At 42.7% G+C, this 57,671-nt stretch carries 44 protein-coding genes and 2 tRNA genes (1 of these 46 running past the window's edge); 30 read left to right on the top strand and 16 right to left on the bottom strand.

Annotated elements, in window-relative coordinates; all coding sequences use genetic code 11:
* The 19 genes from HY960_07960 to HY960_07870 form a co-directional block, all read left to right on the top strand.
* On the top strand, positions 1 to 348 hold the 3' portion of the coding sequence (locus HY960_07960; protein ID MBI5215674.1) for a hypothetical protein. It extends 738 nt beyond the left edge of the window; the window shows 348 of its 1,086 coding nt (coding positions 739–1,086); its start codon lies beyond the left edge, outside the window; it ends in the stop codon at positions 346 to 348.
* 33 nt (positions 349 to 381) lie between these two features.
* Positions 382 to 1,899 (top strand): oligosaccharide flippase family protein, encoded by a 1,518-nt coding sequence (locus tag HY960_07955; protein MBI5215673.1) that lies wholly within the window; start codon positions 382 to 384, stop codon positions 1,897 to 1,899.
* 29 nt (positions 1,900 to 1,928) lie between these two features.
* Positions 1,929 to 2,636, top strand: a complete 708-nt coding sequence (locus tag HY960_07950) for a class I SAM-dependent methyltransferase (GenBank protein MBI5215672.1) — start codon at positions 1,929 to 1,931, stop codon at positions 2,634 to 2,636.
* A gap of 28 nt (positions 2,637 to 2,664) precedes the next feature.
* Positions 2,665 to 3,558, top strand: coding sequence for a glycosyltransferase family 2 protein (locus tag HY960_07945; protein ID MBI5215671.1), 894 nt, complete (start codon positions 2,665 to 2,667; stop codon positions 3,556 to 3,558).
* A complete protein-coding gene (locus HY960_07940; GenBank protein ID MBI5215670.1) occupies positions 3,555 to 4,592 on the top strand; it encodes a glycosyltransferase in 1,038 nt (345 codons plus the stop codon). The genes HY960_07945 and HY960_07940 overlap by 4 nt, the downstream gene beginning before the upstream one ends.
* Positions 4,585 to 5,751 carry a glycosyltransferase gene (locus HY960_07935; GenBank protein MBI5215669.1) on the top strand — a complete coding sequence of 389 codons (1,167 nt, stop codon included), beginning with the start codon at positions 4,585 to 4,587 and terminating at the stop codon, positions 5,749 to 5,751. The genes HY960_07940 and HY960_07935 overlap by 8 nt, the downstream gene beginning before the upstream one ends.
* 78 nt (positions 5,752 to 5,829) lie before the next feature.
* Complete coding sequence (locus tag HY960_07930; protein ID MBI5215668.1) at positions 5,830 to 6,966, top strand: glycosyltransferase; 1,137 nt, start codon at positions 5,830 to 5,832, stop codon at positions 6,964 to 6,966.
* The gene (locus tag HY960_07925) at positions 6,966 to 9,452 is read left to right on the top strand and encodes an exopolysaccharide biosynthesis polyprenyl glycosylphosphotransferase (protein MBI5215667.1); all 2,487 of its coding nucleotides are present in this window, start codon (positions 6,966 to 6,968) and stop codon (positions 9,450 to 9,452) included. The genes HY960_07930 and HY960_07925 overlap by 1 nt, the downstream gene beginning before the upstream one ends.
* A 158-nt stretch (positions 9,453 to 9,610) precedes the next feature.
* Entirely contained in the window at positions 9,611 to 10,330 is a 720-nt protein-coding gene (locus HY960_07920) for a polyprenol monophosphomannose synthase (protein ID MBI5215666.1), read from the top strand.
* Positions 10,331 to 10,333: 3 nt separating this feature from the next.
* Positions 10,334 to 12,286 carry a glycosyltransferase gene (locus HY960_07915; GenBank protein MBI5215665.1) on the top strand — a complete coding sequence of 651 codons (1,953 nt, stop codon included), beginning with the start codon at positions 10,334 to 10,336 and terminating at the stop codon, positions 12,284 to 12,286.
* A gap of 34 nt (positions 12,287 to 12,320) precedes the next feature.
* Entirely contained in the window at positions 12,321 to 13,271 is a 951-nt protein-coding gene (locus tag HY960_07910; GenBank protein MBI5215664.1) for an acetyl-CoA carboxylase carboxyltransferase subunit alpha, read from the top strand.
* Positions 13,272 to 13,331: 60 nt separating this feature from the next.
* On the top strand, positions 13,332 to 13,685 hold the full coding sequence (locus tag HY960_07905; protein ID MBI5215663.1) for a four helix bundle protein: 354 nt from the start codon (positions 13,332 to 13,334) through the stop codon (positions 13,683 to 13,685).
* 55 nt (positions 13,686 to 13,740) lie between these two features.
* Positions 13,741 to 14,154, top strand: a complete 414-nt coding sequence (locus tag HY960_07900; GenBank protein ID MBI5215662.1) for an acyl-CoA thioesterase — start codon at positions 13,741 to 13,743, stop codon at positions 14,152 to 14,154.
* Positions 14,154 to 14,324 (top strand): Trm112 family protein, encoded by a 171-nt coding sequence (locus tag HY960_07895; protein ID MBI5215661.1) that lies wholly within the window; start codon positions 14,154 to 14,156, stop codon positions 14,322 to 14,324. The genes HY960_07900 and HY960_07895 overlap by 1 nt, the downstream gene beginning before the upstream one ends.
* Positions 14,317 to 15,159, top strand: a complete 843-nt coding sequence (nadC, locus tag HY960_07890; GenBank protein MBI5215660.1) for a carboxylating nicotinate-nucleotide diphosphorylase — start codon at positions 14,317 to 14,319, stop codon at positions 15,157 to 15,159. Before HY960_07895 ends, nadC begins: the two co-directional genes overlap by 8 nt.
* A 152-nt stretch (positions 15,160 to 15,311) precedes the next feature.
* Positions 15,312 to 16,787: a polysaccharide biosynthesis C-terminal domain-containing protein gene (locus HY960_07885; protein MBI5215659.1), complete on the top strand. Its 1,476-nt coding sequence runs from the start codon at positions 15,312 to 15,314 to the stop codon at positions 16,785 to 16,787.
* Between the two features lie 284 nt (positions 16,788 to 17,071).
* On the top strand, positions 17,072 to 18,103 hold the full coding sequence (locus HY960_07880) for a T9SS type A sorting domain-containing protein (protein MBI5215658.1): 1,032 nt from the start codon (positions 17,072 to 17,074) through the stop codon (positions 18,101 to 18,103).
* A gap of 474 nt (positions 18,104 to 18,577) precedes the next feature.
* Positions 18,578 to 18,838: a hypothetical protein gene (locus HY960_07875; protein MBI5215657.1), complete on the top strand. Its 261-nt coding sequence runs from the start codon at positions 18,578 to 18,580 to the stop codon at positions 18,836 to 18,838.
* A 199-nt stretch (positions 18,839 to 19,037) separates the two neighbouring features.
* On the top strand, positions 19,038 to 19,376 hold the full coding sequence (locus tag HY960_07870) for a hypothetical protein (GenBank protein MBI5215656.1): 339 nt from the start codon (positions 19,038 to 19,040) through the stop codon (positions 19,374 to 19,376).
* Between the two features lie 363 nt (positions 19,377 to 19,739).
* On the opposite strand, the gene HY960_07865 is transcribed toward HY960_07870, so the two are convergent.
* Positions 19,740 to 21,116 (bottom strand): amidohydrolase family protein, encoded by a 1,377-nt coding sequence (locus HY960_07865; protein ID MBI5215655.1) that lies wholly within the window; start codon positions 21,114 to 21,116, stop codon positions 19,740 to 19,742.
* A gap of 1 nt (position 21,117) precedes the next feature.
* On the bottom strand, positions 21,118 to 24,213 hold the full coding sequence (locus HY960_07860; protein MBI5215654.1) for an amidohydrolase family protein: 3,096 nt from the start codon (positions 24,211 to 24,213) through the stop codon (positions 21,118 to 21,120).
* 213 nt (positions 24,214 to 24,426) lie between these two features.
* On the opposite strand from HY960_07860, the gene apaG reads away from it, so the two are divergent.
* The 6 genes from apaG (at position 24,427) to HY960_07830 (ending at position 31,824) form a co-directional block, all read left to right on the top strand.
* Positions 24,427 to 24,810 carry a Co2+/Mg2+ efflux protein ApaG gene (gene apaG, locus HY960_07855; protein ID MBI5215653.1) on the top strand — a complete coding sequence of 128 codons (384 nt, stop codon included), beginning with the start codon at positions 24,427 to 24,429 and terminating at the stop codon, positions 24,808 to 24,810.
* Positions 24,811 to 24,956: 146 nt separating this feature from the next.
* Positions 24,957 to 27,068, top strand: coding sequence for a M28 family peptidase (locus HY960_07850; protein ID MBI5215652.1), 2,112 nt, complete (start codon positions 24,957 to 24,959; stop codon positions 27,066 to 27,068).
* Between the two features lie 192 nt (positions 27,069 to 27,260).
* Positions 27,261 to 27,998 (top strand): TerC family protein, encoded by a 738-nt coding sequence (locus tag HY960_07845; GenBank protein ID MBI5215651.1) that lies wholly within the window; start codon positions 27,261 to 27,263, stop codon positions 27,996 to 27,998.
* A 123-nt stretch (positions 27,999 to 28,121) separates the two neighbouring features.
* A complete protein-coding gene (locus HY960_07840) occupies positions 28,122 to 28,445 on the top strand; it encodes a DUF971 domain-containing protein (GenBank protein ID MBI5215650.1) in 324 nt (107 codons plus the stop codon).
* Positions 28,446 to 28,448: 3 nt separating this feature from the next.
* Positions 28,449 to 29,129: a DUF1573 domain-containing protein gene (locus HY960_07835; protein MBI5215649.1), complete on the top strand. Its 681-nt coding sequence runs from the start codon at positions 28,449 to 28,451 to the stop codon at positions 29,127 to 29,129.
* A gap of 184 nt (positions 29,130 to 29,313) precedes the next feature.
* Entirely contained in the window at positions 29,314 to 31,824 is a 2,511-nt protein-coding gene (locus HY960_07830; GenBank protein MBI5215648.1) for an SBBP repeat-containing protein, read from the top strand.
* A 414-nt stretch (positions 31,825 to 32,238) separates the two neighbouring features.
* On the opposite strand, the gene HY960_07825 is transcribed toward HY960_07830, so the two are convergent.
* The 10 genes from HY960_07825 to HY960_07780 all read right to left on the bottom strand — a co-directional run bounded on the left by HY960_07825 (position 32,239) and on the right by HY960_07780 (position 47,835).
* Positions 32,239 to 33,303, bottom strand: coding sequence for a M48 family metalloprotease (locus HY960_07825; protein MBI5215647.1), 1,065 nt, complete (start codon positions 33,301 to 33,303; stop codon positions 32,239 to 32,241).
* On the bottom strand, positions 33,300 to 34,610 hold the full coding sequence (locus tag HY960_07820; GenBank protein ID MBI5215646.1) for a M48 family metalloprotease: 1,311 nt from the start codon (positions 34,608 to 34,610) through the stop codon (positions 33,300 to 33,302). Before HY960_07820 ends, HY960_07825 begins: the two co-directional genes overlap by 4 nt.
* 46 nt (positions 34,611 to 34,656) lie before the next feature.
* Entirely contained in the window at positions 34,657 to 35,421 is a 765-nt protein-coding gene (locus tag HY960_07815) for a hypothetical protein (protein MBI5215645.1), read from the bottom strand.
* Between the two features lie 168 nt (positions 35,422 to 35,589).
* A complete protein-coding gene (locus HY960_07810) occupies positions 35,590 to 36,156 on the bottom strand; it encodes a LemA family protein (protein ID MBI5215644.1) in 567 nt (188 codons plus the stop codon).
* Between the two features lie 221 nt (positions 36,157 to 36,377).
* Positions 36,378 to 38,090 carry a T9SS type A sorting domain-containing protein gene (locus HY960_07805; protein MBI5215643.1) on the bottom strand — a complete coding sequence of 571 codons (1,713 nt, stop codon included), beginning with the start codon at positions 38,088 to 38,090 and terminating at the stop codon, positions 36,378 to 36,380.
* A gap of 300 nt (positions 38,091 to 38,390) precedes the next feature.
* A complete protein-coding gene (locus tag HY960_07800) occupies positions 38,391 to 41,051 on the bottom strand; it encodes a hypothetical protein (protein ID MBI5215642.1) in 2,661 nt (886 codons plus the stop codon).
* Between the two features lie 340 nt (positions 41,052 to 41,391).
* Entirely contained in the window at positions 41,392 to 42,129 is a 738-nt protein-coding gene (locus tag HY960_07795; GenBank protein ID MBI5215641.1) for a hypothetical protein, read from the bottom strand.
* Positions 42,130 to 42,453: 324 nt separating this feature from the next.
* A complete protein-coding gene (locus tag HY960_07790) occupies positions 42,454 to 42,738 on the bottom strand; it encodes a hypothetical protein (protein ID MBI5215640.1) in 285 nt (94 codons plus the stop codon).
* A gap of 460 nt (positions 42,739 to 43,198) precedes the next feature.
* Entirely contained in the window at positions 43,199 to 43,846 is a 648-nt protein-coding gene (locus HY960_07785; GenBank protein ID MBI5215639.1) for a response regulator transcription factor, read from the bottom strand.
* Positions 43,847 to 44,160: 314 nt separating this feature from the next.
* Positions 44,161 to 47,835, bottom strand: coding sequence for a PAS domain S-box protein (locus tag HY960_07780; protein ID MBI5215638.1), 3,675 nt, complete (start codon positions 47,833 to 47,835; stop codon positions 44,161 to 44,163).
* A gap of 375 nt (positions 47,836 to 48,210) precedes the next feature.
* Between HY960_07780 and HY960_07775 the strand changes: the two genes are divergently transcribed.
* Both HY960_07775 and prfA read left to right on the top strand, forming a co-directional pair.
* A complete protein-coding gene (locus tag HY960_07775) occupies positions 48,211 to 49,257 on the top strand; it encodes a DUF1385 domain-containing protein (GenBank protein MBI5215637.1) in 1,047 nt (348 codons plus the stop codon).
* The gene (gene prfA, locus HY960_07770; GenBank protein ID MBI5215636.1) at positions 49,257 to 50,324 is read left to right on the top strand and encodes a peptide chain release factor 1; all 1,068 of its coding nucleotides are present in this window, start codon (positions 49,257 to 49,259) and stop codon (positions 50,322 to 50,324) included. The genes HY960_07775 and prfA overlap by 1 nt, the downstream gene beginning before the upstream one ends.
* Positions 50,325 to 50,364: 40 nt before the next feature.
* Here the strand turns inward: prfA and HY960_07765 are convergent, their stop codons facing one another.
* Complete coding sequence (locus tag HY960_07765) at positions 50,365 to 50,823, bottom strand: nucleoside deaminase (protein MBI5215635.1); 459 nt, start codon at positions 50,821 to 50,823, stop codon at positions 50,365 to 50,367.
* Positions 50,824 to 53,190: an endopeptidase La gene (gene lon / locus HY960_07760; protein ID MBI5215634.1), complete on the bottom strand. Its 2,367-nt coding sequence runs from the start codon at positions 53,188 to 53,190 to the stop codon at positions 50,824 to 50,826.
* Between the two features lie 91 nt (positions 53,191 to 53,281).
* Here lon and HY960_07755 point away from each other — a divergent pair, with 91 nt between their 5' ends.
* The 3 genes from HY960_07755 (at position 53,282) to HY960_07745 (ending at position 55,770) form a co-directional block, all read left to right on the top strand.
* A complete protein-coding gene (locus HY960_07755; protein MBI5215633.1) occupies positions 53,282 to 55,483 on the top strand; it encodes an O-antigen ligase family protein in 2,202 nt (733 codons plus the stop codon).
* 62 nt (positions 55,484 to 55,545) lie between these two features.
* Positions 55,546 to 55,618: transfer RNA gene (locus tag HY960_07750), tRNA-Gln, on the top strand.
* Positions 55,619 to 55,697: 79 nt separating this feature from the next.
* Positions 55,698 to 55,770, top strand: a tRNA-Glu gene (locus HY960_07745).
* A gap of 685 nt (positions 55,771 to 56,455) precedes the next feature.
* On the opposite strand, the gene HY960_07740 is transcribed toward HY960_07745, so the two are convergent.
* Together HY960_07740 and HY960_07735 are read right to left on the bottom strand one after the other, a co-directional pair.
* Positions 56,456 to 57,082 carry a hypothetical protein gene (locus HY960_07740; GenBank protein ID MBI5215632.1) on the bottom strand — a complete coding sequence of 209 codons (627 nt, stop codon included), beginning with the start codon at positions 57,080 to 57,082 and terminating at the stop codon, positions 56,456 to 56,458.
* Positions 57,083 to 57,322: 240 nt separating this feature from the next.
* A partial coding sequence (locus HY960_07735; protein ID MBI5215631.1) for a T9SS type A sorting domain-containing protein occupies positions 57,323 to 57,671 on the bottom strand: 349 nt, incomplete at its 5' end.

Here is a 57,671-nt window from a genome sequence, read left to right as displayed (position 1 = left end):
TTTCAACTATTGCCTGATGCCGCTTCGGGTTTTATGGGGAAAACACGGTTTCATACAGCCCATTTATGGATTGTACAACAGTGGTTAAAAATCGGATTAATTGGGATTGTAGTTTATTGGTGGACAATAAGTAAGATGTTCCTGAAAGCCCGGACAATAATGAAATCAATAAACGGCAACGAAATAAATCGAATGTTATTGCTGGCACTTAATGCCGGTTTCATAGGTTTGTTTTTCGCAAGTACCGATTTTGTGAAAGTGTTTTTAGTTGTTGGGGTCGTATCAGGGATGATTGCACGGCTTTGTTTTTTCATTCTTCAAAATAAACCAATGACAAAATTAGCTTGACTGTGAGCAACACTATTAACATTGTCGGAAGTAATGTTTAATTCGGGTAAACGAACATTTGCACAAAATTCATTTTTGAATTTCTTTACGCATTTATTCAGCATCATCATAAGTTTTGTTTGTGTTCCTTATTTGATTGCCAAACTTGGAACTAATACCATTGGATTACTTTCTATACTATGGTTAATTATTGGTTACTTTGGATTATTTGATATTGGATTAGGGCAGGCAACCACAAAATATCTTTCTGAACATTTCGCCAAAGGCGAGAGACAAGGTGCTCTAGAATTATTTTTTTCTTCACTGCAATTGAGTTCCCTTTTTGGGTTACTTGGTTTTGTTGTCATGTTTGTTTTTTCTTATATCGGACTTGAAGAAATAATAAATATTGATAGTTCTATGCACGGTGGAGCCAAGATATCTCTACAATTGTTAGCCATTGGAATTCCTGCAGTAATTATACAGGGTACATTACGTGCTATTCCAATAGCTAAAAATAGGTTCGATGTTGTAAATATGATCCAAATAGTAAACGTACTGTTACAATGGGGCGGCTCATCTATCATATTATATTTTGGTGGAGGATTGATTTCTGTGATATTATTAACTGTAATCACGCGTTACGGTACATTACTATATTACTTTTGGTTTGCGTTCAAAGAGTTCCCTGAAATGAAGATTCTAAGAAGGTATTCAGGCTCAAACCATTCTGCACAATTATTGAGATTCGGAGGGTGGGTAATGGTTGCACAAATTATCGGTCCGCTAATATTATTTCTTGAAAGAATGTTTATTGGTAAATTGGATTCATTATCCTCTGTAGCATACTTTATTATTCCAAGCGATGCGATATTGAAATTGGTGATATTTCCGATGAGTATTGCAAGCACTATTATTCCCACTATAAGCGGATATTGGATTTCAGATGAAGGAAGAGATCGCGGTAGTATCATTTTTCAAAGTGCAGTAAAAACTACGTTTATTTTATTTCTTCCGATTTCAGTTATTTTGGTGATATTTCATAAAGAAATTCTTTTTTTCTGGTTAGGAAGTGATTTTGTGGAGAGAAGCGGATATGTGCTACTCTTGTTTTCAATTGGGATTTTTTTCCATTCACTTGCCCAACTACCGAATGCAATGCTTCAGGCTGTTGGTAAACCCGATATAACAGCGAAACTTCTTCTTATAGAATTACCACTCTATGCGATAGTTTGCTATCTCTTTACTAAAGAATACGGTATCGTTGGTACATCATTGAGTTGGCTTCTTCGAGTTCTTGTCGAAACTATTGTACTCTTCATTTCTACGAATAGTTTATTAAAGAAGTATTTATCTCGTTTTAATTTTTCATATTTGTGGAAAAGCATTTTGTTCGTTTCAATAGGAGGTTCTGTGTTAACTCTGAGTAAGTTGTACATTTCAGGTCTGTTCTTGGAATCTACTGCTATAATGCTCTTTTTTATATTGTATTTGTTGTGTATATGGTTTTTTGTATTTGAAGAACAAGAAAAAATATTTGTTAAACAATTGAAATCAATTATTGTACTCTAAGCATATAATGTTGAATTATATTATTGACTATGCCTGAACGTGTATATAATGAACAAAAGGAAGACCAAGAACTACTTGCACAGCATATTGCGAGATATAATTTTGCAAAATCCTATGTGTTTGAAAAAAATGTTGTGGATATAGCGTGCGGAAGCGGTTACGGTTGCTCCATTTTAGCTGATGGTTCACCGAAGAAAATCACTGGGATAGATATATCTCCCGATGCAATTGAGTATGCAAGACGTTCTTGCTCGAATTCATTAGTGGAATTTATTGTTGGAAGCATCGATGTTCTCGCAGAGGTAAGGGATGTTAATTTAATAGTCTCTTTTGAAACTATTGAACACATAAAAGATTATAATGGATTTCTTAAAACATGTTGTAGTGTATTGAACGAAAAAGGAATGTTAATTATTTCAACTCCTCTGAGAAAAAATGGTTCATTAGAAGATGTTCCTTCTAATCCATTTCATGTTCGAGAATGGAATGATAGTGAATTTACACAAATGCTTTATGGTCATTTTAGACAATTAGAAATTTTCTATCAATACATGTATAAAAAAAAATGGTATCCAGGTAGTAGAACGATTTCAAAACAACAAGCAAAATATTTTTTTTCACGCGGAGCAGTGCAAATGAAAAATTATGAAGTGCTTTCTTCCCCACCTAACCTTGGTAATATTGAAATTGAATCTGCTTACATTATAGCCATTTGCCACAATCAACATAGAATCTAAAGAGATTACATTTAATACATACTATGTTATGATTGATTTAACCATCATTATCGTTCATTACCATGCAGAAGAATATTTACGCGGGTGTTTGAATTCGATTTTCAAAATGGAACAACGAGTTACATATGAAGTCATAGTAATTGATAATGGTTCGGAAGGTGAGAAAATACAATCCATTCTTCAGGAATTTCCTAGCGCTCGTTATATCAAAAATTCAATAAATATTGGGTTCGTGAAAGCCAATAATCAAGGGCTAGTGCTTGCAAACGGAAGATATGTATTATTCTTAAATCCGGATACTGAAATTCAGAATCAATCAATTTCATTGATGGTAGAATATTTAAATACAAATCATAATGTTGGTATAGTTGGTCCACAGTTACTTTATTCAGACGGAACAGTCCAAACTTCTTATTTTCATTTTCCTAATACATTTTCCATCTTCATTGAATTCTTCCTTTCAAGTCGTTTAGCAACATATTTTGAAAAACAAATTGCCATGATCACCAATCCAAAAAAAGTGGATGTTATTCGCGGTGCCTGTTTGATGGCGAGGAAAGAATTATTAACATTGCTCGGTGGAATGAATGAACACCTGTTTATGTACTCTGAAGAAACCGACCTATGCTACAAGACTAAACAAGTAGGATTTGAAAATGTATTTTTACCATCGTCTGTTGTTTATCATCATGAACAAAAAAGTATGAAAAAACAACAAAAAGAATTTGTAACATTTCATTATCTTCGAAGCAAATTAATATTTCTCTTTGATAATTATTCATATAGTAGAGCGAAATTACTTTCATTCATTCTCAAATCCGGATTACTTACAAGAATTTTCATTTACAAATTATTCAATAAGGAAAAAGCATATTTCCTAAGTTCGGTTGTAAATATTTTAAGGGATGATGGCATCTGGTGAATACTAAGAACGAAAATACTGCAAACGAATTGTTTCAAACACCTACGGCAAGAATATTAGATGACGTTTCCTTGATTTGTACTGTATTTAATGAGGAAGAATCAATTTCTCGATTTCTTAATTCCATCTTAATGTTGTCGGTGTTTCCGACTGAATTTATCATTGTTGATGGTGGCTCTTCAGATCGGACGGCTGCAATTATTCAAGAATTTATTAATAGGTATCATCCATTATTAAACGTGCGATTAATTCAAGATGCGACATGTAATCTAAAATATAGTAGCGGTCCAATCGCCAAAGGAAGGAATGTCGCCATACATCATTCAACACAAAGTATCATTGTTTGTACTGATGCAGGATGTACATTGGATATAAACTGGCTTAAAAATATTGTTACTCCATTTTATAAGGATAACACAGTAGATGTCGTTGGGGGTGGGTATCTTGCAGAAACTGAAACTTGGTTTGAAAAATGTGTTGAGCAAGTTACCATTATGCCATTGGAATCAATTGAGCCGACACGATTTACACCATCTGCCAGATCATTAGCATTCACAAAAAAAGCGTGGTTAAAAGTAGGTGGCTTCCCCGAGTCTTCGTACACCGGTGAAGATACAATGTTTTTTGTGAATCTGAAGAAGGTAAACTGTAAATATGTCTTTATGAAGGAGGCAATAGTGTTCTGGCGGATGCGAGCTACATTGAATGTTATGATAAGACAACTCTATCGTTATGGCATTGGTGATGGAGTGAATGCTATTATGGTTAGTAACGTTGTCAAGAATGTTATTAAATTAAGTGTCCCAATTCTCTTATTTTTGCTGGCAATTATTTATCATCCTTCTTTCTTGTTTCTTTTGTTACTCTATTGGTTGTTATTACCCTTTATCAGGAAAATGAGAGAATTATTTGTAGCTGCAAATCTAACAACACTACCAGTCGTCGCGTTTCTAAAAATTATTGCAGATGTATCTTATGTACTAGGGTATGTTGTAGGGACATTTAAACGAATACGCAATAAAAATAATGCTTAGTAATAGAAACATCATCGTCTTCGGAGACGACTGGGGAAAATATCCTTCAACGATGCAACACATGGGTAGAATTCTTGCAAGAGAGAATCGCCTGATGTGGATTGGTTCTCTGGGATTGCGTAAACCGAAATTTAGTCTGTACGATGCATTCAGGATTTGGGAAAAAGGAAAGAAGCTTTTTTCAAATACGAATAGCGTCAAGTCAGAAAACAATGTTATGGAAGTAAATCCTCTTGTTATTCCTTTTCATAATTCAGGATTCGCTCGCAGGATAAATGCAAAAACGATTCGTGACACCATTGTCAGAAAAATGAAAGAACATGACTTTTCAAATCCGATATTACTAACATCATCTCCGCTCATCTCAAATCTTATTGGTGCAATTGGAGAAACATCGAGTCATTACATTTGTCTCGATGATTGGTCAGAATTCGATGATGCATTTGAAAACTTATTAGATTTAGAAAAGGACTTACTGGAAAAAGTAGATGCTTGCTTTTCCGTCTCGAAGATGTTATTAGAAACGCGAAAAACAATATCCGGAGAAGACCATTACCTTCCGCAGGGAGTTGATACAGAACATTTTCAAGTGTTGAAAGGACGAACTCCGGAGTGTCTTCAGCTTCTTCCGCGTCCTATTATCGGGTACTTTGGTTTGTTTGCTTCGTATGTTGATGTGGATTTGTTTATTCAAACTGCAAGAAAATATCCGAATGGATCAGTGGTTCTTCTCGGTAAAACAAAAATAAATCTTGATGAACTTTTTAGAGAACCGAATATTCATTACTTCGGGGAGATACCATTCACAGAACTACCGCGTTATGCTTCGGCATTTGAAGTGGGTCTAATTCCATTCAAAGTAAATACATTGACTATTGCGGCTAATCCTTTAAAGTTGTTGGAGTACATGTCTATGGGGATTCCTGTTGTATCCACAAACCTTCCGGAGGTTGCAAGGTTCGATTCGTTGGTTTCTGTTGCTCAAAACAATGAAGATTTTGTGAATTTAATAGGAACTGCATTGCAGGACAATACATCGCAGAGAAATCTCATACGAAGAGATGAAGCAAAAAAATTTTCATGGCAGAAAATTGTATCTGATTTCTCAGACGTAGTTCTTCGTATCGAAAAAGAAAAACATATTTCTCGCGCGAAGTAATTATTTCTATTAATCATCACAGTCCTAAACGTGTTACCTCGCCTTCTAATCCTTTCCTCTCGTTTTCCATTCCCGCTTATGGGCGGAGACCGCATTCGCATCTATCATTGTTGTCGGGTGCTGGCTCAACAGTACGAAGCAGAGCTGCTGGTAATTAACGAGGGGAAAGTACAACAGGAATATGTTGATGAAATAAAAAAACTTGGCGTGAAAGTAACACTCTTTGAAATGCCTTCATGGAGATGCAAGGTCAATGTTGCCGGGGGAGTCTTTTCATCACTTCCGCTTCAAGTTCGATATTATTATTTCAAAAAAGTTCAGTCGTGGCTCGATGAGCATGTCAAAGAATTTGATGTTGTTCTTTGCAATCATATCCGAAGCGCGGAGTATTTGAAATCAAAAAAGATAAAAAAGATTCTTGACTTACATGACGCTATCTCGTTGAATTATTCCCGTGCAAGCGAGCACGCAAAAGGAATTTGGAAATGGATTTACTCAGTTGAGAATAACAGAGTGTTGCCGTATGAGATTGACGCGGTGAATTCGTTCGATGCTTCATTGATTGTTTCTCCAATTGATAAACTTCATTTAGGTAAACACGGAGCGGATGAAAAGAAGATTACCGTACTTCCGGTTGCAGTGGATGATAAATTATTTCACACAAGAAAAATATCTGACGAGAAAAATTGGGCAGTCTTTGTAGGAAAGATGAACACAGTTGCAAATTCTGACGCGGCTGTGTATTTTGCCACAGAAATTTTTCCCTTGATTCGTAAACAACAATCCGATGCTGAATTCTATATCGTTGGCGCAGACCCTACTACAAAAGTGACCAGACTCTCTCAAATTCCCGGCGTCCATGTTACCGGTCAGGTTGCAGACCATCTTGAATATGTTCTCAAAGCCAAAGTCGCAGTTGACCCGATGCGATTCGGCGCGGGAATGCAAAATAAAATTCTTGAAGCGTTTGCACTTCGAAAACCTGTCGTAGCGACAAGTCTGGCAGTGGAGGGAATCGAAGGGAAAAAGAATGAGCATTTTCTCGTTGCTGATTCTCCGAATGATTTTGCCGATGCGGTGTGCACCTTATTCAAAGATGAACAACGAAGAAGGCAACTTGGCGAAGCTGGAAGAGAATTAGTTTTGTCAAAATACTCATGGGATACTGTTGGCGATTCTTTGCTTCGGATAGTTGAACAGACTTTGAAATCCTGATGTTCGGACTTTTATTTTTAACATCGCTTGCAGCATTTCTCATCACGTGGTTTGTAACCCCGCGCATCCGCGCTCTTGCCATCAAAAAACAAATCGGTGATTATCCGGGTGAACGGAAAATCCACTCGAAGTTTATTCCACGACTTGGTGGAGTCGGAGTGATTGCAGGATTTGCAATTGGGATATTCGCTACGTTCTTGATTGAGCGTGAAGCATTTCAATCATTGCCATTTCAATTTACAGGATTAATCGGAGGGCTTGTACTCATCGCCGCCGTCGGTGTGTATGATGATATTAAAGGAATCGGCTCGACAGGAAAATTAATTGTTCAGATTCTTGCCTCCGTTATTGTCATGTCATCGGGACTTAGAATTGAATCGCTTTCATTGCCATTTCTTGAACCGATTCAGTTGGGATGGATTTCGTATGCACTCACATTGCTGTGGTTGGTCGGAGTAACGAACGCGTTTAATCTGCTCGATGGATTGGACGGACTTGCGTGCGGCGTCGCGGCAATCGGTGCACTTGCTTTCTTCTTCATGGGTGCATATTACCACGACCTGTTCCTGATGACAACTACGCTTGTATTATTTTTTTCCTGTCTCGGTTTTCTTCGATACAATTTTCATCCGGCTTCGATTTTCATGGGAGATACGGGAAGTTTGTTTCTCGGATTTCTTCTTGCATGTTTGGGATTACGTGTCCTGCAACATTTTACAGTTGCACAAGCACCGGTTTCATTTCTTGTCATCATTGTCGCCCTCGCAGTTCCTATTGTGGATACGTCTGTTGCATTTTTCCGACGTGTGAGAAAGCGAATGCATCCCCTCAAAGCGGATAAAGAACACATTCACCATCGTCTCATGGATTTGGGGTTGACACACAGACAAACGGTAGTTGTTCATTATGCAATTGCGATAAGTTTGGGAGTGATTGCATTTGTTCTCATGCGAGTAGATGGACTCTATGCTACATTGTTATTGGGTGCAGTTGTCGTTGCAGTCTATCTCAGCATCGGGCGGCTTGGTTATCTTGAAGAAATGAAAGCGAGACATCCTGATGAACGTCCGCCGATTCAACCACTGAGCATTGCGAGAATTATTGACCGTGCATTGCTCGCGAGTGGTGATTTATTTGCAATTCTTCTTTCTTTTCTGATTACGTATTGGCTTCGTTTTCACTCTGGTATATTCGCTGTGGAAAGCTACGCTCCGCTTGAAATGTATTTCTCAAGTCCGACCGTTTTAATTTTTACGTTAATGTGGTTCATCATGTTCGCACTGGCGGGATTGTATGATATTCCCTGGGATTGTTCGCGGATTGATTACATCATCTCCATCATCAAAACAATTGGCTGGGGAACGATCCTGATTTTTCTTGCAACACTTGATTTTGAAAACGGAACACTCGAAGGTCGTGTGACAACATTGCTCTACGGAGTAACGGTTGCACTTTGTGTCGTAGTAGTCCGGTTGGCGATTGTCACGATTGAACGAAAGCATGAGATACTCGGGTTCCGAAGGAGGAATACGCTTATTGTCGGAACATCGAACTTAGCCAAAGAACTCGTTGAAGAAATTCAGGAACGTCCGGGATTGAAATATGAAATCATCGGGTTTGTTGACAGAAATCCAAGCGTAGAACAATTTGCCGAGCATCCAGTTCTCGGTTCGTATGATTTGATTCCCGAATTGGTGAAGAAGCGGAATGTTGAAGAAATTCTTATTACCGCAACGCATGATACCCGAGAAGAAATTCTTGATGTCGTCTCCCGTTGTAACGGAATGGTGCCTACAGTGAAAGTCATGGCAGAACAGGTTGATATTCTGAGCGGCTTCAAGACGGAAGAAATTGTCGGACACCCGCTCATCCGTTTATACATGATGAATATGAAGCGCTGGCAGTGGACGGCGAAACGACTTATTGATATTCTCGTTTCATTGATTATCTTGATTCCTCTTTTGCCTGTCTGGTTGTTTATAGCCATCATCATCAGGATTGATTCGAGCGGACCTGTATTTTTTGTACAGGAACGAGTCGGGAAAAATGGGAAGAAGTTCAATCTCATTAAATTTCGTTCGATGATTCATGATGCAGAAAAAGAGACCGGACCTGTTTGGGCATCGCCGGAAGATAAACGCAGAACCCGGCTCGGAAGAGTTCTTCGCAAACTCCGTCTTGATGAAATTCCGCAGTTCATCAATGTGTTAAAAGGAGAGATGAGTCTCGTGGGTCCTCGCCCCGAACGACCGTTCTTCGTCGAGCAACTGAAAAAAGAAATCCGTTTTTACGGACGACGTCTGCTCGTTCGCCCCGGGATTACCGGCTGGGCGCAGGTAAATCACCGTTACGATATCTCTTTTGACGATGTGAAAGAAAAAATCAAATACGATTTGTATTATCTGGAAAATATGTCGTTGACGCTCGACTTCAAAATATTTCTCAGAACAATTTTAGTAGCGTTGAGCGGAAAAGGAACGCATTGAAGTTTTTAGTTTCAGTTTTTTGTTTCCTTTTACCCAAATATAAAATAACAAACTACGACTACAAACTATCGACCATAACAAAAAGCCATAAACAAAAAACACAGTGTTGATAAAAATGTACATTGTCAGAATTGCAAATGACTTATAAAGATTTGACCATGAAAAAGATTCTTGTCGTTACTCCTACATACAACGAAGCAGAAAACATAGAACAATTCATACGCGAAGTTCTCTCCAAAGATACACGCGTTGAAATGCTTATAGTTGATGACAATTCCCCTGACGGAACTGCATTAATCATTAAGAAACTTCAGAGCAGTGAACCAAGGATTCAACTGATGGAGCGTCCGGGGAAAATGGGACTTGGAACTGCGTACGTTGAAGGATTCAAGTACGCGTTGAAAAACGGTTACGATGCTGTGTTTGAAATGGATGCGGATTTCTCCCACGACCCGAAAGAAATTCCTGCAATGCTTGAACGCATCCAATCATGCGATCTTGTGATTGGTTCGCGGTACATTGGCGGCGTTCGTGTTCTCAACTGGCCCATCCGGCGATTGATGTTGAGTTACGGCGCAAGTGTTTACACTCGCATCGTCACCGGTTTAAAAGTCAAAGACACGACTGCCGGATTCAAATGTTTCCGTCGTGCCGTACTCGAAGCAATCAACCTCGACAAAGTTCACTCGAACGGCTACGCATTTCAAATTGAAATGAGTTTCAAAGCGTGGAAGAAAGGTTTCCAACTCTGCGAGCATCCGATTGTATTTATGGACAGGCAGATGGGAACATCGAAGATGTCGAAGAAGATTGTCTATGAGGCGGTCTTCATGGTGTGGAAACTCAAGTTTCAAAGTTTGTTCGGCGTTTCGTTCTAAGCGATGCAGATTTCTGTCATCATTGTGAATTACAATGTGCGGGCGTTTTTGGAAAACTGTCTCGTCTCGGTTTTCAAATCGCTTGAGTCTATTGAAAGCGAAGTAGTTGTTGTTGACAACGCTTCCGACGATGGCAGTGTTGAGATGATTCGACAGAAGTTTCCACACGTCCAATTGATTGCAAATGCTGAGAATGTCGGATTCGGAGCGGCGAATAATCAGGCGGCAAAAGAAGCGAAAGGAGAATTTCTTTTTCTCTTGAATCCGGACACAATTGTTCAGGAAAATACTTTTCGAGTCATGTTTGATTTTTTCCGGCAACATCCTGAAGAGGGACTCGCCGGTTGCAAAGTTCTCAACTCGGATGGGACGTTACAACTCGCTTGTCGGAGAAGTTTTCCGACACCGTGGATTGCCTTCACAAAAATTATTGGATTAAGTTCACTCGCGCCAAATTCTGCTTTCGTTTCAAAATATAATCTTACCTATCTCAGCCCGGACGAAACGTACGAAGTTGATGCAGTCAGCGGTTCGTGCATGATGATTCCAAAATCAATGTATGATTCTGTCGGTGGATTTGATGAGCAATTTTTTATGTACGGCGAAGACCTCGACATTTGTTACCGTGTTCAGCAAGCAGGCAAGAAAGTCTTTTACGTTCACGCCACACAAATCATTCACTACAAGGGAGAAAGTGTTCGCCGGAGCGACATCAATGAAGTCCGAATATTTTATCAGGCGATGCGGTTGTTTGTGCAAAAACATTTTCGCTATGGCTTTATTGCAAAACTGTTTCTCGGTTTCGGTATTGCCGTGAGAGAATGGTTTGCATTGTTTGAAAAACACGCGCTCATGTTTTCGGCAATGCTGTTCGATTATGTTCTTGTCATTGCATCATGGTTTGCAGGTGAGTGGCTGAGGTTTGATGAAGTGTTCCACTTTCCGCCGTACGCCTATCCCGCACTTCTCACGGTTCCGCCGTTACTGACAATCGGCACATTGTTTTTGTCTGATGTTTACACCGCCCGGAAACATTCTTTCGGACGAACGGTCAATGCAATTGTTATTTCATACATTCTCCTTTCTGCGTTGACTTTTTTCTTTAACGAATATGCGTTCAGTCGTTTTGTATTACTGATTGCCGGTGTAATCAGTTCAATCCTGTTAACGGGTTGGCGAGTAGTTCTTCGTTCACGTCAAACAGGAGAAATGTTTTCCAAACGAACGTTAGTTGTTGGAACGGGTGCCTCGAGTTTGGAATTGCTTTCAAAACTCAAAACAAAAAATCAGCACGGTTATGAAATTATCGGCTTCATTGATTCGGACAGGAAGAGAATTGGTGAAGAGGTGGACGGAATTGAAATTCTCGGAAGTATCGAAACAATTGGTCGGGTTATTCAACAACACAATATTTCTGAGGTGATTTTTTCCAACAACTCACTTTCGTATTCCGAAATGCTTTCTGTCATCAGTAATTCATCTGACCGGGCAGTTAACTATCGTTTGGTTCCGAATAGCATGGAGGTAATCATCGGCAAAACTCATATTGATGAGTTGAACGATTTACCGCTTGTGGATATTGAATACAACATCAATCGCTTACCGAATAGAGTAGTGAAGCGGACGGTTGATATAGTTTTCAGTTTTTTATTTTTGCTTTTATGGTATCCGTTCGCCCGACGTCATTCTACCGCAAAGGAGAATCTGCCAAAAGTATTTTCAGGAGAAATGAGTCTCGTCGGTATCGTAGTGACCGAAAATAATCGAAAAGAAAAGCGATTCAGGAACATCGGCAAACCGGGTTTAACGGGACTTGCACAGGTGAATAACTTTGATAAATTGTCAGCGGAAGAAATTGCACAGTACAATCTCTCGTATGCAAAAAACCAATCATTTTTTCTTGATATAGAAATCATTCTAAAATCGTGTGTTGTATGGATGAGAAACAAAAACTAATTTTCATTTTGAATTTTTAATTTTGCATTGATGTATGGCAAAAGCAGTTTTAGATTTTGAAAAACCGATTATCGAACTCGAACAAAAAATCGAGGAGATGCGGAAATACAGTGACCGGCTCGACATCGGAAACGAGATTCACAAACTCGAAGCGAAAGTCGAGGACCTCCGGAAGAATATCTACTCGCGGTTAACACGCTGGCAGAAAGTTCAACTTGCGCGGCACCCGGACAGACCATATACGCTCGATTATATCAACATGATAACAACGGATTTCATTGAGTTACATGGAGACCGTGGTTTCCGCGATGATAAAGCAATCGTTGGAGGGTTCGCCCGACTCAATGAACAACCTGTCATGGTCATCGGAATGCAGAAAGGGCGTGATACCAAATCAAATCTGTACCGGAATTTCGGAATGCCGAATCCCGAAGGATATCGAAAAGCGCTTCGCCTCATGAAACTCGCGGCAAAGTTTCATCGCCCGATTATTACGATGATTGATACACCCGGGGCATATCCGGGACTTGAAGCAGAAGAGCGAGGACAAGCGGAAGCGATTGCCCGAAACTTGTTTACGATGTCGCATCTTCCCGTTCCGATTATCATCACCATTATTGGTGAAGGTGCATCGGGCGGCGCGCTTGGTATCGGTCTCGGCGACCGTGTGTTGATGATGGAAAATTGTTGGTACTCCGTTATCGCTCCGGAATCATGTTCAAGCATTCTCTGGAGAAGTTGGGAATACAAGGAACAAGCGGCGGAGGCGCTCAAACTCACCGCGCCCGATTTACTCGCGCAGGGAATCATTGACCGGATCATTCCCGAACCGATTGGTGGCGCTCATCGTAATCCACCGATGGCGGCAGAAACCCTCAAAAAAGTTCTCACAGAAGAAATCGAAAAGTTAATGAAAATCAAACCGGACAAGTTGATTGAGAAACGGATTGAGAAGTATTCGAAGATGGGAGAGTTTGAGGAATAATTTCGAATTGCGGATTGCCAATTGCGAATTTATTATTGAATGATTTAGTATGAGGTTTGTATGACACCCGATGAAATGAAGACGAGAACAAAAAAGTTTGCATTGAACGTAATCAAACTTGTCGAAACATTACCAAATGGAAGAACGGGAGATGTTCTAGGAAGACAATTGATACGTTGTGCGACATCCGTCGGCGCATATTACAGGTCTGCCTGTAAAGCGCGGTCAAAGGCAGATTTTATTTCTAAGATTACTGTAGTTAAGGAAGAGGCAGATGAATCTCAATTTTGGCATGAACTAATCATTGGTTCAAATCTACTAAAAGAAAGTGTTGTACTTCCGTTGTTAAATGAGGCGAAGGAATTAACTGCAATCTTCACTGCGTCCGGCAAAACTGCAAAATGGGGGAAGTAATTCAATTCTTCAATAACGAATTCGCAATTGGCAATCCGCAATTCGAAATCCCGCAATGGTAGTATCTGAAACAACAATCCGCGTTCGCTACGCTGATACGGACCAGATGAAATTCGCGTATTATGGAAGATACTTCGAGTACTTCGAGCAGGGGCGTTCGGATCTACTTCGAATGATTGGATTGCCGTATCCTGAAATCGAGAAGCGCGGATTCTTTCTTCCGGTGATTGAAGCGCATGCGAATTATCTCAAGTCGGCTCGATACGATGATGAACTTGTTGTGAAAACTATTTTTAAGGAACTGCCGCAAGCGCGGCTACGCATTGAGTACGAAGTCCTTAACAACGAAACAAAAGAATTGTTTGCAACAGGACATACCGTTCATAGTTTTCTTAATGCTTCAACAAACAAACCGACACGTACGCCTGAATTCTTTCTGCAGGCAATCAATAACTATCTACAACAATAATGCTTACACCCGAATTACTTTCTGTTTTATGTTGCACTGTCTGCAAATCTGATTTGAACTATCGTTCAGAGAAGAACTTGCTCTGTTGCACTTCCTGCGGACAGGAATATCAAATCAAAGATAATATCCCGATAATGATAGTTGATAAAAAGGAAAATGAACATGAATGATAGTGTTATCAATCGAATAGTTGAAGAGGCGTTGCGTGAAGATTTGGGATTGGGAGATGTTACGACCGATTCAATCGTTCCGCCTGAACAGCAAGGACAGGGAACGATTCTTGTGAAAGAAGAGGGAGTGATTGCCGGGTTGGAAATTGCCGCCTACGTTTTTTATTGTGTTGATACGAATTGGGAAATGTCGTTTTCGAAGAACGAGGGAGATGAAGTGAAATCGGGAACGAGCATTGCCACACTCAAAGGTTCACTTGCAAGCATGTTGAAAGCGGAACGGACAGCGCTCAATATTCTGCAACGGATGAGCGGGATTGCAACGCTTACAAAGAAATTTGTAAAAGCAGTTGAAGGAACATCGGCGAAAATAACTGACACACGTAAAACCGCTCCGGGGTTACGCCTGCTCGATAAGATGGCAGTGCAACTTGGTGGCGGTGTCAATCATCGTTTTGGACTTGACGACATGGTCTTGATTAAAGATAATCATATCGAAGCCGCAGGCGGAATTGCAAATGCGATTGAACGATGCCTGTTGTTTATCAAAGAGCATAAACTCAACATCAAGGTTGAAGTCGAGACAAGAAATGTGGAGGAAGTGAAAACAGCGATGCAATTTCAAGGCATTCACAGAATCATGCTCGATAACTTTTCACTCGATGAAATGAAGAAAGCAGTTCACATTATCAACCACGTAGTTGAAGTGGAAGCGTCGGGCAAAGTCAATCTCGAAACCGTCCGCGCTGTTGCAGTGACCGGAGTAGATTTTATTTCAATCGGGATGTTGACCCATTCACCGAAAGCGCTTGACATTTCACTTGAAATTAGTTGACGGTTGTCAGTTTCCGGTTTACAGTTTTCTGTTTCCTGTTTCCTGTTTTCAGTTTATTGTTTTTTAGTTTTTGGTTGTTAGTTATTCGTTCGTTGCAATAATCAAAAATCTGAAATCCTGAATCTTAAATCATTATCTATAACATCCACGACATGTTTGATAAACTGAAACAACTCGGCACCGACACCGCAATCTACGGCATCAGCACAATCGTCGGTAGGTTTCTGAATTTTCTCCTTGTTCCATTTTACACGAACGTCCTTGCACCGGGTGAGTACGGAGTTGTCAGTTACATGTACTCGCTGATTGCGTTTGCGAATGTTGTCTATACGTACGGCATGGAAATTTCGTACATGAAATATGCAACATCGCTTGAGATTGGAAATCAAAGGCAAAACTTCTGTACACCATTATTTTCACTCGCGGGAACATCAATAACATTCACCCTTCTCCTCTTCGCACTTACACCCTCGCTTCCAAGCATACTTTCATTGCCTTCAGACCTCACAACAATTCTTTACTACACTGCCGGCATTCTCCTTTGCGATACACTCTCCGCAATTCCCTTTGCGTCGTTGCGTTTGGAAAGAAAAGCAAAACGCTTCGCGCTCATCAAACTTCTCAACATCATCATCAATGTTGCAATGAATGTTGTGTTGTTAGTGAAGTTCAATTTTGGAGTTGAAGGAATATTCATCAGTGGATTTGTTTCTTCTGCCCTGACTGTCGTGATGTTGCTTCCGACTATCAAACAACATTTTCTGTTCGAGTTCGATAAGACTTTATGGAAGTCATTACTCAAGTTCGGGTTGCCTTCAATTCCGGCAGGTTTGGCGGGAATGGTGTTGCAGGTCGTTGACCGTCCGATTCTGAAAGCCCTGACAGACGATGCGACTGTCGGAATTTATCAGGCAAATTACCGTCTCGGCATTTTTATGATGTTGCTTGTTTCCATGTTCGATTACGCGTGGAAACCATTTATGTTTTCCGTTGCGAAAGAAGAAAACGCCAAAGAACTCTTTGCACGTGTATTAACGTACTTCACGCTTGCAATGGCAACTGTGTTTATCGTTCTTACATTTTTTATTGATGATATTGCGCGGCTCAATTTCTTCGGGCATCATCTCATCAATGAACGGTATTGGAGCGGACTCGATATTGTTCCGCTTGTGTTGCTCGGTTATGTGTTTCTCGGAATGGCGACGACAATGTCAGCGGGAATCTACATCGAAAAGAACACGAAATACAATCCTCCGATTACCATGACAGCCGCCGCTGTAAACATCGCGGCAAACTTTCTCCTCATTCCTATCATCGGAATGTCTGGAGCGGCGTGGGCAACGCTCGTCGCATATTTCGTTATGGCGGTGATGACATACATTATGTGCCAACGCATCTATCCGATTCACTACGAGTGGGGGAGACTTGGGAAGATTGCTCTTGTCACTACCGTCGTCATTCTTGCAGAAGCAATCATTCTCGCTCCGAGTATCGAAATACTGTTGAAGGTACTTTTGGTAGTTGTCTTTTTTCTTTTGTTGGGGATACTAAAGTTTTTCGAGAAGGGAGAGATGGCTGTTATCAAACAGCAGTTGAGCAAAGTGAAGCGCTCAACTTCAAAAAATTGACGATTGAGTCATTGACGTTTGATTCATTTGAAAGTAATCAATGACTCATTGATAAAATCATAAATCGTCAATAAAAACTCTCTTGCATCTTTCCGTAATTCTGTTAAATTGCAACTAAGAACGCGTTGCCGAATTGTCTTTGCGAGCGTAGCGAAGCAATCTCACAATCGAATATCGAAAGGAAATGGGATTGCTTCTCCCGCTAAAGCGGGATCGCAATGACTCAATTGTGGATTCGGAAACCGCTCACAAAATAATTTGCACACAAGTCAGTAAGTATTACCATGAAACATCTTGCTACAATCTCAGCCATTCTTTTCTTGGTTTTGATTTCATCAACACTCCTGTTCTCCCAGGCATCAAATTATTTTCCAAATTCCATCGGCACAACATGGACATTCGACGGAGTAATGCTCGGCGCTGGCGATACGGTTATGACCGGCTCAGAATATCGGGAAATTGATAGCGTTGCCGCTTACTCGACCATTAATGGAAAGAACGCGTACACAATACAATCTCGACTCGAAAGCGGAGTTCCGAGCGGTACATCCTCCTTTGCATTCGAGGGGGCGAACGCGTTTGTCTATCTCCCGACACTTCCACCACCGCTCGATACGATGATTGACGTGCCGCCTCCGCAATGGCTGTTGTCATTTAAGTTTAACTCCGGCTTTACACCGGATTGGACTATTATTGAATGGGACACGACAATTACTTTTGATACCCTCACGATTCCTGTTGCGATAAGAATTTCAGGCGACCGTGAAACTCTGAACGATGAAGTCATCGTTCCGGCAGGTACATTTACAGCCGCTCGTTTTAATATCATCGAACAGGTCGGTACAACAATCTTCGGTCCCTTTATCCCATTCTTTACCATGGTTGATACATTCTGGATAGCACAAAACACATGGATTGTCAAACACGCGCGGTCAGCGGTTTCTGTGGAAATCCCCGCAACGACTGACACGATTTCCTTCACGATTCCCGGGGTGCGACGAGAACTGGTCGCCTTCAATCCGAACGCTGTCAATGGAGAAGAAGACGTGCCATCCGGATTTGCGTTGTATCAGAATTATCCGAATCCTTTTAATCCCGCGACGAATTTCGAATTTCGGATTGCCAATTTCGAATTTGTTTCTCTGAAAGTTTTTAATGTACTTGGTCAGGAAGTAGCAACACTCGTGAATGAAATGAAAAGCCCGGGTGAACATTTTGTTACATGGGATGCAAGCGGATTGCCGAGTGGGGTGTACTACTACAGATTGACTGTAGGAAGTTATTTGCAAACAAAAATGTTACAAATTGTCAAATAACTTTCCAAGATGATTCTATGAAAATTAGATGTTTCATTTTGGGGATTGAGTTTCGCCAAATGCGTACAAGTGCACTCACGACCATTAAAGGTAAGTAGTAAAATTCCCTTCCAGTAAGAATGATAATATGTTAAAATGGAGTCGGGTTAAATGAAAGATTCAACCTTAGGAATATTAATGATAATTGTAGGTACAGGCTTGTTGTTATCATGGAATTTCTGGATTAAGCGAAATAAAAATGAACCCTTCCCGTGGACCAAAGATTCACCAATGGGTGAATCACTATACACAATACGAATGATATCAGCGATACTATTTTCATTAATGCTCATCATTTTTGGAATAGTCTCCATTGTCAAGGATTGAAAGCCCTGTAACTTGGAGTGAGTTGCACTCACGACCACTGTTGGTCGGGATTACAACTCCTTCTCAGTCGGAGATAAGTGAAAGATTATAACTAAATTTTAACTGAATATGTTGATTTTCTCAAAGCTGTTTACCCCCAAACAATTAACTGAAAAAGAATTTAAAAGAAGGGGGATTCTTTTGTGGATATATGCAATACTATGGTTTGTTAGTATTTATGCTGTTTATATTTGGTCGATTACAATCATTCCTAAATTTTTTCTTATAATAGCTGAGATATTTCTTGTTCCAGATATGCCGGGATTAACGATGTCCTACAAAGAGTATATAGAAAAATTTAATTTAGATAATGAGAAAAAAAAATTATAACTAGGAAGTTGTAAAATACAAAAGCTCACCTCACATGAAATTGGCACATTTGGTTTAGTGGCCACGCATATGCGGCTCACTTCAATCCCGATGAAATCTCAAATTCTTCTGACCGGTTTCCATCGAAGGAAAAGTGAGTCGCACATTTGGTACTTAACAACCTGCAAAAATAGGTAAGTTTAGAAAGTCATTTTTGAAAATGCCCTTTTTACGCTGTACGGAAGGTTTGTACCAAGTTACGGAAGAGTTTGCCATCGGGCGGGAAGAGTTTGCCGTCGGGCGGGAAGGGTTTGCCATCGGGCAGAAAGGGTTTGCCATCGGGCAGGAAGGGTTTGCCATCGGGCAGAAAGGGTTTGCCATCGGGCAGGAAGGGTTTGCCATCGGGCGGAAGGGGTTTGCCATCGGGCGGGAAGAGTTTGCCATCGGGCGGGAAGAGTTTGCCGTCGGGCGGAAGGGGTTTGCCATCGGGCGGAAGGGGTTTGCCATCGGGCAGAACGGGTTTGTAGTCGGACGGGAACGGTTTGTCCTTGGGCGGTGATGATTAAAAAGGTATCAAAAGGTAGGGGCGAATTGCAATTCGCCCTTACAGGTTGATTGGGGGTGAGTTACACCCACCACTGTTGGTCGGGAGTTCATTTGTCCGCCATCGGTGGAACTCCTTCCCAGCATAGAAATGGAATGACAAAATAAGAAAGCCCACCTCACATGAGATGGGCTTTGTTGTAAACTACGGACGATATGCAATGACCATTTTTGCATCACCGTAAACGGTGACGCTACTGTAATCAAGTCGGATGAATCCGACTAACCGTCATCTACAATCGGGTGTATTGGTCAAATGTTGTTAAGTCCGATTTATCGGGCTTGGAATTTTATAGCGTGACCGTTCACGGTCATGCGGTTATTTGTAATTCCCAATCCCCAGCCGCTCATACTTCTCTTTATACTTTTCGTACAGCCGCTTCTGTTTGTCATTCAATTCAATCTTCTTGCCTTGAATGTATTCCTGTTCGACTTGCGTTGTAATTTCGAGCGGGTCGCCGGTGGTGACAATGAGCGTTGCATCTTTCCCGACTTCGAGCGAACCAACACGGTCTGCAACGCCAAGGAGTTGCGCGGGGTAGAGCGTCACCGATTTTAATGCTTCATCTTTCGACAATCCATACGATGCCGCCATCGCCGCATGGTACGGAATGTTTCGCTCGTTCGACATTCCTCCTTCGCCACCGATACAATATTTCACTCCTGCATCAAATAATTTTTTCGGGAGTGTCATCGGGTCATCGTACGCTTCGAAGCGTCGCCACGGTGTTCTCAACATCGGGTTGACGATGACGGAAATATTTTTCGCCTTCAGCAAATCAGCCACGCGCCACGAGTCATATCCGCCGAGAAGAATCATCTTCACGCCTTCTTGTTCTGCCCATGCCACTGCCGCTTGTATCTGCTGAACTTCTTCAGCATTCACCATCACCGGCACGTTTCCTTCAAGCACGGGAATCATCGCTTCCCATCGCAAGTCGGTTTCATGGAAGGGAATTCCTTTTTCCGTTTCCGCTTTCTTCGCTTTCCAGTAAGCACGTGCATCGTTGAATGCATTGCGGATTTGGTTCAGCGCTTTGTCCCGGTCTTTCTTCTGCTCTTCTTCACTGCGACGTTCCCACCATGCTTTGTTGATCGTCATCGAGGGCCAATTGATAATCAAACCGACGGGAGCTTTGTAAGTCATGTCTTCCCACGTCCAGCCATCAAGTTCAATCAATGCGGCAGTCCCGCTGATTGCGCCGCCTTCAGGCATTGTTACCGCCATTGTTACGCCATTCGAACGGGTGATAGGAATTCCTTCGCTTTCCGGGTTGACAGCAACCTCAGCACGAATATTCGGATTGACCGGACCGCTTTCTGAAACATCGTTGGTTGCGCGCACCGCACCGATTTCTGACAAGCCGAGATTCGTTCGTGCATTTATCATTCCGGGATAAACGTGCTTTCCCTTTACATCAACCCGGTCTGCGTTTTGCGGAACCGCAACGTTCGAACCGAGCGCGGTAATTTTTCCATTATCAAACACAATTGTTCCGTTTGAAATAACATTGCCGCTAACGGTGTGAATTGTTCCGCCGACAAGCGCAATCGGTTTCTCCTGTTTCTTCGCCGGAATCTCACTCGCGGGTGAGCGGTAAGCAGAGAGCAGTGAAAAAAGTACAAAGTACAAAGTACAAAGTACTGAGTACCGAGAATGGAGTAATGGAGTGATAGAGTTTTGGAGTCGTTTCATATTACTTACTTTCCTTTCCTTCAATTTCATCCTGACATGAATAGCGTTCTTTATACCAGCGTGGTGGTCCGGATGGTCCGCCGCCGCTACCGCCGCCATCTGATTTTGCAGAGAGAATTTTTTGAACGAGTGTTGCACGTTGTTTCTGATTTTCTACACGCATCATGTTGTCTTCGTCCCGGTCGAAATATTTCCGACCATCAATCCATGTCTGTTCGCACATTGAATATGTCGAAAGCGGGTCGCCGCTCCAGATGACGAAGTCGGCATCTTTTCCAACTTCAAGCGAACCAACCCGGTTATCAATCCGCAATTGCTTTGCGGGATTGAGAGTAACAAACTTGAGCGCATCCTGCGGAGGAACGCCACCGTACTTTACCGCCTTTGCGGCTTCGGTGTTCATGCGTCGTGCCTGCTCATCGCTATCCGAGTTGAACGAGACAACAACGCCTGCATCATGCATCAACGCGCCGCAATATGGAATTGCGTCAATCACTTCCATTTTGTACGCCCACCAATCGCTGAACATCGAAGCGCCCGCTCCGTGTTTCGCTAACGCTTCGGCTACTTTGTATCCTTCCAGCACATGCTGAAATGTTCCGATTTGAAAACCGAAATCTTCCGCAACACGAACCAACATCAGAATTTCATCCTGACGATACGAGTGCGAGTGAACGAGTCGTTTCCCTTCAAGAATTTCCAATAACGTTTCTGTTTGAATGTCTCGGCGTGGTGGAATCTTTCTTGCGCCGCTCTTGAATTCATCCCTGATTTTCTTGTAATCTCTTGCCGCCTGAAATTCATCTCGGATAATCTGCTCTACACCTTGACGAGTTTGTGGATACCGTGTTGTATATCGCTCGCCCCAATTACTTTGTTTGACATTTTCGCCGAGTGCAAACTTGATTCCGGGAATTGCACCTTCAAACTTCATCTCTTCAGGCAACGCGCCCCAGCGAAGTTTGATAACTTGATTTTGTCCGCCAATCGGATTTGCCGAACCATGAAGAACGTTTGCCGCAGTTAATCCTCCGGCAAGTTCGCGGTAAATTCCAATATCATCCGAATCAATAATATCGCCGATACGAACTTCGGCGGTGATTGCTTGTCCGGTTTCGTTCACGCTTCCCGCTGCGGCAGAATGTGAGTGAGCATCAATCAAACCGGCAGTAACATGTTTTCCCTGCGCGTTAATGACTGTTGCATCTGCAGGCGCGGTGAGGTTTTGTCCGACCTGTTTGATTTTTCCTTTCTCAATATACAAGTCTGCATTTTCGAGATTGCCCTGAGGACCGCTCGTCCAAATCGTTGCGCCGCGAACGAGAAGTTTATCTACTTGTTGAGGAAGCGTTGCTCTCCCGAATTCTCCATACGGATACACGGGGGAGAAGGAAGACATTTGCGGTGGCTTTGGTTTTGAAGTATCAGGTTCCTGTTTGAATTGCTCTTTCCTATTTGCAGTCCATTTGAACGGCTGACCATCTGCCAACTCACCAGTCCCCATTAGCCACTCACCCGACGCAACACCTGTCATACGAACTATTCCCTTCGCACCAAGTGAATCGCTTGCGAACGAAACGGCAAGTTTCATATCGGAAAAAGAAATGTTGGAGAACTTTGCATCTTTTCCTTTTGCCTTCGCGCTTCCGGATGGTTTATCAACTTCACCTTTCAGAACAAACGTGAGCGAATCAATCTTTAATTCTTTTGATGTTACTTCCCACGTGCCGCGAACATCGTACTCTGTTTTTGGTTTGATTTCGAATCGTTTGCCGTCAATCCAAGTCTCACGGATTTTTGTTTTCTCGTTGAATAACTCTCCGTCTGTGATGACAAAGTTTGCCATCTTGCCGACTTCGAGTGTTCCTACTTTCTTTTCAACACCGAATAATTTTGCCGGAGTTGTTGTGAGAGCGGCAAGCGCGGCATCGGCAGAAAGTCCCCGTTCGATTGCTTTTCTGAGATTTGTCGGAAAGTTTCCGATATCTTTTAATGTGGATGTAGTCAGTGCAATTTGCACTCCTGCTTCCTGAAGTCGCTTTGGATTTTCCGCCGCTTCATCCCAATGTCGAAGTTCCTGAAGAGAGACATTCAATGCTTCTTCGGGTGTTTGAACGGATGGCGTTTCCGGAAAGTTAAGCGGGAGAATAATCGGCGCGCCGGTTTGCTTCACTGCATCAAGCCGACGGTATTCATATCCGTTCCCTCGTACCATCAATTGTAAAGAAAATTCCTTCGCGATGTTTTGTGCGCGAAGTGTTGCAAGTTCATCTCCTGCTTCAAACATAACCGGTTGCTTTGCAGAAATAACATCTTCCAACGCGGCAAGGTCGTTTGTAAATTCCGGTCGTGGTTCGTTCGGATATTTTGCTGCCGCTGCCCATGCATCACGATGCCATTGAGCATCAAAAAATGTTTGTCGCATTAAAGCAATTGCTCCCATGAGTGAGTTCGGGTATTCTTCTCCCTGCGAAGATTCAAACGAAAGATGTTGAGCAATGCGTGATTTGACTATAAGTTCATTCGTCTTTCCATCACCCAAATTGACAAGAGAACTTGTCCCTCGGAAAATTCCTTTTTGAGGAACAACCAGAGCAGTTGTGAATCCCATGCCTCGAAGTTTTTCCATTGCTTTCGGGTCGGGGTTGAAAAGTTCATCGGCGTTTTGCGCAGCGAGCACATTTCCGTTCCAGTATTTCGAGCCTCGAACTTCCGGCTGTTGTTGCTGTTGTCCTTGCGGTTGGTCTTGTCCCTGACCGCGTTCGGGTTTTTTCGGAACTCCGATATCAGAATAACTTTCGATAAGTCCGGGATATAATGTCATTCTCGACGCATCCCAAACACGCGCGTCAGCAGGAATTGTAACGTTGTCACCAACGGCGATAATCATTCCATCACGAATGACGAGCGTTCCCTTATCAATGACCTTTCCGGGAGCGGTGATAATCTTTGCATTGGTAAATGCATGAACAGTCGGCGTGTTTTGCCTGATACCGATGGGCGGTTCTGTTTGTGCAAGGAGTTGTGCCTGCATCAACAGAACAAGAACAAAAATTGCAATCATCTGATGCAATGATTGCATTGGTAAACGCTTCATAAAATTTCCTTTGAAGTTAAGAGAGTATGATTGTCGTGACTATTGAGGGTAATTCATCACAGAGCCACAAAGTCTTACGTCAGGATTTAATGTAAGATTCAATGGCGAAAAAGATACAGGAATAAAGAGGGAAAAGCAAGTACCTTTGCACCTTCCACGCAGTTTCCGTACCTTTATACCCATCAAACATTCAGTAATCGAATCTATCAAATAATGACACTTTACACAGCCACTACCGAAGATATAAAAGTTAATGTCCGTGCGATTTACCTCGATGGACAATCCGATATTCTCGCCCGAAAATTTGTTTTTGCCTATTTCATTCGAATCGAAAATCATGGTAACGAACCTGTGAAACTTCTTCGTCGTCATTGGTTCATTCACGATTCATCGAGCGACGTGAAGGAAGTTGAAGGGGAAGGTGTTATCGGAAAAACGCCGCATATCAACCCGGGGGAAGCACACGAGTACAACAGTTTCTGTGTCCTTGAAACATTTGAAGGATATATGGAAGGAACGTATCTCATGCAACGAGCGAATGGAAGTCTGTTTGATGTCAGGATTCCGCGGTTTGTACTTCGAGCTTTGTCGAATTAGTACTTTGTACTCTGTCATTGGTCATTAGTCAATAGTTATTCGTCATTGAATCGTTCGACGAAACTATTCTTATATTCATCAACAGGAAACCGGAAACCAGAAACTGTAAACCGTAAACTCCATCACTCCACAACTCCATTGATTTTATGAAACTATCAATTTCATTCTTCTTACTAATCATATTTTATACACAGTCGCTGTTCTCCCAGACAACTCCCTTTCTCTCTGATGATGAAATCAGAATGTTGTCGTCTGAGATTTCGGGAGACCGGGCATACGAACACATTCGAACGCTTTCACAGTGGCATCGCATTTCCGGTTCCGATGATTATTTCAAGTCGGTTGAGTACATCATGAAGGCGGCAAAGGATGCAGGCCTGGAAGATGTGAAATTTATTGAGCAGCCATTACAGGGGAAGAAATATAATCCACGTTCGGCTGAGTTGTGGATGGTTGAACCGGTGGAGATAAAACTTGCTGATGCCGCCGACCATGCAGTTATCCTTGCGGATGGAAGCAGTGACGCAAATGTTACCGCTGAACTTGTGTATATCTTTGATGCAAGTAAAGACACCTTGAAAAATATTGACGTTGCCGGAAAAATTGTTTTGACGAACAGCTCGACCTGGGCGGCAGTGCAAAACGCTGTGTGGGAGAAAGGCGCGCTCGGAGTTGTCTGTTATCAAACTTCTGAAGGGAGAAACCCGATGGATTTTCCCGACCAGATCGGTTGGAAAGGAATTCCGAACACACCACCGGAAGGAAAGAAACCGACATTCGCCTTCGTCATTTCGCCGCGCAAAGGAGATGCCCTGAGAAAGATTTTGCAGACGACAAACATGCAGGATTATCTCGCAACCGGAAAAAAGACAAAGGGCGGTCGAATAGTTGTTAAAGCGAAAGTTGATACGGAAATCAGCGACACGGGGAAGACCGGATTTGTTGAAGGATGGATTCGCGGCTCGAAGTATCACGACCAACAAATAATCGTAACAGCGCATTTGCAGGAAGAGAAGGGTTCGGCGAACGATGACGGAAGCGGTTGTTCAAGTATCATGGAAATTGCACGCACCTTGAACAAACTTATCAAAGACGGAAAAATCGAACGACCGTTACGCGATATTCGCTTTTGGTGGACGGATGAAATTTATTCCGAGTACCGATACTTTCAGGATTTCCCTGACGAACCGAAGAAATTCTTAGCAAATGTCCATCAGGATATGGTCGGTGCGAATCAGGCGTTCGGAAGCCGCGTTCAGCATTTGATTTTCGCGCCACACTCGCGCACTTCGTATCTTGATGCTATTTTTGAAAGCATTGGCAATTATGTGATTCTTTCAAACAACGCATTTCTCGCGGCAAACCGAAGCGGCGGTTTACCCCGACCGTTCAGTCGCCCGATTTTTTCAACAAGAGGAACACGACAGGGATACAACGCTCGCTTCGTTCCGTATTTCAATTCGTCTGACCACATGTGTTTTATTGAAGGAGCGATTGGTGTTCCTGCCGTTGCAACAATCAATTGGGATGATGATTACATTCATTCATCCGATGATGACCTTTGGCAGATTGACCAGACACAATTACAACGCAACGCATTCCTGATGGGCTCGACTGTTTTCACACTTGCCTACGCGACGGAGAACAATGTTGCAACTCTCGCAGGCGAAATATTCGCTCAGGGAGTGAAACGGCTTGGCAACGATATTCAGGTAGCGATGAATATTCTTCGGGATTCTTCTATGTCATCGAATGATGGCTGGAGTGATGCTTCGCTTCTTATCGAACAGGGAATTCTCAGGGAAATTCGTGCATTGCAATCAGCCGATGTCTTCACAGCATCAGACAATAATGCAAAGGAAACAATCGCACAATTTGTGAAGCGGATGAAGCAAAAAGAATCTGACTTGAATAAAGATATATCGGTTTTATATCAACAATTACACGGCATATCACCGAAAAATAAACTAACCAACGAGGAACGTGCGGCAAGTAAGAAAATTCCTGTTAACAACGACACGCTGAAATCATATTTTGAAAACAGGAACAAAGCAAATTTCTCAGTGAGTCTTCATGGTTTGATGCAAGACGAAGTGTATAATTTTGTAGACGGCAAACGAAGTTACTTCGATATTTACAAAGCAGTCCGCTCAGAACAACTCGCCGCCGGTTCGTGGTATTACGGAACCGTGACGCTTGGTGATGTTGTGAAGATGCTCGATGCGGCGGTAGAATCACACGCATTGCGACTGAGGTAGTTATCCGTTATCCGTTATTGGTTACTCGTTTGTTTGATTTAACACAAAGTTGTTAGTTTGTAGTTTTTGGTTGTAGTTTTTGGTTGATAGTTTGTCATCACAGAAAAAACAAATAAAGAAATAGCCCAAAACCCCAAACCCGTAACCTGTAACCCTCAAAAATAATCAGAAATCAGAAATCAGCAATAAAATATGGAATGGCTCTTTGACCCTCAGGCGTGGATAGCGCTCGTCACCCTTACGATTTTAGAAATCGTGTTGGGCGTGGATAATATTGTTTTCATCTCGATACTTTCCGGTAAACTTCCGCCCGCTCAACAAGCAAAAGGAAGAAGCATCGGATTGTTTCTCGCGATGTTTACACGCATCTTACTTCTCCTCTCATTGAGTTGGATAATGAGATTAACAGAACCGTTATTCACAATATTTTCCTATGAAATTTCCGGGCGTGATATTATTCTCATCCTTGGCGGATTGTTTCTGCTTGGGAAAAGTACACATGAGATTCATAACAAACTCGAAGGGGCAGAAGGCGAACATGCAATCCCGAAGAAAATTTCTTTCTCAGGTGTTCTCTTCCAAATCATATTGCTTGACATTGTGTTTTCCCTTGATTCGGTTATTACGGCTGTCGGAATGGCAAATCAGGTCGGAATCATGATTACGGCTATTGTTATCGCTGTTGGCTTCATGATGTTGTCAGCAAAAGCGGTGAGTACGTATATTGACAAACACCCAACGGTGAAAATGCTTGCGCTCAGTTTTCTCTTACTCATCGGTGTTTCGCTCATTGCAGAAGGACTGGACCAACATATTCCAAAGGGATATATTTATTTCGCCATGGCATTCTCCATTTTTGTTGAAATGCTGAACTTGAAATTAATGAAGAAATCAAAACCGGTGAAACTTCATCAACAGTTTGAAAAATAGGAATCAGTCACCGGGAATCAGTGCGTTGTCATTCGTCAATGGTCATTTGTCATTTGTTGTTCTTCTGTTTTCTCAACTACTTAACTACTCATCTACTCAACTACTTTTAATTTTGAACTGATTTTGATACCAACAAACTTCAAACGAATTTCTCCATCCGAACTTAAAGTCGTATGGTATGATGGTCACGAAAGTGTTTTCCAGATAGAATACTTGAGGGATATGTGTCCGTGCGCAGGATGCGCGGGGGAGACTGTTCTGTTTCAACAATATATTCCGCCGCCGCCCGATAAATTAATTCCCGGACGATATGAATTGAGAAATATTGTTCCCGTCGGTTCCTATGCCGTGCAAATAGTGTGGGGCGATGGACATGAATCGGGAATTTATACGTGGGAACACTTGTTGAATCTCTGCCCGTGCGAAGTACATTCAAAGAAGAATTAATCTATGAAGGTAAAATATTTTTTAGGTTTTGGGTTTTGGGTTTTGGGTTTTGCATTTGTGTTTGCACAACCGAAACTTTCAGTTAAGGAGGGAACGAAATTCCAGCTTGGCGAAGCGAAGGAGGGCGCAATTCTCGAACAGAAACTTACATTACAGAATGTCGGGAAAGATACACTTATCATTGAAGATATTCGCGCTACATGTGGTTGTACAACCACGAAAACCCATAAGAAGCGACTCGGTACAAATGATACGACTGCATTGACTATTTCTGTCAACACAAAAGGATTCAAGGGTCCGGTCAAGAAAGAAATTTTCATTACGACAAACGACCCGAAGCAAGCCGACCTTGAAGTCGAACTTCTTGTCACCATCAGAAATGTTATTGAGTTTGAACCATCATTTGTGAATTTTCGGACAGTGAATTTCGGAAAGCCAGCAAAACAGTCTATCACCATCAGGAATACCTCGGAAAAACCGATTTCGATAACATCGGTTACAAGCCCGGATTCACAAATAATTGCAAAACCGAAAACAAAAACAATACAGCCTAAAAGTTCAACGCAACTGATTGTTTCTCTTTCTGCTAAGAAAAAAGGGAAAATTCTCGGACAATTGCTGATTACGACAAATCATCCTGAAAAAGACAGTCTCAGGCTTTCGTACGTCGGAGAAATCAAGTAAGAAGGTATTTTCTTTCTTGCTTCTGATTTTTTTTTCTGTAAATTGTGTCAGTCGTGAGCATCAATGACAAGTATCATCTCTTCTTCTTTTTCCTGTACACGACTGCGAATCATCAATCAGAAGATGATTCAAACCGGAAATCATCTATTTATTTTAATTTACATTTTTTCTGAAAGGAATTATTATGCAAGAGTTTATCACCATTTATCAAAAACACATTCACAGTTTTCTCCTGATTGCCTGTGTGTTGCTCTTGAACGGGGTTATCGTACAGGCACAAGTTCCACATTATGAGTGGGGCCGCAGCGCCGGCGAGCGGGTGTATAATGAACTTGGCTACAGTGTTGCCACCGATGCAAACGGTAATGCCTATCTCACGGGACAATTCATTACAAAAATTGCCTTCGATAAAATCAAACTTTCCAACATGAAAGGCGATTTGAACAACGAAGATATTTTCGTTGCAAAATTGAATACACATGGACAGGCGCAGTGGGCGAAACGTATCACCGGAACGCAAACTGAATATTCCCGCGGCATTGCCGTGGATGCATCCGGCAATACATTTGTCACGGGTAATTACCGGAGTTCAACATTGACACACGGTTCGTTTACCATCACGAACGGCGGATCCATAGACATGTTCATTGCAAAGTTCGATGCAAATGGAAATGCTTTGTGGTTGCGGGGCGCTGGCGGAGCGCAGGGCGATAGCGCTTATGCAGTCGCTACCGACAACAGCGGAAACGCGTATGTCATCGGTTCGTTCGGAAGCAACACGATTACCTTTGGCGCTACAACGCTTACCAATCAAAGCACGAACGATGCATTCGGTGATAAGAACACCGATATTTTTATAACAAAATATGATTCAAGCGGAAATGTACTTTGGGCTACATCGTACGGCGATTCAGCATCAGAGGAAGGACGCGATATCCGCATTGATGCTTCGGGAAATATTTTTATCTGCGGCACGTTTGGCAATAGCGCTTTTATGATTGATACTGCACATGTTACACACTCTGGCGGTTATCACCCGAATGGAAATCCGTATCCTGATATTTTTCTTGCAAAATTGAGTCCGACACTGGATGCCTTCTGGGCAAAAAGCGCAGGCTGGATGGCGGCTGATGTTCCGTGGGGAATGGGGATTGATAATGCAGGAAATTCTTACATCACCGGTTCATTTGAGAGCGATACGGTTCGGTTCAGCACAACAAAAATCCCAAATCAGGGGTACAAAGATTTTTATCTCGCTAAGTATGATATGAACGGCAATTTTGCTTGGGTAAAAACTGCCGCCGGATTGTATTCGGAAGAAGGAGTAAGTATCGGGGTTGATGGTTCGGGGAACAGTTATGTCACCGGGTATTTTGATAGCGATGCTCTGACATTCGGTGCGACAACGTTTACGAATGTAAGTACTCCGGAGAGCAAACTCTTTCTCGTGAAGTATGACACGGATGGAAATGTTGTATGGGCGAAGTCTGACAAACCGCAAACCGGGATCGAACGTTCATATGAAGTTGCCATCAACGGAACCGGGACGCTCTACCTCACCGGCAGTTTCACCAGTATGAATATGATTTTTGATAATATTGCTATTCTCAATTCAAATCAGAGTTTCGGTGTTACCGATGGATTTCTTTTGAAGATGTATGAAGCAGCGATTACACCCTCAACGATGTTTCGAACTCTGACGCAATCCGACTTGGAAGTAGCATCGGTGAAAACAAAGACGTCGACTCCGACGTTTGGGAACGCGAGGGATACAGCATTCATCCGTGGTTTTCCGAATGTCAGCAGCAAAAAAGACCCGTTCTACCCGGGAGGATTACTTCTTGGCATCGCACGCAATGATAGTCCGAAAGCATACGGCTGGATTCGTTTCACGCTGAAAGGGAAAACGGTTCAGGATTTTATGACACAAACCGGAACTGCACGCGGCTTTGATGTTCTCGGAACAAAAATCTTTGTGAAGGAATTAAAGAACCCGAAAGACTCGAAGTACAACAACAAACTTGCCGGTGGTCTGGCGGCGCTGAGAATGAACATGGCGCTCAGTTCGCACCACATAACGCAGGAAGGATTCCGTGACCTTGTGTTCAATCATCCGTCGTACCCGACGCATGTGTTCAATGGAAAATCCATGTACGAAATCGGAAAATATGTTGATACGATGTTGACCTATTTCAAACTCTTTTACACAAGCACGCCGACTGCTCTTTATGATTCTGCCGCCAACTGGTTGGATTCCATCAACACTTCGTTCAGCGGTGCGCTTGGATTTGTCACGCAAAGCCCGATTCGACTTTCAAGTGTGAAGCCGCTCAGCGATGTAGCGTTTTTACAGCAACCGACAGCCAAAACGAATATGTCGTTTGAAGAGAATTATTCATTCTTTGCACCGAGACAGTTTGAACTGATGCAGAACTATCCGAATCCGTTCAACCCGACAACGAATTTCGGATTTCGGATTGCCGATTTCGGATTGGTGACGTTGAAAATTTATGATATGCTGGGACGTGAAGTAGCAACTCTTCTTGACAACGCTGAAATGGAAGAAGGTGAATACCAACTGAGTTTTGATGGTTCCTCACTTGCTTCAGGATTGTATTTCTACAAGTTAACCTCAACAAGCATTGAAGACGGAACGACGCTGACCGAGATGAAACGGATGATGCTGATAAAATAATTTCCGACTCCGTCACACTGAGCGCCCGCCTGCCAAAGAACTTGTTCGTCGGGCAGGAAGTCGAAGTGTCGCCCTACAATAAAAAATCCCTCACCCGCCAGCACGAGTGAGGGATTTTTCTTTGAAATAAGCGCACTCACATTCTTCGTAACCACAATTCACAAAGAGGTGGGTCTAATTTTCCTGTATGAGATTTCCGACGAAGATAAACGGTTGCAATTTTCCGGCAAAAGAAAATAAACTCAGAAAGCGCCTGTTGTGAGGGGCGTTCTGCCAGTAGGGAAGATATGGTTTTCCGTAACTCCATCGTTTGGTAATTCGCGCCCAATATATGGAATTTCAATCGGATACTCAATCTACCGGCGGTCGCGGACCGCACACAGGCACCTTCGCGCTCACTCCGAAAGTACGACTCTAAGAAACATCATCAAGCGAAAACTTCCCCGTTGATTGATACACAAACGCCATCTCTTTCAACGCTGCAAGTCGTTTTTCTGTTGGCGGGTGAGTGTTAAACAACGCTCCTTGGAGGATAGGTTCATCCTCAATTTGCATGTACCTACCCATTGGGTTGATGACACACATGTGACAGATAGATGGCTTGATGGAGCGAGTGGCTCCGGCAAACGATTCGAGTTTTTCCAGAGCGCTTAACATTGCTTTAGGATTTCGGGTAAGTTCAGCCGCAGTAGCATCTGCCTGATATTCGCGAGTTTGGGAAACAATCATGGTTACGAACCATGAAACTAACGGTGCGAGAACAATCATTCCCACCCACAGAGGAAAGAAGACCGGAATCCGACCGATGAACAATAATCGTTGAATCATTCCCGTCGAGCGCGCCATACCGCCGCCCGCATAGAGTGACAAAAGTGAACTGCCGCCAATTAATGTTGCCATCAGCATCATCAATCGTGTGTCATAATTTTTGATGTGCGCCATTTCGTGTGCAATAACCGCTTGCTGTTCCGCCCGGTTTAATTTCTTCAAGAGTCCAGTAGTGATTGCAATCGAGGCGTGCCATGGGTCTCGACCGGTCGAGAACGCGTTCGGGTCAGTATCATACACAATATGAATAGCGGGCATCGGCAAACCGGATGCAAGCGACATCTCCCGTACAAGATTGACAATCGGTTTGTTGACCGGGTCATCGAGAGAAATTCTGCCAATGAGTTCTCCGTTTGTCATCTCATCCAAATTCCAGACACGGTCCATGCTTACCGAGTTGAGAATAATATCATCGCCACGATAAAAAACGTACGCCACATACGCCCATGAAAGGAGAAACGCGATAATTGTTGCATACGGTGGTTTCTCGCTTGCGGAATAGACCAGACCGAACAAATCATTCTTGAACAAAAATACATCTGTTCCATATCCAATGAACAAATAATAAACGATGAAACCTGTAACAAGAAAAACAGTCAGCCACTCATTCTTCTGTTGTTGTTCATAGATATTTCCTGTCCGTTTGATCATACAGTTATTGCTTTGTTCTTTAGTTGGTACGCCATAGCATCTACATTCATTAATCGTTTTGCTATTGGTGGATGAGTCGAGAAAACGTCTGACCAGAATCCTTTTTTCTCATTTATCTTAATGCCGAGCGGGTCAACAATGCAGAGATGTTCGATCGCCTGCTTAACACTTTTGGTTGGAGTTTGGCGACCTTCAATTGTTTCTAAGGCGCGACGAAATGCATCTGCGTCACCAGTGAGTTCAATTGCTCCTGAATCTGCCAGATACTCTCGTCTCCGACAGATTGCTGTCGCCAACAATCGTGAGATGTAGGGCGTACAAAGCAATACCAGTGACCACACAATCGTCAGCAGGAATCCACCAATCGAACCAGCCCATGATATTTTTTGTCGTTTGATAGACATGCCAAGGGAGTTGAGTTTGTTGCCCCAGAGCGAAAGGAACATAACCGAACCGAAGAGGACTGAAAGAAGCGTCATAACCTCTGTATCCCGATTTTTGATATGACTCACTTCATGGGCAACAACCGCTTGCAATTCGTTCGGTTCAAGAGATTTGAGTAGTCCTGACGTTACGACGATATATTTATTTTTTCCTGAAGTACCGATGCTGAAGGCATTCGGATCCGGGTCTGAAAGAATTAATGGGCGAGGTGTGACTATTCCTGCACTCGCACTCAATGCGTGTATTGCCTCCACGAATCTGATATGTCGGTCAATGTTCATATTCGGCTCGGCGTATTTCGGAATCCCTAACAATACTCCCGTTCCTTTCCGGTATCCAAGGAGAGAGCCGATGGCGCCGAAGAGAAGTCCTGCCATGGTTGCGTACGGATAGGAATAATAAAAGTACATATGGTCATCAATGTATCGCTCCCGCTCCTCTACTGATTGGATATTCTTAGGCACGTTTAATTCTGCCCACTCCTCGCGTATTGCTTGATTTCTTATCGAGAACACCCAGATTACCCAAACGGAGAGAAGAACAAAAATCACAGCAGCGAATGAATCCCTACGAAACATTTTTCTCCAACCGCCCGATACCGATACAGCTAACCCGATCATCCCGCGCAGTAGTAACAATCCAATTATGAGGATGATTGTATAACCTGAAAGTGGAAATCCGCTACCGTAACTTCTGCTCATCGTGAGATCAACAGCGATACCCATTGAGGCGAACAATAAGATGTAGAGGAGAAACAAAAAGTACATTGCCCGAATATTCCTCGCAAGCTCTTTGTTTCCTTTCATGCTACACTCGTTACCTGAGTAACGAATTTCTGTTACACCGTTATCCGTACTTGTCATTATTCTTTCTTCTGTTGCTGTTCGTAGATGTTGCCTGTACGACGTATCATCTTCTTGGTAATGCTCGCCAACGTTGGAGAATATTCTTTACTATTTCCTTTTCCCGTTCTCTTTGCGGTTTCACGAGATGTTTGAAAAGGATATACAGACCTATCAGGAATGAAACAATTGAAAGCAACAAGCAAAGCACAAAAGCTCCATTGTACGGAAACAACCAAATTCCCCCCGGCTCACGTGCATGCCATCCACTTTTAAAAAAAGGAAGACTCCTTTTTGTTCTGCGAGTATGTATCCACATTCTTTGCTTCATCTTATCAAGGATAAGATATTGCTCTTCGTAGAGTAACTTTCTTTTCATAGCATTCAATGAATCCGAATATCCCTTAACTTCCCGATACCAAAATCCAACATCAGCAGACCGGTCGAATGAAGGAAGTCCAAACAAAGTCAGAAACCATGAAATCACTGAGGTTGAACCTTCTGTTATTTGATTTTTTTCAAGATAGTTCACAACAATCTCTAATTCTTTTCTTGCAGTCTCAACAGAGTTTGTTTTGAGTGCTCGTTCCAAATGATTGCCACAATACAAGTCGTACGTCGAGCGCTTCGAAACATTTAGCAAGATGAGAAGAAATACCGGGACTAAAAGCAACGCACCTATCAGACGCCGCACTATGAACCGATTATTCGGTGACGAGGCATGTAACTCCCCGGTAAATTTTTCATAATCGTATGGCTCGTTTACGCGAATTTCATCACGGTTTTCTAATTGCTCTTGTTCCATTCTACCATCTTCACCAGGATATTTCAATCACTATTATGAGCGTGTTGCCGAATACCGAAAAGTGTCTTTGCGAGGAGCGAAGCGACGAAGCAATCCCGCATTTCGTTCTACTTTCAATAGTGAGATTGCTTCGCTGTGCTCGCAATGACCATTCGGCAACACGCTCATTATGGAAATACTTTGAATAGATGTAGGTTATTTCCGCATCGAAAGATTCACCATCGGCGCTTCCCGTTCCTGTGCGACTTTCAGTTCAAACAACTCAGCAAGTCTGAAATTAAACATTCCAGCGATGATATTTCCGGGAAATGTTTGCTGAGACGTATTGAATTTTGTCGTGATGTCATTATAGAATTGTCGCGAGAATGAGACGGTATTTTCTGTTGATGTCAGTTCCTCCATAAGCGTTCTTACATTTTCATTTGCTTTTAAGTCGGGATAGTTTTCAACAAGAGCAAATAAACGAGAGAGTAACTGCGTCAGTTCTCCCTCTTTCGCGGCAGAGTCAGCAACACCTTTCGCACTTGCGGCGGCATTGCGCGCTTGGATTACTTGACGCAATGTATCTTGTTCGAACTCCATATATCCCTTCACGGTGTTAACAAGATTCGGAATTAAATCGTGCCGGCGTTTCAACTGAATATCAATCTGACTCCATGCATTCGCCACCTGATTTTTCATGGTGACGAGGATATTGTATTTCATGATCGCCCAGAAAAGAAGAGCAAACGGGATGATGAGAAAAAGTATAAATATGTACATAGGTTATTGCCTTATATTTATGGGTTATATCTGTTTCAATAAAAAAGGAAGTCCATCCGGCTGTAATCCTTAACGAGAGAATTAAAATCTTGTTAATGTCCGTGCGAACTTCCATCTTCCTAGAAATACATGTGCGACTCACTTCCTCTTGAATCTTTGATGAACACTCAAATTTCATTCATTGAACAAGTTGAAAAGTGAGTCGCACATATAGAATGATATTATTTGAGAAGAACAAACTTCTTCACATCGCTCCATGTTGTTCCATCTTCTCCTTGAGCGGAAATTCTGTAGAAATACATTCCACTTGGAACATCACTCGCATTCCATTCGGTTCTGAATACTCCCGCATCCTCTATTCCTTCCACGAGTGCAGCAACTTCTCTTCCCAGCAAGTCAATTACTTTGAGCGTAACATAACTTTTCACTTTTAACTGATAACCGATAACGGTTACAGGATTGAACGGATTCGGATATGCCTGTTCAAGTGCGAAGGATTCGGGTTTTGCATTCCGGGTTTCGGAGAGGTTGCCATCGCCTTCAGGCGGTGGAGGCGGTAACTCCGATGTATGTTGAATCCTTATTTTATTTTTTGATGCCAAACCACTGCTATCGGAATTCAAAATTATTATTCCCGCAGTATCCGCTTTCACCCAGTATCCTTTCCCCGGCTCAATGTATTCAGTTACATAGTAACCACGGTCGTAGCCAAAAAATGAAGATGTCGTCATCGAGAGCGGCTCGGTTGTTAGACTTTCCACCCTCGACCGTTCACTCATAGAACCAACCATGTTCCATCCGGTTGCTACTGCAAGGGATTCATCTCGACCCCTCCAACCCTCTATCGAAATAGTTTGTGCAGAGGGGAACTTCATCCAATAGCCGACACCGTTGCGTAAAGTATTTTCAACCATATAACCACTACTATTTGAAAAAGTAAATGCAGGAGATGACGCTGTTGGAAATAAAGCGTTCTTGCTGTAATTTGAGTCAGCTGGAATACCGGGAACAGAGATGATGTTCCAACCACTACTTACCTGAAAACTGAGTTGATTCTTACACGAAGGAAAACCAGTATCTAATAAAAATCCCTCTAATTGGCCGGAGGAAGCATTATATCCGGTACCGACAATATAACGACCATTTGATGTAATTGCATTGCATGATAGTAATTCTGATGATCCGGTTAAGTAACAGTTATAAACGTCATTAAGGTCTTCCATCCCGCCTGCTTGGGTCCAACGGAATGCATGTGTCTTTCCATCTATTTTTAGATAGTCCCCGATAATAACTGTACCATCCATACTGATGCTTACTGCGCGGCTATTATCATTAACTGAACTATCGAGCCGAACAGTCCCGCCAGTTGAAGTCCATCGGAATGCATGGGTCTTTCCATCTATTTTTAGATAGTCCCCGATAATAACTGTACCATCCATACTGATGCCTACTGCGCGGCTATTAACATTAACTGAACTATCGAGCAGAACAGCCCCGCCGGTTGAAGTCCATCGGAATGCATTGGTTTTTCCATCTATTTTTATATAGTCCCCGATAATAACTGTACCATCCATACTGATGCTTACTGCCATACTCTGTTCACCTCCTGATGATCCAAGCTCAGAGTATGATCCGTTTGAGTAGCGATATGCAAGTGTCTTGCCGTTATCATCCAACATCCAACCAATAATGATTGAACCATCCGATGAAATACCTGTAGCTTTCGATAAACCTTCCCGAGTTGAGTCTATTTCAACCATTGTCCCATTTGACCAGATGCATCCTCGTTCTAATCCGTCATTATTTCTTGAATAGCCAATGACGATCTGACCGTCTTCAGAAATGCCCATTACTTCACTTTCTAAACCTCCAAGCGAACCAAGTGATGTAACCACACCATTATTCCAGACATTTGCACGTGTTATTGTACCCATAGTTTCAAATATCTGAATAGGTGGTGGTAGTGATGAGTCTTGAATTATCTCAGGCATAAGACAGATGCCCGAACCGACAACGATACTTCCATCCTCAGTTATACCTACAGGGTTTTCAATTCTATTCCCTAACCAGGTTATTTGAGCTTCCGCAGGTAAAAAAATTGCAAGTTGAATTAAAATTAAAAAAATTGAAATCTCCGCCAAGGATAGACAATCAGGTTTAAAATTCTGTTTCATTGTAATTACCTTTTATAAAATTAATGTTAATTATTGTTCTATAGATTTGGATTGTAATTATTACCATCTTCTCATTATGAAAGCTTCATACTTGCCGTTATGATAACCCTGTCCAACTATATACTTCCCATTATGTGAGATTGCATTAGCTGAAATTAAATATCCATTATTCAAATCGTTTGCGGAAACAAGCGTATTCAAATTTGTAGAAGTTTGACTATTGTCGGGATAATCATTAATAGGCCAACTCCATAGATATGCTTTTTTCCCAAAGCCGTTATTGTCATAACCAACAACTATTGGGTCGCCGTTCGCTGGCACTGTTCCATCAAAAGCACTACTACCCTTTGAAGTTTGCAAATCATAAGTTATACCGTTGATGCCCACAAAAGCATGAGGAAATGTGAAAGGAGTACTATATAACCCACGTGTCCATCCCACAAATGGACCCGATTCAGCATCTATAGTGTTTGGAAATATTCCGAATGCTACACTTGAATGGTTTTGAGTCCAATCAATTATCGAGAGATTATTCTTTTTCCCAAACGAAAAAGCACTGTGTTGTGGTTTCTTCTGAACACCAGCATAAACTACAGGATATAATTGATTCCCCGTAGTAGGATACCAATATCCTCCTGGATGCTGCGTAACATCATAAGTTATGCTTTTATTCTGGAGCGATGAATGTGCTTCATTTTTTCCGTAAACAGACATGGAGTTAAAGGAGAAATCCCAAGTTGTAGCCTTGTAAAAGTCTCCGTTCGACGAACTTCCCACAACTCTGCAATGGTTTCCCCCTCCAACAACACTAAACGCATCACTATTACTGTATTCATCTAAGGGTTCAAGGTCAACCATGGTTCCATTAGGTGGGGTAATTGTACCACAACCAGTCTTAAACAAGAATGCATGACGCGTGTTTCCCGAATTTTTTGAACCAACAATAATCACGTGTTGTCCATAATTGCTTTCATTAATTGCTACTTGTTCAACATAAACTTTCCGTGCAACACTATACTCACTTGGACTGGAACTCATGTCAATGAGACCGTGTTCTGCGTTCCAATAAAAGGCGTGACAAACGGGATCTGTGCCCTTCCGAATCGTACCAACTACAAGCCCATCGTCGCTCACATCAAAAGCATTACTAAATATATTACCAGTGCCTCCAAGCCATTGAAACATTGGTGTGGGATCTAGTTCAAAATCTACCGTAATATGTATATTACTCTGGACATCAGTAACTGTATATGACATCGGTGTTATACTATTACATAATGAAACAATCTCATAATCTATAAATGAGCAGGGATCCTGTTCAGTTCCTCTCCCTACTTTAAAGTTTGTTATACGATAACCTTCGTAAGGGGTAATTGTAAATGTTAGATTATTTCCTTGTTGTACTAAACCACCCATCGGTGTGATAGTTCCACCCCATCCATTCGCTGATGAACAAATTTGAAAGTAATCCCAACTTGGGTCATTTGTAGACCAGACGCCATTACTATGTGTAGAGACAAAACCTATCCCGGTTGCTGTAAATGTAAATGATCGTACGACCGAAGGAAGAACCGGAGTAAGCTGTGTCCATGCATCGCCATCGTTTGTTGAAAGATATGTTTTGCCGCTAAAGGAGCCGGCATATATATATCCACCTTCAGCATGTACCGTTCTGAATTGTGTGTCTGTTATCCCGGAATCTACGGGTGCCCATGTATTTCCATTATCCTTCGATCTGTAAATTCCTCCACCGTATGTTGCTGCAAATATATAGCCGTTGGCATTCTTGGTTAATCCTAAGATGTTGAGATTAGTCAAACCTGTATTATGCTGATATAGGGTATCATTAAATGGATTGTTAAATGAATAGATACCACCGCCATATGTCCCGAATAATGGTCGTCCATATACATCCGCTGTAATACCATATATCTGGTAGTATCCTAACCCATTGTTCAATTGTGACCAAGTACTTCCAGAATCAGAAGATATATAGATACCATTTCCTTCAGTACCGGCGAAAATATTCCCACCGGAGGGACTAAATAAAATGTTGACACCTAAACCAGTTAATCCTGTGAATGTCCACGTCACACCTTTGTCTGTGCTTTTATAGATTCCGGTATTTCCTGTCCCCGCATAAATTGTACCATTACTATCTTTTTCCAAAGAAGCAATTCTAATTGATGTTAACCCTGAAGGAACCCACGAATCTCCCAAATTTGTAGAACGATAGATGCCGACCTCGGTACCTGCAAGTATTATGGTTGTTGAATCTGATTCTACATTTATTAGAGCATAAACGCGGCTATCAATGGATTGGCTTGTCTGTTGCCAATAGGTCGGGGGAGGAAGAACACTATCCCTCTCAAAATAATCTTCATACACGCCGCCACCCGAAGGATAAACATAAATTCTATTGTTTATGTTTTCCCATATCACAGAGTCTGCGCTTGCATCATGATACACGAACTTGAAGTAGGTGCTATCTCCGGGTGTTAATGAAAATGTTTTTGTATAGATGAGGTCGCTGTTCCCGTCCAAAAGGGTATCAGAAGAACCCCATCCATTAAACAGCCCGCGAACGGTGACAATATCCGTCGCCGGGTTAAATTTTCCCTTCGTCGCCTGCACACTCATGTTCACACGGAATTCATAATTATCCGCATACACGACGTTCATCGCGAGTAGAATCAAAAGTATAAGAGTACATAGTTTCATTGTTTTCTCCTTTAGTTTATTAGAGATGTTGATTATTGTTATTTGTTAATAGTGTAATTTGTACTTGTGTGTCATTTCCATAACAGCCGTGATTAACTCTCTCTCCTCCATTCCACTCACAACACATAGTTTGAAGAAACCAGTATTCTTCCCTAACCATACTAATCCTTGTGTCATAAATTTCATGAAAGGAGAGAGGTAATTTTATTGTAGTGGTTGTCCAAAAAGTAATTCGGAGTTTAGAATTCGTCATTCGATATTCATTATTTACTCACATCTCAAATGTCGAACAATGAATGTCGAATGATGAAGGACTATTCGGACAGCCTCTACATTATTTTTATGGATTCGGCGGCGGTTCCGGCGTTGGAGGTTGTTCTCCATCTTCCGGCTCTTCTTCCGGTCGTGTTATGTACACGACGCCATACTCTCTCGCTTTGCGCCGGAGCGAGGAGGGTTCGTCTTTCCGGAATTTGTATTCGACTTCATCCCAAATATCTTTGATAATCGCATCAACCTGTTCCCGCATGGCGGCAACTGTTTCCTGCGCCTTATCATAATTGTCCTTCAATTGCGACTGGGTATTTGTCTTTGCAATAAATTCGTTGTATGCGGTTTCGACTTCAGCCGGACTCGGATTGGTCATCTCCACTCCGCTGGCATCCTTTCGTCGCTCGTCGCCGGTAACAATATTATTTCCCCACATCAGCAAGTCTGAATCGGAGTTGAGTGCCGGGAGAGATGCTTGTGAAACATCAAGCGTGTAAAAGGCACGCGCCCCCGGGCTAAACTTACCGCGCTCTACCCCAAGGTTGAAGACCTGAAAAAAGTGCGAGATATACATTTTCAATATTGCTCCGGCTTTCTCTGCTTCGACGGTGGCATCTGCCTGCGCCTGAAGCGCCGTGCCACGGCTTTCCATCGCTTCTTCAAACTGCGGTAAGGTAGAATTTAAATTATTGACCGATTCTGCTCCAAGAGCCAACGAATTCGATGGAGTATTCTCTACCTTTTGTTTCGCATTCTGAAATGCCGATAATCGTCCGGCATCAGTATTCGGTAGTTGTCTATATGGCATAAATGACCTCGTTATAATTGAATTTGTAATTATTTGAATTATACATGCTTAATTTCGTTTGTTTCTGGCTGTATTTGTATGCGAAGACCCATAGATTGTAAGCAAACTCGCCCTCTTCGCATGCTAAGACCCATGGATTGTAAGTAAACCCGCCCTCTTCGCATGCTAAGACCCATGGATTGTAAGCAAACCCGCCCTCTTCGCACGCTAAGACCCATAGATTGTAAGCAAACCCGCCCTCTTCGCACGCTAAGACCCATGGATTATTGCCTTTCGTACCATAGTTGCACTTAACGAAGAAGAATATTTTCAGGTGCGATGCATTCATGATTCTTTTATATAAATCTTCTTCGTCATCCTGTTTTCATTTCCATTGATGGTGGCAATAACACGAAGTAGGTATTCGCCATCCTTCAAACCGAACTTGTTGAATTGGAGCAATTGTTTTCCCGCTTTCATCGGTGCTTGGTTAAACACTGTCTGTACCGATGCTCCTGATTCATTGAATAGTTCGATTGTTACAGTTGCATCTTCCGGTAGTTCAAACTCAAGTCCCGCCGGTTTCATCGGGTCTGGATAAATGAGTTTGCCTTTTAATTCTGATTGCATAATCGGTGGTATTATCATCGGCAATAAGATAACCGATAGCACATCAGGTATCAATCATGAATTCCATGATTTTGGGGTTGGAAATTCATGATTTTTTCCTCTCGTCAGGTTGTAGGTGAAAGGTTTTAGGTTTTAGGTGTTAAGTCTTAGGTGTTAAGGTGTAGAGCGCTAGGGCGTGGCCAACGGCTCGTAGAGAGCGCTGGGGTGAAGTGAATGGAGAAATGGAGTGATGGAGTGGTGGAGAAGTGAAGGGGAGGAGGGGAGGAGTAATGCAATACTTGGGTATCCACTACTAGAAGGCTTTGCATTACCTCCTATTCGTCATGCCGAACTTGTTTCGGCATCTAATCAAGCGCCGATAGACCCTGAAACAAGTTCAGGGTGACGGAGTAGTAGGGTTTTGTAAAGCCCTCTACTAACAACTCACCAATCACCATTCACCAATTAACTAATTAACGAATCACAAATCAGTAATTCCTTCGCGAATTGCAAACTTCGTAAGTTCAGCGATGCTGTATAGATTAAGTTTCTCCATGATATGTTGTTTGTGTGTTTCAATCGTCGTCGTACTGACGAACAACGTGCCTGCAATTTCTTTTATGGATTTTCCTTCGGCAAGAAGTTGAAGTACTTCCCGCTCCTTATGAGTTAAGTCAACCGCAAGTTTCGATTTGCTTTTATCCCGGTGTTGAACAAAATCGTCAACGACCAAACCGGCAATATCCGGGCTGATATATTTTTTATTTTTCAGAACGATGGTAATTGCTTGTCCGAGTTCATCCGGAGCGGAGTCTTTGAGAAGGTAGGCGGATGCGCCTGCGCTCAACATATCGGCAACGATGTTTCGTTCGGTGTGCATAGAGAGAGCAATCACCTTCACTTCAGGGAATTCGTGTTTGATGGTTCTCGTCGCTTCGATTCCATTCAGCCCGGGCATACCAATATCTATGATGACAATATCAGGATGATGGAGTCGTACAAGTTCAATGGTTGTTCTTCCTTCGGATGCCTGAGCAACAACATCCAACTTCAACTCATGTTCAATAATTTTTTTCAATCCTTCTCTGAGGATGTTGTGGTCATCGGCGAGGATGATTCGTGTGGACATAGATGTTTCTTTTTCAGGTGATAGGTGTAAGGTGTTAGGGTTTCGGTTTTAAGTTTCTAAATTTATGTTTCTTATCCGCCTTGGGCGGGTACAGTGTCAGTTCACAGATTTCAGCACAACACAAACATTAGTAACCCCACGATTTATCGTGGGGTGGTTGTCCTATTTGTGATTGGCTTTAGCCATGATTTTCAATCCAATTATTTATGCATATTCATGGCTGAAGCCATACTTCTTTTTCGTTGTTTCTCCCCATGCTGAAGCATGGGGTTAGTACTGTCTTGGAAATACCACACTCATAATCACGCATTGGTTTATGTTTCACTTCTTTTTCTTTTCATCGGAACGGCGATGATAACCCTGGTTCCTTTCAACGGAGCGGAGATGATATCAAATTTCGCTCCGATGTGTTCCATCCGTTCATACACGTTTTTCAGTCCAAAGCCGGAATCTCCTTTTGTACGTGTCAGCGCTTCCTGTACATCGAACCCGGTTCCGTTATCTTCAATAGTAATCCGAAACTCTGTTTCGTTTCGCGACATACACAATTTTACTTCAGTAGCATGTGCATGTTTGATTACATTGAAGAATAACTCTCTGATTGCATAGTACAAGAGCACTTTCATTTGGGGTTCAAGAGAAATGCTCTGTTCGTCGTGTTCGATTCGAAGATTGATGTTGTGCTTCGACATCAATTGTTCTGCAAGAAATTTTACTGCAAGGTCGAAACTGACATCCTGCAACGCAGGAGGACTTAACTCGAATGTCAGTGCGCGGGAATCTTTGATAGCGTTATCAAGATTGTGCCTGAGTTCCTCTAACTGTTTTGTAAATCCATCGGAAATCTCTGATTTCATTATTTCCCGAAGCCGTAATTTCCCTTCGGCGAGATGATGACCGATGATATCATGCAGATACACAGCCATGCGCCGGCGTTCACGTTCCTCCGTTTGAATAAGTTCGGAGGTGAGCGCTCTCTTTTGTTCTTCGTCTAATTTCCGCTGTGTGATATCGTGTGCCGCTCCATAAATAAATGCAACGCGGGTGTGGGTGTCGTTCCAAATCGGTCGGGATTCGTTATGTACCCAAATCACGGTTCCGTCTTTCTTCCGGACTCGGACATCATGACTGACCGATTCACCAGTCAACAATTTTTGCATATACATGAGAGCCTCTTCAATATCATCCGGGTGAACATAGTGTTGAAAGAAACCTGGCGCTTTCATCTCTTCCACGGTATAACCGGTCAAACGGTATAATGATTCAGTAATCCACAGAACTGTGAGTGTTCCGTCTTCTTCAATGCGGTCTAAGTAGGCATAATCTGCGACGAGTTCGGTGATAATGCGATACCGTTCTTCGCTTTCTCTTAATGACTCTTCTGCTTTTTTCTTTTCTGTAATATCAAATGCGGAAACAATAACCGCGACCGTATTCATAAATCGTATTCTCGCCGCAGTGACATCAAGCCATTTCGTCTTGTAGTTCTTCGTAAGAATCTTGCACTCGAACCGTCTCGGCACGGAAGTTTCTGTAAGCCATTTCTTCATAAACTCTTCGATTTCATCCAACATTTCCGGATGGATAATCTCCCAAAATGATTTATTCATCAACTCGCCGTGGGTAAATTCTGTCATTGTTTCGGCTGAATGATTGGCAAAGAGAAATCGTTTTTCTTCAAATACGAGAATTGCAGAGGCAGTGTTTGTTGCAACAGCGCGAAACTTTTCTTCACTCACTGCAAGTTCTTTTCGCCTGCGAATTTTACTAAACTGAAGCATGAAGAGTAAAACGCTTACAAGGATAAATGTCGCTCCGGCAGGATAATAAAATATCGGACGAAGATACACCGGCGGTGCAATGGTAAATGTTGCAAGGTTTCCCTCGGTATTTACCGCCCCCAACAATCCTTTTGATTGTACCTGAATGATATATTCTCCATGTTCCAATCCTTTCAATGTTACTTCATGAGTCTTCGACCACGCCGACCATGTTCCATGATTCAGTCTGTATCTTGTCGGGATGTCTTCGGGAGATAACTCACCAAAAAATGCCAGCGCTTTCCATCGTACCAACGCGCTATGCTCTTCAATGATTGGAGAATCGAAAATGATTCTTGGCGGAGGAGTCATCTCCACATTCCTTTTCAAGATAGCAACTCCTTCGCCTGTTGTTCCTACATAAACATTATCCTCTAACGGAAGGATGGGCCAATTTCCGCCGGAAGATTTCAGACCGGAGTGTTCATCATAATTAATAAACGACTCATTACTAAAACAACTAATTCCGCTTTGGGTTGAAATCCAAATATTTTCGTGTCTATCTATTTCAATATCCCAGATGTTGTTGTTTAACAATCCATCGTCAATTGTATATTGCTTCATTGTTCCATCGGGCGTGATACAACCAAGACCGTTTGCAATAAAATCATTATCGCCGTACCACAGGCAACCACTTCTACTAAGCGCAATGGTGAAGACTCTGCTAACATTCAACTCCTTTGTTGTCCAATGTTTCCAATTTCCATTTTTCAGATGAGTAATTCCCTTATATGTTCCGAACCAAACAGAACTGTCGGGGGCATACGCAAATGAATACACTCTCCCGCTGAGCAAACCGTCTTGTTCTCCATAATGGGTGAACCGTCCATGTTCATACATGTACGCACCGGGCTGTTTTGTTCCATGTCTTGGAGAATATTTTCCAAGTCCAAGAAACCAAATACGTTTCCGGGCATCCACCACAATTTTATGAATCCAGACTTGCTCTGATGAATCCCAAGGATTAAAATATTCCCATTTTCTACCATCCCAACGGTACGTTCCCATAAATGAGGAGCCGCTTGAAATCCAGACATTACCGCTACTATCTTGTGCAAGTCCCGTAACAACAAATAACGGTTCACCATTAATTTTTTCTATCGTCTGAATATTTTCATGTTCATCGTGGATGTCAATTCCGTTTGCAGTTGCAACCCAGATTTTTCCGTCTCTTGTTCTGAGAATTTCATTGGTCGTATTTTTAAAATCAGGAGGAGGGCGTTTCCAATATTTCCATCTTGAAAAATATTGGCGATAGACATAGATTCCGTCGCTCGTCGCGAACCACACATCACCATCCGACCCTATGAACATGGAATTTGTTTTACGAAGCTTTGGGTCTTCATACACAGTCTCCCAGTTTCCGGAAACGGAGCGCCGAACAAGACCGGATTTATAAACTACAAATCGTTCATTATTCTCTCCAATCCCAACTGCAACAACAGCATCTTTCCCTTCAGTTTTTTCTTGTTTGAGGTTACCGCTCGAATCCCACGACCAGACACCTCTGGAAATTGACGGCTGTTTTATAGAAATGATGCCGTTCCCACTCTTGTTTTCTTGTATGAAATTCAACCCTACACGATCACGTGAATTGTTGAACATGAATGTTATGGAATGTTTCGTGAATCGGCATAATCCCGATGTTGCATCAAGAAAAGCAGTCCCTTTTCTAACAGGGATGAGAAGAAATACTCTTGACGGAAATGATTTATCCGGATGATGATAAAGACTCAAGTGATTGTTTTTGAATTGCCATAGTTGTTCTTGTTTACGAACAATAATTAGACTGTCATGGAGAAGTGCAACATCATCTACATTCTCAACAGGTAGTTTTCTGAATACTCGATTGCCGATGTAAAGGGAACCATCTGACCCGTGAACGAGTAGGCTATCTTTTATTTCACCGAGAATTCCCCCCGGAGGTAATTGATTATCCGGACTATCGCTCAGAATAGGGCGCCATTCAAACCCGTCGAACCATGATATCCCATGAGGAGTCGAACTCCACATCGTTCCATTCGAACCTTCAAAAATCTGAGCCACATCATTCGAAGGCAATCCCGATTCGGTTGTGAAGTGAATCCATCTGGTCGGGTCATCAAACTCATAACGTTGTGAAAGACACACTTCTTCAGAGCAGATAAAAAATATCAGAATGCCTATCATTCTTCTGATGAATGATACAAACACAATGTTAAGATTTGATGAAATCAGAACTAATTATCTCGGTACAGATGATTAAATGAATGATTTATTTCTGTTTGAAGAAAAGAACGTACTACATCAATTCAATTCATGATGCGCTCAGTAGCTCTGATAGTTGCTACCCTGTCTCCCGTGTTCTCAATGATACATTATTTACGTACCGCATGAAAATAGAAAAATATTAAGAAACTGTCAATTATAAGGAAGAATTATTATGGCGCGCTGAACACTTTTATGGTTCTCAATCTCCCTGAACAGCCAATACTATGCTGAAAGAAGCAATTCGGAATTTTTAAGTATATTGTTCCTCGAAATTAAGGAAATCATTCCAAACCAATGCAAAATCAAGAAGAAATCAAAACAGAAGCAGACCGTTCTTTGTACAATTATGACCCGAACAACCCGCTTGTCGTGGGCGGGCAAGCAGTTATTGAAGGAGTGATGATGCGAGCGCCGGGTCGAATCGCTACCGCAGTCCGCAGGTCAAACGGAGATATTGTGGTGAAATCTCAAGAGCATAAATCACTCGGTGAACGGTATCCGGTTTTCAAACTCCCAATCCTACGCGGCGCTGTAGGACTTATCGAAATGTTATTTGTCGGAATTGAAACACTCAACTTCTCGGCTGAAGTTGCAATGCAGGATGCTGACGCCGAAGAACAATCAAAGAAAAACGGGAAAGCAAAAAAGAAAGAACCGGCATCAAAACTGAAACTTGCATTGACGGTGCTGTTCTCACTTGCAGTCGGCATCGGGATTTTCTTCGTCGGTCCGTTGTTCATCACAACGAAATTATTTGATGTCGAGCAGGAAGCGTTTTGGTTTAACATTACTGCGGGCGCAATCCGCATTACAATTTTAATCGCATACATGTCGGCAATTGCGTTGATGAAAGATGTCAAGCGGTTGTTTCAATATCATGGAGCGGAACACAAACTTGTTTTTACGTTTGAACAAAAAGCGCCGCTCACATCAGAGAGCGCAGTTCGATACACACGGTTTCATCCACGGTGTGGAACAAGTTTCGTTCTGATTGTTATGTTAGTTGCCATTTTACTGTTCGCTGTGTTGGATACATTGCTCATTATGTGGCTTGGAAAGATGACGCTTCTTGTCCGTATCTTGACTCATCTTCCGCTCATTCCTTTAGTCGGTGGAGTTTCGTATGAATTTATTCGATGGTCTGCAAAGCGAAGTGAAACAACATTTGGAAAATTTCTTGTTGCACCGGGATTGTGGATGCAACGTATCACGACCAACGAACCGGATGCGAGTCAATTGGAAGTTGCGGCGGTGGCAATCAAGTGTGCGCTGGGAATGGATGTCGGTCAGCAAGTAACATATGTTCAACATGCAAACGAACTTGTGGCGGCGAACTCATAATGTTTGACAGATTAGAACAAGTAGCCGCACGCTACGCTGAAGTTACTCAATTACTTTCCGAACCGTCGGTCATAAATAATCAAGACCGCTATCGCGAACTGAGCAAAGAGCATAGCGAACTCACTCCCATTGTGCAATCGTATGAACGATTCAAAAAAATGAGAGGGGATGTTGCCGGTTTGCGTGAGATTGTTGATTCATCCGACGATGTGGAGATGCGGGACCTTGCTCAATCGGAAATGAAAGAAGCGGAAGCAAAACTCTTCGCAATGGAAGAGGAATTGAAAGCGCTTCTCATTCCTAAAGACCCGAACGATGACAAGGATTGCATCATGGAAATTCGGGGCGGAACCGGCGGAGAGGAAGCCGCGTTATTCGCCGCCGATTTGTACCGCATGTACACTCGCTTTGCCGAGCGTTCCGGATGGAAAGCGGAACTACTTGATTGGAACGATACAGGACTTGGCGGGTTCAAAGAAGTGGTGTTTGCGATTCGCGGGAAGCATGCGTTCGGAACATTAAAATTTGAAAGCGGCGTGCATCGTGTTCAGCGTGTACCGGAAACGGAAGCACAGGGAAGAGTTCACACTTCTGCCGCAACAGTTGCAGTTTTGCCGGAAGTTGAAGATGTGGAAGTGGATATTAATCCTGCCGATTTACAATTCGATACATATCGGGCGGGGGGAAAGGGGGGACAGAACGTAAACAAAGTTGAAACGGCTGTTCGCATCACACATAAAACAAGCGGCATTGTTGTAGCGTGTCAGCAGGAACGCTCGCAATTAAAAAACCGTGAACTTGCAATGAAGATGCTTCGCTCAAAGTTGTACGAGAAAAAGTTGAATGAACAGACAGCGGAGATTTCAGCACAACGCCGTTCAATGGTCAAAAGCGGAGACCGGAGCGATAAAATCCGGACGTACAACTTCCCGCAAAACCGGATGACCGACCATCGAATTGGTTTGACGCTCTACAATCTCTCTGAAATAATTGACGGGAAATTAGACGAAGTCATAGAACAGTTGACGATTGCAGACAGAGCGGAAAGACTTCAGGCGGCGGAATAGATATTGAGAGGTGGGCTCCACCTGCAGGTGGAGTCCACCTTTACACTGTTCTTTTCTTTAGAAAAAATTCCCTTAGAATCCCCGAACACTTTTCTTCGAGCACGCCGCCCTTCGTCGGTACGCGATGATTTAAACGCGGGTCGTTGGTAATTGTATAGAGAGATGAGCACGCCCCGGCTTTCGGGTCGTATGCGCCGAAGATGAGGAAAGGAATTCTCGCAAGGACAATCGCGCCGGCACACATCGTGCAAGGTTCAAGCGTAACGTAGAGTGTGCAATTCTCCAACCACTTATTTTCTAAGTAACTTGCCGCCGCAGTAATGGCGATAATCTCGGCATGCGCAGTCGGGTCTTGCAACATTTCCGTTTGATTCGAACCTTTGCCGATGATGATTCCTTCGTGAACCACCACAGCGCCTACAGGAACTTCGTTGCGTGAGAGCGCATTCTCCGCTTCGCGCAACGCTTGTTGCATCCAATATTCGTGCGGTTGACTCATCTATTTCTTCGAGCCAAACAGATACGGAATCGCATCGGCGACTTTTTCGATACCGATGATGTTCAATCCGTGTTTTACTTTTTCCTGAATCTCCGTCAAATCCTTCTCGTTGTCTTTGGGAATAAGAACAGTTTTGATTCCGTTTCGTTGTGCGGCAATCAATTTTTCATTCAAACCGCCGATGGCAAGAACATTTCCGCGTAGCGTAATTTCTCCGGTCATTGCAATATCGTTCCGCGCAGGTTTGTTTGCTGCGGCAGAAAGAATCGCCATCGCCATCGTAATTCCGGCAGAAGGTCCGTCTTTCGGAATCGAACCTTCGGGTAAGTGAATATGAATTTCTTTTTTCTCGAAAAATGTCGGTGCGACCTTAAACTCCTCAGCATTGGAGCGAATGTAACTGAGAGCTGCCTGAGCAGACTCTTTCATCACATCGCCAAGTTGACCGGTGAGTGTGAGTTTTTCCGTGCCGGTCATAATCGTTGCATCAACGCTAAGAATATCTCCGCCGACACTCGTCCATGCAAGACCGACCACCGAACCGATTTTTCGTACCTTCACATTTTTCTTCTCGCGGAACTTCGGTACACCGAGACACGATTCAACTTTTTTCTCATCAACTTTAATAACGCTTCCGTTGTGCATCTTATTGACGACAATATCTTTTGCAACCTTTCGGCAGACAGAAGCAATTTCCCGTTCAAGATTTCGCACGCCTGCTTCCCGCGTGTATTCGCGAATAATTTTTATCAATGAACCATCGGTAAATTTCACATTCTCTTTTTTCAATCCATGTTCAAGCAACTGCTTGGGAAGAATGTGCCGTTTGGCAATCTCTTTTTTGTCATATTCGAGGTAGCCGGGAAGTTCAATAATTTCCATTCTATCCTGCAACGGAAGCGGAATCTGATAGCGTACATTTGCAGTCGTAATGAACATGACATGCGAAAGGTCATAATCCACTTCTAAATAATGGTCATTGAACGAAACATTCTGTTCCGGGTCGAGAACTTCCAGCAGTGCCGATGATGGGTCTCCGCGGAAATCCATGCTCATTTTATCAATCTCGTCCATGAGAATAACGGGATTTATTGTTCCTGCTTTCTTCATTGATTGAATGATTTTTCCCGGAAGCGCACCGATGTATGTCCGGCGATGGCCACGCACTTCCGCTTCATCCCGAACGCCGCCAAGCGAGATGCGAACAAATTTTCTCCCGATTGCCCGCGCGATAGATTTCCCGAGCGAAGTTTTTCCAACTCCGGGCGGACCAACGAGACAAAGAATTTGTCCTTTCATTTCTTTGACAAGATTCAGTACAGCAATATGTTCGAGAATGCGTTCCTTCGGTTTTTCCAATCCGAAATGGTCTTCATCCAAAATTGATTGAACGTGATTAATGTCGAGATTGTCTTCGGTCTTCACATTCCATGGCATCGAGAGAAGCCAATCAATGTAATTCCGGTTGACGCTGAACTCCGGTGAGGCGGAGGGAGTCTTCCGAAGTTTGACAAGTTCTTCCATCGCTTTCTCATGGACTTCCTTCGGCATTTTCGCTTCTTCGATTTGCTGTTTGAGTTTTATGAGTTCGGGAGATGATGTTTCATCGTCTTCCAGTTCATCCTGAAGAACACGGATTTGTTCCTGCACTAAAAACTTCCGTTGAGATTTCTGAATCCCTTCATGAACTTTCGCATCAATTTCTTTTTCGATTTTCAACAAATCATTTTCGGAAGTGAGGATACGAATCAGTTCAAAGTATTGGTCGCGCAACGTCCGCTTCTGAAGAATCTGCTGTTTGACTTCAACCGCTTGTTGAACATTCGCGGCAATATAAAACAAACGTCGTCGCGGTTCCTTGATGTTTTCCAGAGCGGCAAAAATTTCCGGCGGGATATTTCTGCTGATGGGAATATACTCGGCAAACAATGCAGAAACGCGGCGCATGAGAGCAAGAATTTCATCAGTGATTTCAGTATCCTCCTCGATGATGTTCACATCCACTTCCAGAAAATTTGTGTTCGGTACAAACGAGGTAATGGTTGCCAGTGAAATTCCATCAACAACGATCTTTACTAACCCGTTGGGTAGTTTCAGTGTTTGAGTAATCTTCGCAATCGTTCCCTCTTTGTACAGGTCGTTCTCTGTCGGTTCATCTATTGACGGGTTTTTTTGCGCTACGAGGAAGATGTGACGGTCACGTTCCATCGCCGCGTACGTTGCGCGCAAAGAAGATTCCCGCCCGACGAGTACGGGGAAAATCATATGAGGGAATACCACCACATCCCGTAACGTGAGGATGGGGAGTCGCGTAGGAAGTTCGAATTGTTTCGTTTCTTGTTCAGTTATTGAGGTTTCAGGTTTCATTGATAAGTAAAGTCAAAAAGCATAGTTGTAAAAAAATCCAATCACTATCATCATCAATAAGTATTGATGTAATAAGTATCGGACTTGCCTCATGAAGTACATTCTGAGGTTGCACAACGTGGTGCGGGAAAAATATACAAAGAACGAAAGCGGGAAACAAAGCAGGGGAGATTTGATTATTACAAAAAAAACTCTCACTTTCAGCAATCATTTATTAATCATGAAACGAAAAAACGAACAGAGCCAAGCGAAGAATATTCACTCACGAGCAATTTCATGGATGCTCGTTTTGTTATTTGCCGGAACAACCCTCGTCATTATCCCTGATGTGAATAACAGTACATTGTTCAAGCCGTACATCCTCATCGGATTCAGTGTTCTTTTGCTGACGATATTATTGCATTGGCTCTTGTCGCAGGAACGAATCGAGTTCAAACTTCACCTGCTTACCCTTGCCGGTTTTTTCTTAGTGGTGACGTCGGCGGTTTCTTTGCTGAACGTATATAATACAAAACTTGGTTATGATGCATTCTTGGTGCAACTCTGTTTGTTTATTGTCTTTCTCTCCTCATCGTTTATCGCGACGTCTGAAACCGAACTTGGTTTTATCTTCAAGGGTCTGTTTGTCGTTATACTCATAACATTCGCCATCGGTTGTCTTCAGGCGTTTCAACTTATCCCGGAAAGAATTATGGTATTAAGTTCCGGCAGGAAAGTTCTTTCCACGCTTGGGAACGCAACCTACTTCGCGGGCTTTCTGGTTTTTCTCATTCCTATTTTTTTCGGGTTGATGCTGAAACATAAAAACCCGACTGCTGTCCAAATTACATTATCACTCTTGTTTCTGACTGCGTTATTCTTACTCATGAAAACTGAATCAAGAAGCGCGTGGTTCGCAGGACTTGCGGGAATTACGGTATTTGTTTTCTTGAACTTCAAATCACGGAGACAACGGTTGCTCGGAATGGGAGTACTTTTGGTCTCTGTTATCGTCGGATATGTTCTGTTTCCCGAGATGATTCAGAACAGAATCGGAAGTATGTTTGAACTTACCCCGCAATCCTCCTCCGCGCGGCGACTCTATTTTTATGAGGGAGCGTGGAAAGCATTTCTTGCTTCACCCATATTCGGACATGGTATAGGAAACTTCGTCCTCTTCCTTCCGAAATTTCGCGCCCCTGATTATTGGATGTATCAATCGGAAGATATTGTTCCGCACGCACACAACGAATTTCTTGAAATTCTTTCCGAGACCGGCATTGTTGGATTGAGTGCATTTTTGCTCGTTATCATTGTGTTCGCCGTGCAAACATTGAAACAGGCAAGCGACATCTCGAATCCGAAACGAACGCTAATGATTGGATTCTTTTGTGCAATCATTTCCATTCTCCTTGATAATGTATTCAGTTTGAATCTCCGCACCATCCCAGTCGCTGTCGGATTTTGGATGATCCTTGGATTCTCCAACGGACATGTTGCATCACCACTGTTTCATCGTACGATTCAATTCCCTGCTATGATTTCAAAATTCCGGTGGCTTCCCGTTCTCGTTCTCTTCTTTTCGTTTTGGTGGTTACTCCCCAAAGCAATTTCAGAATATAAAACAGAACGAACGATTCTCGAAGGAAATATTTTCACATGGAACAAAGATGAGCGAAACGCAAAAGAAAAATTCAAAACAGCATTATCATTTGATTCGACTCATTACCTCGCGAGATATTTTATCGCCGCAAGTTGTTTGAAACAATTTCAATACGAAGAAGCACGAACACATGCATTGCGCCTGATTCAGGACTATCCATACGCTCCCAAAACATATTTACTACTTGCAGTTTCTTCGTTCGAACTCGGCGATACAGCCCAAGCAGTTGAAGCCATTCAAAAAGAAATTGAATTCGAAAACTCGCCGCAAGCCTACTATTACTCTGCCTACTTTGCAAGTCGTATGGGGAATACAGTTCGGGAATTTGACCTGCTTGAAACAATGCTCAACCAAAACATCAAAGGAAAATCTCCCGAGTTTGCAACAATGGGCATTGAACGACTTGCTATGCTTATCAACAAGGAAAACCGGCAGAGATGCCTGACGCTGTTCCGGCAAATCAACGATTCTTTTCTGACCGATGTTCCCATCCTTGTTGCGCTCGCGGAGAGTTATTTCAAACTTGATGAACAGGCACAATCACTTTCCGTACTCGGGCAGGTTGAATTAATGCAAAACATCAGTGAACAAGCAAGGACAAGAATCGAAAAACTGAAGATAAGGATACAATCACTCCGAAATCAGCCATAGCAAGCGAAAATATGGCTTTGCAAGTCAAAGCAAGTTTGGCTATATTTGTACCGCTTTTACATTGCCTCGTGGTGTAATTGGTAACACACATGACTCTGGATCATGGTAGTCAAGGTTCGAGTCCTTGCGAGGCAGCCCCTTTCATTTCGGATTTCGAATTGCCAATTGCGAATTTTTCCATTCGAGATTGGCAATTCGCATTTCGCAATTTGATGGCGCTATCGTCTAACGGTTCAGGACGCGGCCCTCTCAAGGCTGAAATACGGGTTCGATTCCCGTTAGCGCTACCCACGTTCCATTGACGATTTTTTCATTTTCGATTGTCGGATTTTCTCGTGTTACTTCAGACGTTACTTGTGCTACATCCCCCGTTACTCGTGCTACATTCCCCGTTACTCGTGCTACATTCCCCGTACCTTGTGTTACATTCCCTGTAACTCGTGCTACATTCCCCGTACCTTGTGCTACATCCCCCGTACCTTGTGCTACATCCCCTGTAACTCGTGCTACATTCCCCGTTACTTGTGTTACATTCCCCGTTACTTGTGTAATATTGAGTGTTACACGTGTAATATTCAATATTACATTGGAAAACGGTCGAATTTGAGCAGTTTAAAAATAAACGGATTTTCTTACTTTGTTCGATAGAGGGGAGAATTGCACTTCGTCGCTACATATAAAATATATGAGATGAAGGCTTTGCATTACCTCCAATTACGTCATGCCGAACTTGTTTCGGCATCTAAACAAGCGCTGATTGACCCTGAAACAAGTTCAGGGTGACGGCATCGTAGGGTTTTGCAAAGTCTTATAAAAATCAAATAGGGATGTCTCAGAAGGTAGAAACGATGGTAGGACAGACATTCTTGTCTGTCGAAATCGTTTCTTGCATAAATCTGACAGGCAGGAATGCCTGTCCTACCAAACTTAAATGTGATGTCGGGAATTTCTTCCCGACATCGTGGACGAGGATTATATCATCGCCGTTACGCGTACTTTTTCCGACCAGTCGCCGACCGGCACTCCATTGTACAAATAGATTGCACGGTAGATACGAACTTCCGGAACACCTGCGACAAGGTTTGGTCGCATGTCGTCGCAGGGCGAACGGTCATCCTTATCGAGGAGCGAGAACGTGGTTTCGTTCCCGCGTTTGCACTCGAAACGAATCCCGTGATAATCGCCCTTTACCCATTCAAGACGAACCATCGTTGCTCGCACGAATGCCAGAAACACCGGCTTTGCGTTTGCAATCAATGTTGCTTCATCCTGAGTTGCGCTGCCGAAGACGTTCAGGTCTTCCCCTATTGCCTGTGTGAAGTTCTGATGTAACTTCACCGTTGCAACAAGGTTACGAATGAACGCTTCCGCATCTTCCATCGCTTGTTCTTTGCTTGCAACAAGAGACTTCAGCGTGCTTTTTGCCGCCTCGACTTCGCTCAATCGTTGTTTGATTGTCTCGAAGTGCGTTTGCACCTGTGCAAGTTGCGCGCCCGAAAGATTCAGTGTTGCGGCGTAGTTGGGTAACTTCGTATTGAAGTTTTCCAACCAGAGCAACACTCTCGGGTCAACGTTTGGATAATAGTTTTTCGCTGCCATATTTTTTCACCTCCTTTCTTTTTTTGATTTCGGATTTCGGATTGTCAATTTCGGATTTACGTTTATATATTTTTTGTTGTGAGATGTCTGCCCGCCACAGGTTTACGACTCTTTGAGCGGGTAAAAGATATGCGATATGATTTTTCCACATCGCATATCCCACATTTGAACTCCTCACCAATCCACTAATCACTCTACGAGTCATAGACTAATTAACGAATTAACCAATCAACCAATGAACTACTTCGCGAGAAGCATCTTCTTCATATCGGTGAACGTACCGGCAGTGAGTCGGTAGAAATAGACGCCGCTTGGAAGTGAAGAAGCGTCAAACTCAATTGACTTGTATCCGGCAGATTCCATCTCGTTAACAAGAGTTGCAACTTCTCTTCCGAGAGCGTCTATCACTGTGAGTTTCACATGAGCATCCTCGGATAGCTGATAACTAATAACGGTTACCGGGTTAAAAGGATTGGGATAGCAATCTTGTAAGCGAGTAACATGTGGAACGTCATCAGATAAAATAGGTTTTTCTGCCACTGTTTTAAATGCATCACAGCTTACATTGTTAAATTGTTTTTTGTTTGAT

The sequence above is a fragment of the Ignavibacteriota bacterium genome, assembly GCA_016212665.1.
Taxonomy (GTDB): domain Bacteria; phylum Bacteroidota; class Ignavibacteria; order UBA10030; family SZUA-254; genus FW602-bin19.
The sequence above is the reverse complement of the archived record's forward strand: the minus strand, read 5'-3'. Positions and strand labels throughout refer to the sequence as shown.

Excerpts from the sequence above, each read along its gene's own strand:
- HY960_07955 (MBI5215673.1), top strand. The coding sequence starts at position 382 with ATGTTTAATTCGGGTAAACGAACATTTGCACAAAATTCATTTTTGAAT.
- HY960_07950 (MBI5215672.1), top strand. The coding sequence starts at position 1,929 with ATGCCTGAACGTGTATATAATGAACAAAAGGAAGACCAAGAACTACTT.
- HY960_07945 (MBI5215671.1), top strand. The coding sequence starts at position 2,665 with ATGATTGATTTAACCATCATTATCGTTCATTACCATGCAGAAGAATAT.
- HY960_07935 (MBI5215669.1), top strand. The coding sequence starts at position 4,585 with ATGCTTAGTAATAGAAACATCATCGTCTTCGGAGACGACTGGGGAAAA.
- HY960_07930 (MBI5215668.1), top strand. The coding sequence starts at position 5,830 with ATGGGCGGAGACCGCATTCGCATCTATCATTGTTGTCGGGTGCTGGCT.
- HY960_07925 (MBI5215667.1), top strand. The coding sequence starts at position 6,966 with ATGTTCGGACTTTTATTTTTAACATCGCTTGCAGCATTTCTCATCACG.
- HY960_07920 (MBI5215666.1), top strand. The coding sequence starts at position 9,611 with ATGAAAAAGATTCTTGTCGTTACTCCTACATACAACGAAGCAGAAAAC.
- HY960_07915 (MBI5215665.1), top strand. The coding sequence starts at position 10,334 with ATGCAGATTTCTGTCATCATTGTGAATTACAATGTGCGGGCGTTTTTG.
- HY960_07910 (MBI5215664.1), top strand. The coding sequence starts at position 12,321 with ATGGCAAAAGCAGTTTTAGATTTTGAAAAACCGATTATCGAACTCGAA.
- HY960_07905 (MBI5215663.1), top strand. The coding sequence starts at position 13,332 with ATGACACCCGATGAAATGAAGACGAGAACAAAAAAGTTTGCATTGAAC.
- HY960_07900 (MBI5215662.1), top strand. The coding sequence starts at position 13,741 with ATGGTAGTATCTGAAACAACAATCCGCGTTCGCTACGCTGATACGGAC.
- HY960_07895 (MBI5215661.1), top strand. The coding sequence starts at position 14,154 with ATGCTTACACCCGAATTACTTTCTGTTTTATGTTGCACTGTCTGCAAA.
- nadC (MBI5215660.1), top strand. The coding sequence starts at position 14,317 with ATGAATGATAGTGTTATCAATCGAATAGTTGAAGAGGCGTTGCGTGAA.
- HY960_07885 (MBI5215659.1), top strand. The coding sequence starts at position 15,312 with ATGTTTGATAAACTGAAACAACTCGGCACCGACACCGCAATCTACGGC.
- HY960_07880 (MBI5215658.1), top strand. The coding sequence starts at position 17,072 with ATGAAACATCTTGCTACAATCTCAGCCATTCTTTTCTTGGTTTTGATT.
- HY960_07875 (MBI5215657.1), top strand. The coding sequence starts at position 18,578 with ATGTTGATTTTCTCAAAGCTGTTTACCCCCAAACAATTAACTGAAAAA.
- HY960_07870 (MBI5215656.1), top strand. The coding sequence starts at position 19,038 with ATGCCCTTTTTACGCTGTACGGAAGGTTTGTACCAAGTTACGGAAGAG.
- HY960_07865 (MBI5215655.1), bottom strand. The coding sequence starts at position 21,116 with ATGAAACGACTCCAAAACTCTATCACTCCATTACTCCATTCTCGGTAC.
- HY960_07860 (MBI5215654.1), bottom strand. The coding sequence starts at position 24,213 with ATGAAGCGTTTACCAATGCAATCATTGCATCAGATGATTGCAATTTTT.
- apaG (MBI5215653.1), top strand. The coding sequence starts at position 24,427 with ATGACACTTTACACAGCCACTACCGAAGATATAAAAGTTAATGTCCGT.
- HY960_07850 (MBI5215652.1), top strand. The coding sequence starts at position 24,957 with ATGAAACTATCAATTTCATTCTTCTTACTAATCATATTTTATACACAG.
- HY960_07845 (MBI5215651.1), top strand. The coding sequence starts at position 27,261 with ATGGAATGGCTCTTTGACCCTCAGGCGTGGATAGCGCTCGTCACCCTT.
- HY960_07835 (MBI5215649.1), top strand. The coding sequence starts at position 28,449 with ATGAAGGTAAAATATTTTTTAGGTTTTGGGTTTTGGGTTTTGGGTTTT.
- HY960_07830 (MBI5215648.1), top strand. The coding sequence starts at position 29,314 with ATGCAAGAGTTTATCACCATTTATCAAAAACACATTCACAGTTTTCTC.
- HY960_07825 (MBI5215647.1), bottom strand. The coding sequence starts at position 33,303 with ATGATCAAACGGACAGGAAATATCTATGAACAACAACAGAAGAATGAG.
- HY960_07820 (MBI5215646.1), bottom strand. The coding sequence starts at position 34,610 with ATGACAAGTACGGATAACGGTGTAACAGAAATTCGTTACTCAGGTAAC.
- HY960_07810 (MBI5215644.1), bottom strand. The coding sequence starts at position 36,156 with ATGTACATATTTATACTTTTTCTCATCATCCCGTTTGCTCTTCTTTTC.
- HY960_07805 (MBI5215643.1), bottom strand. The coding sequence starts at position 38,090 with ATGGGTACAATAACACGTGCAAATGTCTGGAATAATGGTGTGGTTACA.
- HY960_07800 (MBI5215642.1), bottom strand. The coding sequence starts at position 41,051 with ATGAAACTATGTACTCTTATACTTTTGATTCTACTCGCGATGAACGTC.
- HY960_07795 (MBI5215641.1), bottom strand. The coding sequence starts at position 42,129 with ATGCCATATAGACAACTACCGAATACTGATGCCGGACGATTATCGGCA.
- HY960_07790 (MBI5215640.1), bottom strand. The coding sequence starts at position 42,738 with ATGCAATCAGAATTAAAAGGCAAACTCATTTATCCAGACCCGATGAAA.
- HY960_07785 (MBI5215639.1), bottom strand. The coding sequence starts at position 43,846 with ATGTCCACACGAATCATCCTCGCCGATGACCACAACATCCTCAGAGAA.
- HY960_07780 (MBI5215638.1), bottom strand. The coding sequence starts at position 47,835 with ATGATAGGCATTCTGATATTTTTTATCTGCTCTGAAGAAGTGTGTCTT.
- HY960_07775 (MBI5215637.1), top strand. The coding sequence starts at position 48,211 with ATGCAAAATCAAGAAGAAATCAAAACAGAAGCAGACCGTTCTTTGTAC.
- prfA (MBI5215636.1), top strand. The coding sequence starts at position 49,257 with ATGTTTGACAGATTAGAACAAGTAGCCGCACGCTACGCTGAAGTTACT.
- HY960_07765 (MBI5215635.1), bottom strand. The coding sequence starts at position 50,823 with ATGAGTCAACCGCACGAATATTGGATGCAACAAGCGTTGCGCGAAGCG.
- lon (MBI5215634.1), bottom strand. The coding sequence starts at position 53,190 with ATGAAACCTGAAACCTCAATAACTGAACAAGAAACGAAACAATTCGAA.
- HY960_07755 (MBI5215633.1), top strand. The coding sequence starts at position 53,282 with ATGAAGTACATTCTGAGGTTGCACAACGTGGTGCGGGAAAAATATACA.
- HY960_07740 (MBI5215632.1), bottom strand. The coding sequence starts at position 57,082 with ATGGCAGCGAAAAACTATTATCCAAACGTTGACCCGAGAGTGTTGCTC.